Annotated in this window: 64 protein-coding genes (1 of these 64 running past the window's edge); 51 read left to right on the plus strand and 13 right to left on the minus strand. The window is 41.1% G+C overall.

Features of this window, described 5'->3' with window-relative positions:
• On the minus strand, nucleotides 1-248 hold the 5' portion of the coding sequence (gene dnaK / locus DI53_RS10635; RefSeq protein ID WP_037498883.1) for a molecular chaperone DnaK. 1,660 nt of this gene lie to the left of the window's left edge; 248 of the gene's 1,908 nt are visible here — the first part of the coding sequence; the start codon lies at nucleotides 246-248; the stop codon falls past the left edge of the window.
• A gap of 223 nt (nucleotides 249-471) precedes the next feature.
• On the opposite strand from dnaK, the gene DI53_RS10640 reads away from it, so the two are divergent.
• Together DI53_RS10640 and DI53_RS10645 are read left to right on the plus strand one after the other, a co-directional pair.
• Nucleotides 472-1,023, plus strand: a complete 552-nt coding sequence (locus tag DI53_RS10640; RefSeq protein WP_037498885.1) for a thioredoxin family protein — start codon at nucleotides 472-474, stop codon at nucleotides 1,021-1,023.
• Nucleotides 1,024-1,154: 131 nt separating this feature from the next.
• Nucleotides 1,155-1,517: an MmcQ/YjbR family DNA-binding protein gene (locus DI53_RS10645; protein WP_037498888.1), complete on the plus strand. Its 363-nt coding sequence runs from the start codon at nucleotides 1,155-1,157 to the stop codon at nucleotides 1,515-1,517.
• Nucleotides 1,518-1,586: 69 nt separating this feature from the next.
• On the opposite strand, the gene DI53_RS19610 is transcribed toward DI53_RS10645, so the two are convergent.
• The 4 genes from DI53_RS19610 to DI53_RS10665 all read right to left on the minus strand — a co-directional run bounded on the left by DI53_RS19610 (nucleotide 1,587) and on the right by DI53_RS10665 (nucleotide 7,337).
• Nucleotides 1,587-2,447 (minus strand): GLPGLI family protein, encoded by an 861-nt coding sequence (locus DI53_RS19610; protein ID WP_052072341.1) that lies wholly within the window; start codon nucleotides 2,445-2,447, stop codon nucleotides 1,587-1,589.
• Complete coding sequence (locus DI53_RS10655) at nucleotides 2,440-5,118, minus strand: TonB-dependent receptor (protein WP_037498890.1); 2,679 nt, start codon at nucleotides 5,116-5,118, stop codon at nucleotides 2,440-2,442. Before DI53_RS10655 ends, DI53_RS19610 begins: the two co-directional genes overlap by 8 nt.
• A gap of 152 nt (nucleotides 5,119-5,270) precedes the next feature.
• Entirely contained in the window at nucleotides 5,271-6,701 is a 1,431-nt protein-coding gene (pyk, locus tag DI53_RS10660; protein WP_037498893.1) for a pyruvate kinase, read from the minus strand.
• Between the two features lie 129 nt (nucleotides 6,702-6,830).
• Nucleotides 6,831-7,337: an IPExxxVDY family protein gene (locus DI53_RS10665; protein ID WP_037498896.1), complete on the minus strand. Its 507-nt coding sequence runs from the start codon at nucleotides 7,335-7,337 to the stop codon at nucleotides 6,831-6,833.
• A 261-nt stretch (nucleotides 7,338-7,598) separates the two neighbouring features.
• Between DI53_RS10665 and DI53_RS10670 the strand changes: the two genes are divergently transcribed.
• The 42 genes from DI53_RS10670 (at nucleotide 7,599) to DI53_RS10870 (ending at nucleotide 36,673) form a co-directional block, all read left to right on the plus strand.
• Entirely contained in the window at nucleotides 7,599-7,838 is a 240-nt protein-coding gene (locus DI53_RS10670) for an acyl carrier protein (protein WP_037498900.1), read from the plus strand.
• Between the two features lie 22 nt (nucleotides 7,839-7,860).
• Nucleotides 7,861-9,114 (plus strand): beta-ketoacyl-ACP synthase II, encoded by a 1,254-nt coding sequence (gene fabF, locus DI53_RS10675; RefSeq protein WP_037498903.1) that lies wholly within the window; start codon nucleotides 7,861-7,863, stop codon nucleotides 9,112-9,114.
• 80 nt (nucleotides 9,115-9,194) lie between these two features.
• On the plus strand, nucleotides 9,195-9,947 hold the full coding sequence (gene rnc / locus DI53_RS10680) for a ribonuclease III (protein ID WP_193790645.1): 753 nt from the start codon (nucleotides 9,195-9,197) through the stop codon (nucleotides 9,945-9,947).
• A gap of 42 nt (nucleotides 9,948-9,989) precedes the next feature.
• A complete protein-coding gene (gene hisS / locus DI53_RS10685) occupies nucleotides 9,990-11,378 on the plus strand; it encodes a histidine--tRNA ligase (RefSeq protein ID WP_037498906.1) in 1,389 nt (462 codons plus the stop codon).
• Nucleotides 11,379-11,524: 146 nt separating this feature from the next.
• Nucleotides 11,525-12,520, plus strand: a complete 996-nt coding sequence (pdhA, locus tag DI53_RS10690) for a pyruvate dehydrogenase (acetyl-transferring) E1 component subunit alpha (protein ID WP_037498909.1) — start codon at nucleotides 11,525-11,527, stop codon at nucleotides 12,518-12,520.
• A 45-nt stretch (nucleotides 12,521-12,565) separates the two neighbouring features.
• Complete coding sequence (locus DI53_RS10695) at nucleotides 12,566-14,224, plus strand: pyruvate dehydrogenase complex dihydrolipoamide acetyltransferase (RefSeq protein WP_037498911.1); 1,659 nt, start codon at nucleotides 12,566-12,568, stop codon at nucleotides 14,222-14,224.
• Nucleotides 14,225-14,432: 208 nt separating this feature from the next.
• Nucleotides 14,433-15,620, plus strand: a complete 1,188-nt coding sequence (locus DI53_RS10700; RefSeq protein ID WP_052072342.1) for a serine hydrolase domain-containing protein — start codon at nucleotides 14,433-14,435, stop codon at nucleotides 15,618-15,620.
• 12 nt (nucleotides 15,621-15,632) lie between these two features.
• A complete protein-coding gene (locus tag DI53_RS10705) occupies nucleotides 15,633-15,992 on the plus strand; it encodes a CoA-binding protein (RefSeq protein ID WP_037498917.1) in 360 nt (119 codons plus the stop codon).
• A gap of 368 nt (nucleotides 15,993-16,360) precedes the next feature.
• Entirely contained in the window at nucleotides 16,361-16,978 is a 618-nt protein-coding gene (rplC, locus tag DI53_RS10710; protein ID WP_037498919.1) for a 50S ribosomal protein L3, read from the plus strand.
• 5 nt (nucleotides 16,979-16,983) lie between these two features.
• Nucleotides 16,984-17,613 carry a 50S ribosomal protein L4 gene (gene rplD / locus DI53_RS10715; protein WP_037498922.1) on the plus strand — a complete coding sequence of 210 codons (630 nt, stop codon included), beginning with the start codon at nucleotides 16,984-16,986 and terminating at the stop codon, nucleotides 17,611-17,613.
• A gap of 1 nt (nucleotide 17,614) precedes the next feature.
• Complete coding sequence (gene rplW, locus DI53_RS10720; RefSeq protein WP_037498924.1) at nucleotides 17,615-17,905, plus strand: 50S ribosomal protein L23; 291 nt, start codon at nucleotides 17,615-17,617, stop codon at nucleotides 17,903-17,905.
• Between the two features lie 6 nt (nucleotides 17,906-17,911).
• Nucleotides 17,912-18,739 (plus strand): 50S ribosomal protein L2, encoded by an 828-nt coding sequence (gene rplB, locus DI53_RS10725; RefSeq protein WP_037498927.1) that lies wholly within the window; start codon nucleotides 17,912-17,914, stop codon nucleotides 18,737-18,739.
• The gene (gene rpsS, locus DI53_RS10730) at nucleotides 18,739-19,005 is read left to right on the plus strand and encodes a 30S ribosomal protein S19 (protein ID WP_037498931.1); all 267 of its coding nucleotides are present in this window, start codon (nucleotides 18,739-18,741) and stop codon (nucleotides 19,003-19,005) included. The genes rplB and rpsS overlap by 1 nt, the downstream gene beginning before the upstream one ends.
• A gap of 7 nt (nucleotides 19,006-19,012) precedes the next feature.
• Nucleotides 19,013-19,444 carry a 50S ribosomal protein L22 gene (rplV, locus tag DI53_RS10735; protein WP_037498935.1) on the plus strand — a complete coding sequence of 144 codons (432 nt, stop codon included), beginning with the start codon at nucleotides 19,013-19,015 and terminating at the stop codon, nucleotides 19,442-19,444.
• A 12-nt stretch (nucleotides 19,445-19,456) separates the two neighbouring features.
• Complete coding sequence (gene rpsC, locus DI53_RS10740) at nucleotides 19,457-20,257, plus strand: 30S ribosomal protein S3 (protein WP_037498938.1); 801 nt, start codon at nucleotides 19,457-19,459, stop codon at nucleotides 20,255-20,257.
• A 59-nt stretch (nucleotides 20,258-20,316) separates the two neighbouring features.
• Nucleotides 20,317-20,739, plus strand: a complete 423-nt coding sequence (gene rplP / locus DI53_RS10745) for a 50S ribosomal protein L16 (RefSeq protein ID WP_037498941.1) — start codon at nucleotides 20,317-20,319, stop codon at nucleotides 20,737-20,739.
• A 95-nt stretch (nucleotides 20,740-20,834) separates the two neighbouring features.
• Complete coding sequence (rpmC, locus tag DI53_RS10750) at nucleotides 20,835-21,056, plus strand: 50S ribosomal protein L29 (RefSeq protein WP_037498944.1); 222 nt, start codon at nucleotides 20,835-20,837, stop codon at nucleotides 21,054-21,056.
• Nucleotides 21,057-21,068: 12 nt separating this feature from the next.
• Nucleotides 21,069-21,323 carry a 30S ribosomal protein S17 gene (gene rpsQ / locus DI53_RS10755; RefSeq protein ID WP_037498947.1) on the plus strand — a complete coding sequence of 85 codons (255 nt, stop codon included), beginning with the start codon at nucleotides 21,069-21,071 and terminating at the stop codon, nucleotides 21,321-21,323.
• A complete protein-coding gene (gene rplN / locus DI53_RS10760; RefSeq protein ID WP_037498951.1) occupies nucleotides 21,323-21,691 on the plus strand; it encodes a 50S ribosomal protein L14 in 369 nt (122 codons plus the stop codon). Before rpsQ ends, rplN begins: the two co-directional genes overlap by 1 nt.
• Nucleotides 21,692-21,693: 2 nt before the next feature.
• Nucleotides 21,694-22,035, plus strand: coding sequence for a 50S ribosomal protein L24 (gene rplX / locus DI53_RS10765; RefSeq protein WP_037498954.1), 342 nt, complete (start codon nucleotides 21,694-21,696; stop codon nucleotides 22,033-22,035).
• Entirely contained in the window at nucleotides 22,035-22,604 is a 570-nt protein-coding gene (rplE, locus tag DI53_RS10770; protein WP_037498956.1) for a 50S ribosomal protein L5, read from the plus strand. The genes rplX and rplE overlap by 1 nt, the downstream gene beginning before the upstream one ends.
• Nucleotides 22,597-22,866: a 30S ribosomal protein S14 gene (gene rpsN / locus DI53_RS10775; RefSeq protein ID WP_037498958.1), complete on the plus strand. Its 270-nt coding sequence runs from the start codon at nucleotides 22,597-22,599 to the stop codon at nucleotides 22,864-22,866. Before rplE ends, rpsN begins: the two co-directional genes overlap by 8 nt.
• A 142-nt stretch (nucleotides 22,867-23,008) precedes the next feature.
• On the plus strand, nucleotides 23,009-23,407 hold the full coding sequence (rpsH, locus tag DI53_RS10780; RefSeq protein WP_037498961.1) for a 30S ribosomal protein S8: 399 nt from the start codon (nucleotides 23,009-23,011) through the stop codon (nucleotides 23,405-23,407).
• Between the two features lie 23 nt (nucleotides 23,408-23,430).
• The gene (rplF, locus tag DI53_RS10785) at nucleotides 23,431-23,985 is read left to right on the plus strand and encodes a 50S ribosomal protein L6 (RefSeq protein WP_037498965.1); all 555 of its coding nucleotides are present in this window, start codon (nucleotides 23,431-23,433) and stop codon (nucleotides 23,983-23,985) included.
• Nucleotides 23,986-23,990: 5 nt separating this feature from the next.
• Nucleotides 23,991-24,341, plus strand: a complete 351-nt coding sequence (rplR, locus tag DI53_RS10790) for a 50S ribosomal protein L18 (protein ID WP_037498968.1) — start codon at nucleotides 23,991-23,993, stop codon at nucleotides 24,339-24,341.
• Between the two features lie 12 nt (nucleotides 24,342-24,353).
• Nucleotides 24,354-24,872 (plus strand): 30S ribosomal protein S5, encoded by a 519-nt coding sequence (gene rpsE, locus DI53_RS10795; protein WP_037498970.1) that lies wholly within the window; start codon nucleotides 24,354-24,356, stop codon nucleotides 24,870-24,872.
• A gap of 5 nt (nucleotides 24,873-24,877) precedes the next feature.
• Nucleotides 24,878-25,057 (plus strand): 50S ribosomal protein L30, encoded by a 180-nt coding sequence (gene rpmD, locus DI53_RS10800; protein WP_037498972.1) that lies wholly within the window; start codon nucleotides 24,878-24,880, stop codon nucleotides 25,055-25,057.
• A 110-nt stretch (nucleotides 25,058-25,167) separates the two neighbouring features.
• A complete protein-coding gene (rplO, locus tag DI53_RS10805) occupies nucleotides 25,168-25,614 on the plus strand; it encodes a 50S ribosomal protein L15 (protein WP_037498974.1) in 447 nt (148 codons plus the stop codon).
• Nucleotides 25,615-25,620: 6 nt separating this feature from the next.
• A complete protein-coding gene (gene secY, locus DI53_RS10810) occupies nucleotides 25,621-26,967 on the plus strand; it encodes a preprotein translocase subunit SecY (RefSeq protein WP_037498976.1) in 1,347 nt (448 codons plus the stop codon).
• Nucleotides 26,968-26,970: 3 nt separating this feature from the next.
• On the plus strand, nucleotides 26,971-27,753 hold the full coding sequence (gene map, locus DI53_RS10815; RefSeq protein WP_037498978.1) for a type I methionyl aminopeptidase: 783 nt from the start codon (nucleotides 26,971-26,973) through the stop codon (nucleotides 27,751-27,753).
• 73 nt (nucleotides 27,754-27,826) lie between these two features.
• Entirely contained in the window at nucleotides 27,827-28,045 is a 219-nt protein-coding gene (gene infA / locus DI53_RS10820; RefSeq protein WP_002997456.1) for a translation initiation factor IF-1, read from the plus strand.
• Between the two features lie 46 nt (nucleotides 28,046-28,091).
• Nucleotides 28,092-28,208, plus strand: coding sequence for a type B 50S ribosomal protein L36 (gene ykgO, locus DI53_RS19855; RefSeq protein ID WP_013665024.1), 117 nt, complete (start codon nucleotides 28,092-28,094; stop codon nucleotides 28,206-28,208).
• A gap of 31 nt (nucleotides 28,209-28,239) precedes the next feature.
• On the plus strand, nucleotides 28,240-28,617 hold the full coding sequence (rpsM, locus tag DI53_RS10825) for a 30S ribosomal protein S13 (RefSeq protein WP_037498980.1): 378 nt from the start codon (nucleotides 28,240-28,242) through the stop codon (nucleotides 28,615-28,617).
• 10 nt (nucleotides 28,618-28,627) lie between these two features.
• The gene (rpsK, locus tag DI53_RS10830; RefSeq protein ID WP_037498983.1) at nucleotides 28,628-29,017 is read left to right on the plus strand and encodes a 30S ribosomal protein S11; all 390 of its coding nucleotides are present in this window, start codon (nucleotides 28,628-28,630) and stop codon (nucleotides 29,015-29,017) included.
• A 66-nt stretch (nucleotides 29,018-29,083) separates the two neighbouring features.
• Nucleotides 29,084-29,692 carry a 30S ribosomal protein S4 gene (gene rpsD / locus DI53_RS10835; protein ID WP_037498984.1) on the plus strand — a complete coding sequence of 203 codons (609 nt, stop codon included), beginning with the start codon at nucleotides 29,084-29,086 and terminating at the stop codon, nucleotides 29,690-29,692.
• A gap of 91 nt (nucleotides 29,693-29,783) precedes the next feature.
• A complete protein-coding gene (locus tag DI53_RS10840) occupies nucleotides 29,784-30,776 on the plus strand; it encodes a DNA-directed RNA polymerase subunit alpha (protein ID WP_037498987.1) in 993 nt (330 codons plus the stop codon).
• A 140-nt stretch (nucleotides 30,777-30,916) separates the two neighbouring features.
• Nucleotides 30,917-31,459: a 50S ribosomal protein L17 gene (rplQ, locus tag DI53_RS10845; protein ID WP_037498990.1), complete on the plus strand. Its 543-nt coding sequence runs from the start codon at nucleotides 30,917-30,919 to the stop codon at nucleotides 31,457-31,459.
• A 164-nt stretch (nucleotides 31,460-31,623) separates the two neighbouring features.
• Nucleotides 31,624-32,754, plus strand: coding sequence for an aspartate aminotransferase family protein (locus DI53_RS10850; RefSeq protein ID WP_037498992.1), 1,131 nt, complete (start codon nucleotides 31,624-31,626; stop codon nucleotides 32,752-32,754).
• Between the two features lie 275 nt (nucleotides 32,755-33,029).
• On the plus strand, nucleotides 33,030-33,992 hold the full coding sequence (locus DI53_RS10855; RefSeq protein WP_037498995.1) for a Rossmann-fold NAD(P)-binding domain-containing protein: 963 nt from the start codon (nucleotides 33,030-33,032) through the stop codon (nucleotides 33,990-33,992).
• A gap of 21 nt (nucleotides 33,993-34,013) precedes the next feature.
• Nucleotides 34,014-34,808 carry an acetylglutamate kinase gene (gene argB, locus DI53_RS10860; RefSeq protein WP_037498998.1) on the plus strand — a complete coding sequence of 265 codons (795 nt, stop codon included), beginning with the start codon at nucleotides 34,014-34,016 and terminating at the stop codon, nucleotides 34,806-34,808.
• Between the two features lie 4 nt (nucleotides 34,809-34,812).
• Complete coding sequence (proC, locus tag DI53_RS10865; protein ID WP_037499001.1) at nucleotides 34,813-35,613, plus strand: pyrroline-5-carboxylate reductase; 801 nt, start codon at nucleotides 34,813-34,815, stop codon at nucleotides 35,611-35,613.
• Complete coding sequence (locus DI53_RS10870) at nucleotides 35,606-36,673, plus strand: M20 family metallo-hydrolase (protein ID WP_206538024.1); 1,068 nt, start codon at nucleotides 35,606-35,608, stop codon at nucleotides 36,671-36,673. Before proC ends, DI53_RS10870 begins: the two co-directional genes overlap by 8 nt.
• Nucleotides 36,674-36,710: 37 nt before the next feature.
• Here the strand turns inward: DI53_RS10870 and DI53_RS10875 are convergent, their stop codons facing one another.
• Nucleotides 36,711-37,181 (minus strand): Lrp/AsnC ligand binding domain-containing protein, encoded by a 471-nt coding sequence (locus tag DI53_RS10875; protein WP_037499004.1) that lies wholly within the window; start codon nucleotides 37,179-37,181, stop codon nucleotides 36,711-36,713.
• 469 nt (nucleotides 37,182-37,650) lie between these two features.
• Between DI53_RS10875 and DI53_RS10880 the strand changes: the two genes are divergently transcribed.
• Nucleotides 37,651-38,694, plus strand: a complete 1,044-nt coding sequence (locus DI53_RS10880; RefSeq protein ID WP_037499007.1) for a hypothetical protein — start codon at nucleotides 37,651-37,653, stop codon at nucleotides 38,692-38,694.
• Here the strand turns inward: DI53_RS10880 and ruvC are convergent.
• Nucleotides 38,691-39,254: a crossover junction endodeoxyribonuclease RuvC gene (gene ruvC / locus DI53_RS10885; RefSeq protein WP_037499011.1), complete on the minus strand. Its 564-nt coding sequence runs from the start codon at nucleotides 39,252-39,254 to the stop codon at nucleotides 38,691-38,693. The genes DI53_RS10880 and ruvC overlap by 4 nt on opposite strands.
• A gap of 148 nt (nucleotides 39,255-39,402) precedes the next feature.
• Between ruvC and DI53_RS10890 the strand changes: the two genes are divergently transcribed.
• Together DI53_RS10890 and DI53_RS10895 are read left to right on the plus strand one after the other, a co-directional pair.
• Complete coding sequence (locus DI53_RS10890) at nucleotides 39,403-40,377, plus strand: lysylphosphatidylglycerol synthase domain-containing protein (RefSeq protein ID WP_037499013.1); 975 nt, start codon at nucleotides 39,403-39,405, stop codon at nucleotides 40,375-40,377.
• A complete protein-coding gene (locus DI53_RS10895; RefSeq protein ID WP_052072343.1) occupies nucleotides 40,355-41,500 on the plus strand; it encodes a glycosyltransferase in 1,146 nt (381 codons plus the stop codon). Before DI53_RS10890 ends, DI53_RS10895 begins: the two co-directional genes overlap by 23 nt.
• Here the strand turns inward: DI53_RS10895 and DI53_RS10900 are convergent, their stop codons facing one another.
• Nucleotides 41,501-42,238, minus strand: a complete 738-nt coding sequence (locus DI53_RS10900; RefSeq protein ID WP_037499016.1) for a lysophospholipid acyltransferase family protein — start codon at nucleotides 42,236-42,238, stop codon at nucleotides 41,501-41,503.
• Between the two features lie 142 nt (nucleotides 42,239-42,380).
• Here DI53_RS10900 and DI53_RS10905 point away from each other — a divergent pair, with 142 nt between their 5' ends.
• Nucleotides 42,381-43,733 (plus strand): alpha/beta hydrolase family protein, encoded by a 1,353-nt coding sequence (locus DI53_RS10905; RefSeq protein WP_037499021.1) that lies wholly within the window; start codon nucleotides 42,381-42,383, stop codon nucleotides 43,731-43,733.
• Nucleotides 43,734-43,762: 29 nt separating this feature from the next.
• Here the strand turns inward: DI53_RS10905 and DI53_RS10910 are convergent, their stop codons facing one another.
• Together DI53_RS10910 and DI53_RS10915 are read right to left on the minus strand one after the other, a co-directional pair.
• Nucleotides 43,763-44,473 carry an SDR family NAD(P)-dependent oxidoreductase gene (locus DI53_RS10910; RefSeq protein WP_037499024.1) on the minus strand — a complete coding sequence of 237 codons (711 nt, stop codon included), beginning with the start codon at nucleotides 44,471-44,473 and terminating at the stop codon, nucleotides 43,763-43,765.
• A gap of 5 nt (nucleotides 44,474-44,478) precedes the next feature.
• The gene (locus DI53_RS10915) at nucleotides 44,479-45,393 is read right to left on the minus strand and encodes a lysylphosphatidylglycerol synthase transmembrane domain-containing protein (protein ID WP_037499027.1); all 915 of its coding nucleotides are present in this window, start codon (nucleotides 45,391-45,393) and stop codon (nucleotides 44,479-44,481) included.
• Nucleotides 45,394-45,818: 425 nt separating this feature from the next.
• Between DI53_RS10915 and DI53_RS10920 the strand changes: the two genes are divergently transcribed.
• The 3 genes from DI53_RS10920 to DI53_RS10930 all read left to right on the plus strand — a co-directional run bounded on the left by DI53_RS10920 (nucleotide 45,819) and on the right by DI53_RS10930 (nucleotide 48,699).
• The gene (locus tag DI53_RS10920) at nucleotides 45,819-46,382 is read left to right on the plus strand and encodes a hypothetical protein (RefSeq protein ID WP_037499030.1); all 564 of its coding nucleotides are present in this window, start codon (nucleotides 45,819-45,821) and stop codon (nucleotides 46,380-46,382) included.
• Nucleotides 46,383-46,493: 111 nt separating this feature from the next.
• Nucleotides 46,494-47,645 carry a GDP-mannose 4,6-dehydratase gene (gene gmd / locus DI53_RS10925; RefSeq protein ID WP_037499033.1) on the plus strand — a complete coding sequence of 384 codons (1,152 nt, stop codon included), beginning with the start codon at nucleotides 46,494-46,496 and terminating at the stop codon, nucleotides 47,643-47,645.
• A 97-nt stretch (nucleotides 47,646-47,742) separates the two neighbouring features.
• Complete coding sequence (locus tag DI53_RS10930; RefSeq protein WP_037499036.1) at nucleotides 47,743-48,699, plus strand: hypothetical protein; 957 nt, start codon at nucleotides 47,743-47,745, stop codon at nucleotides 48,697-48,699.
• 424 nt (nucleotides 48,700-49,123) lie between these two features.
• Here DI53_RS10930 and DI53_RS10935 read toward each other — a convergent pair whose 3' ends face one another.
• The 3 genes from DI53_RS10935 to DI53_RS10945 all read right to left on the minus strand — a co-directional run bounded on the left by DI53_RS10935 (nucleotide 49,124) and on the right by DI53_RS10945 (nucleotide 55,719).
• A complete protein-coding gene (locus tag DI53_RS10935) occupies nucleotides 49,124-52,867 on the minus strand; it encodes a sensor histidine kinase (protein ID WP_052072345.1) in 3,744 nt (1,247 codons plus the stop codon).
• Nucleotides 52,868-52,953: 86 nt separating this feature from the next.
• Entirely contained in the window at nucleotides 52,954-53,733 is a 780-nt protein-coding gene (locus tag DI53_RS10940) for a succinate dehydrogenase/fumarate reductase iron-sulfur subunit (RefSeq protein ID WP_193790646.1), read from the minus strand.
• Nucleotides 53,734-53,784: 51 nt separating this feature from the next.
• On the minus strand, nucleotides 53,785-55,719 hold the full coding sequence (locus tag DI53_RS10945) for a fumarate reductase/succinate dehydrogenase flavoprotein subunit (RefSeq protein WP_037499039.1): 1,935 nt from the start codon (nucleotides 55,717-55,719) through the stop codon (nucleotides 53,785-53,787).
• Nucleotides 55,720-55,765 lie beyond the last annotated feature (46 nt).

Here is a 55,765-nt window from a genome sequence, read left to right on the forward strand (position 1 = left end):
TCTTTAACAGATTCATCGTAAGATAAACCCATGAAACGTTTGATAGAATAAACTGTTTTATGCGGATTTGTAATCGCCTGACGTTTCGCAGGATCACCTACTTTACGCTCACCTCCCTCAACAAAAGCCACAATAGAAGGTGTTGTACGTTTTCCTTCATTGTTCGCAATAACTACGGGCTCGTTACCTTCCATCACAGCAACACAGGAGTTCGTAGTACCTAAGTCGATTCCTATAATTTTTGACATATCTTGATTTTTATTATTTACAAAATTTAACTTGCTATCTTCTTATCAACAGCTATGCCAACCTTCAAATCGTCATTAAAACGTAATTTATGTCGTTTTTTATCCTCCCCCCTTCTGCCAAACTGTCATTTTCGTTAACAGCTCGTCATAACTAAGCCTGTTTTTTCCCGCCTTTTCCATTAGCAAGATTTAATTACTAAATTCGTGCTGTAACACACATGACATGACTTTCCTGGAATACTTAGATTATTTCGAACAGATTCTCGAATCTCCGCAAGACTTTGAGCCTTATGGTGATCAAGAATATTTCAATTATACGAAGCTTAATTGGTCTCGTATGAACCGTTGGCTGAAACGATTTGAACCAAATGACGTGATGAAGAACCTTATTGCGTCGATCACCGAGCACCAACATTGGATCGTGATTACCGAACCTTGGTGTGGTGATGCTGCGCACGCTGTAGCACAGTTGTATCAGATGGTTAAAAATAATCCGAACATAGATTTCGAAATTCAATTGCGCGATGCTGCTCCCTTTTTAATTGATGACTACCTGACGGATGGCGGAAAATCTATTCCCAAATTAATTATACGCAATGATGTGGGGCATGATAAAGTGATTTGGGGACCTCGCCCACATGCTCTACAGGCCATCTTCTCCAGCATGAAGGCAGAGGGGGCCACCTTTGAGCAAATCAAAGAGACTATGCAAAAGTGGTACAATGAAGATAAAGGTGAAGAAATTCAGCGTGAATTAATCAATTTATTAAGCTAACGGCTATCCGTTCGGCTTTACTACAAAAGAGAAAAACGTTCGGCAATTTGCTGAACGTTTTTGCTTGTTATCCGTTTGAAATAGCAAGTTTCACATATAATAGTTAGTTTAGCCTTCAAAATATCCAGCGAATGAATATCGAACAACTACGCGAATACTGCATAGGGCTGAAAGGCGTAACGGAGGAGTTACCTTTCGGCCCAGATACCCTCGTATTTAAGGTTGGCGGTAAAGTTTTTTTATTGGTGGGTTTAGATCAGGTCAATCAGCTTGCATTTAATGTGAAATGTGACCCGGACCGCGCAATTGAATTACGCGCTGATTATCCCAATACTGTGCTGCCCGGCTATCACATGAATAAAAAGCATTGGAACACGGTACATGGTAATCAAGATTTGTCCGATGTAGCACTAGTGGAATTAATCGACCATAGTTATGATCTGGTGTTTAAGTCTTTAACCAAATCTTTGAAAGATCAATTATCGGCAATGTAATGATGCCGTATAGAACGAAAGAGCATACCAAACCATTTAAAATTTAGGAACGGCTTGCGCTTTTGGTCATCAGTAAATTAGATTTTCAAGCAGGTTTCTTTTGATCTGATTGCGATTATTCCCACCGCCATAAAAGCGATTTTTTCCTAAGGATTCGAATAGCTCTTGCATATTCATTTCTTTCGCCTTCTTATCTTTCCAGTCTTGCGGGACGTTATCTGTCAGGAAGTCGACTTTTTGTGCCCAGTAATTGATGTGCATTTCGGGTATAGCAAGTCCGAGGATCATACCAGGCAATCCATGTACAAGTGCGGGGCCGCCAGATACAGGGATTTGGTCTGTATAGAACGCTACGATATAAAGGGAGTCCGGCGTGGCCCCGTTCACCCGTCTGCATTCATAGCCTGCTATCTCGCGGTATTCATCCGTAAAGCGCCATGTTATTTGCTGAAGTGAGTCCTCTAAAAGATACTTCTCATCAAGTTCCATCTGGAGTAAAGAACTGCCTTTTGCTAGATTTTGATGAAAAATCTTGTCAGGAGATCCACCTCGCATAGCAGACCGTCCCATTCGTTCTGGGCGTCCGTTGCTTGGTCTTCGTCCTCCTCGCGATTGCCCGCGTGACGGAGTTGATGTGGTTGCTGCGGTTTCTTCCTCGACTGCACTCATCAACGTTGTTGTTTCATCAAATTGCAGCATAAAAAACGATGAGTTTTTTTCTGGGATATCGTTCACGTTACTATTATAGCGCATCATCATGCCTCGATTTTCGCCGCTGGCTTTGTTAGACATTTCGCGTATACGCGCACGAAGGTATACTTCCCTTTCAAAACGTATTTTACCTTTCGTCGGGAAGTAAGCATTTTGCGCATATAGCCCGCTAAGTAGGCTGCAAACGAGTGTAATAGAGGTGAAGACGATTTTAATCATTTTTCTTGCCTAAGTTTTTGTTGAAATCCCATTTCAATCCGACCATAAAATACTGCGACAACGTTTGCTGCTGCGACTCGGAGAAGCTACTATTGCCGACGGTTCGATTGATATTATTAAAGCTATCGAAAATATCAAACGCTTTTATGCTGACGAGTAGCGCCTCGCTTGCTAGTAATTTTCGGGTAAGCTCTAGGTTCATGTAGAATTGTTGGATCGGTTGTGGGAATACTTTTGTCTTCCCCGTGTAGCTGTAAAAAATCACCTGCGTTAAGCTAAATTTAAAGGGCAGGAAGAACTTAAGATCTGCATTGGTCGATGATCGAAATGCAGTGTTATCAAACTCCCGTTGTATCGAATTTGCTTCCCTATTTAAACCAAAGCTTAGGTTGACATTGAAATCCACATTTTTAGAACTTTGTTTGTTAGCGTTGATGCCCGTATTTGCATTTGCCGTATTATTTCGGTTTAGATCACCGTTTATAAATTGGTAGTTGTTATCGTAAGAAAAGGATGCAAACGGGCCAAATTGTACGAGACCACGGAGGATTGGTTTACCGTAGTTAATATTCACCCGAGCATTCCAATTGCTATTATCCTGAATGTTTACGTAAGTAGCAGTCGTGCGCCCCAGCGAATCAATTATAGACTTATTGACGATAGCACTGTTGACGATGTTTGCATTAGCGTTAATATTTAACGAGGAAGCCTTTAACAGACTAAATTTACTAAAATTTAGATTGATTGTGTTATTCACTTCTCTTTTCAGATCTGGATTACCTAACTGCCGATAGAGATCGTTGGTTGGCGGTTGTAAAGGTTGCAGCTGTGCGAAACTTGGCACATTAGTGTTATTTTGATAGCCTAGCGTTAGATTTTGGCTGTTACTAATTCGATAAGAAACATTCGCTTGAAGATTGTTCTGCCAGAAGTTACGGTTTAACGCAATTTGCCGATAGCTGTCTGTAAGTTCTTGGTATCTATAGACTGTTTTACTGGACAGATTTATATTGATCTTTTCGAGATTGTAGTTCAAGTTGATGTCCAGTCCATTGTTCCGAGCCAGGCTTTGCTGATCTTGCGAATAAAGTGTGTCAAGAATTGGCTCTTGTCCGTCAGGCATATTATTAAAAGCATTGACTAATCCGGATTGTTTAGCGGTATTGAAAGAATAGCCAAAGGTAAGATAGAGGTCTTTGGTCAGTGGTTCATTGATGTTTAACGATGCACTGATCCTGTTATTTTTGTTTTCCGTAATCCGTGTCTGATCAATAATTACGGAACGATCATATTGCCCTAAGCTATCATAATAATTGGTTATTTCATCAATTAGGTTTGTGCCTTTTGTGTTATCGATGTTGGTATTGAGGTGCACATTCATGCTGCGCCCGGAGTTGTTAAGTCGTCTGCGGTAGTCTAAACGTAGGTCCATACCATCTTTATCAGATTGGCGGCTGTTATCTCTATCGAAATCATTTGCTTTTCTGTTTTCATTTCTGAAGGTTTCGCTGTTCGATGTGTTGGAAGAGCTAGCTATTCCTTTGCTTCCATTCAACTGGATATTAAGATTGCTCACAGAGTCTAACTTGTATTTAACCTGGGCGCGTAATATGTTGTTTTTATTATCCGATAGGGAGCGTTCTTCCTGTGTAGTTTCTTGTGTGATACCATTATTCAGCACCCTCTTGTTATAACTGCTAGACTCGTTTGCTAGACTGTTGTTATTAAAATTGTAATTCGAAGTGAGGTGAAGCTTTCGCTGTAAAAAATTGTTTTCGTAATTCACGCCGGCACTCTTATAGCTGGGTTCTCCGATGATCTGATTGTTCATTCGGATTCTGCTGGCGTCCCCCGAGCTTCCCATATTGTTCCAACTTCCCGTTATTCCGATGCGTTCTGTTTGATCAAATTTTGCAGAAAACAGATTGGCGTCGAAAAGCCCCTGCGTCCCAATACTGGCATTTGCATTCCCAAATATTCCTTTTCTAGCTTCTTCTTTTAGTACCACATTAACCGTTTGTAGGCGCACACCATCATCAATACCTGTCAGTTCCGCTTCTTCAGACTTTCGTTCATAAACCTGAACCTTGTCGATGGCATCCGCCCGGACATTACGGATAGCAATTTTTGGGTCATAGCCAAAAAACTCCTCGCCGTCTATCAGGACTCTAGAAACTGTTTTTCCTTGTGCCGTTATTTCGCCGGATGCAGATACGGTAAGTCCGGGTAGGCGCCGCAGTAGATCCTCCAACTTGGCATTTTTTTCCGTTTCGAAGCTTCCGGCATCATATTCTATCGTATCGCCTTTGATCTTGATGGGTATTTTTTGGTTGATCACAACTTCTTCCAATAGATTGGATTGTGAACTTATTTTGATACTATCCAACACGATCGGTTTTTTATCAACAACCAATTCTCGGCTGAAAATTTCAAATTTTGGATAGGTAGCGATCAGGATGTAATGTCCTTTCGCGACTTTACTAAATTGAAATGCCCCTTTGTCATCAGCACGCGTGAAATAGCGCATGATAGAATCTGTGTCTAATAAAACGATAGAGGCGTTTGTCAAAAGGGCATTATCCGATTGATCAACCACTACGCCTTCAACACGCTGTTGAGCAAATAATTGGTGTACAAGAAAAAATGAAAATAAAAGAATAACTCTTTTCATGATAAATGCTAGCTGAGCAAAGAAAAGAAGAAATAGGGTAAATGAACGTTAAAATTCTGTTTGTAATTAATTTGATACAGGGTTTTAAAAATAAAAAAGCGGCGCCTCGAATGTCGGGCGCCGCTCTTATTATTGATAGCTGTAGATCGTAATTATTTCACTTCCGAAACACGAATTGTATTCGTTCTTCCTTTTTCATGAAGAGGAGTTGATGAGGTATTTATTACGATTTGTCCGGAAGTAACCAAGTTGTTTTCCTTCAATAATCGATTCACGTCTTGGATAGTACCATCAGTGCTCTCAAATTTCTCGTAGATAAATACACGGACACCCCATACAAGGCTCAAAAGATTTAATAAATTTTTGTTGCCGGTGAAAACGTAGATATCTGCATTTGGACGGTAGCTGGAAATTTCAAAAGCCGTATAGCCAGATGATGTCATTACAGCAATAGCGGATGCTTCCGTATGTGCCGCCAAGTGAATAGAAGATCCGCAGATGGCATCTGGAATTCTTGTTTTCGTCTCGTGGACACTTTCTTTGCTGCTGTAATAAGGATAGGATGTTTGTTCTACGTGGGTAATGATTTTCGCCATCGTCTCGATAACGATTTCTGGGAACTCACCTACGGAGGTTTCACCGCTTAACATTACAGCGTCCGCACCATCCAGTACCGAGTTGGCTACGTCATTTACTTCCGCACGCGTAGGGCGAGGAGTTGTAATCATGCTTTCCAACATTTGCGTAGCGATAATCACAGGTTTTGAAAGGTCACGACATTTCTGAACAATCACTTTTTGCAAACCTGGAACTTCTTCCATCGGCATTTCCACCCCTAAGTCGCCACGCGCCACCATAACAGCATCTGTAGCTTCAATGATAGCGTCGATGTTGTCGATAGCTTCTGGCTTCTCTACCTTCGCGATTACTAATGCGTGGCTTCCTTTTGCTTTGATAATCTCTTTACATTGATAGATATCTTCTGCCGAGCGTACGAAAGACATCGCAATCCAATCTGCACCATTATCAAGTGCAAAGTTTAGATTGTCCAAGTCCTCTTCCGTAAGCGATGGGATGGACACTTTTGTATTCGGAAGGTTTACACCTTTCCGCGATGTCAATACGCCGCCATGAACTACCTCACATTTTACGGTATCTTTGTGGTTTGTGTTTAATACGCGTAACTGTAATTTTCCATCATCTAAAAGAATGATTTCTCCTTCTTTAACATCATTTGGAAAATTCTCGTAAGTTATATAGATGCGATTTTCATCGCCGATAAGTTCTTGTGTTGTAATTTCTACTTCGGAACCATTTATCAATACGGCGCCGCCTTCTTTCATCTTTCCTATACGGATTTTAGGCCCTTGTAGATCCGCTAATATCCCGACGTTGAAAGGATGCTCGTTATTAATTTCCTTGATGGTATTGATCACTTTTAAGTGGTCTTCTTGACTTCCATGTGAGAAGTTTAAGCGACACACATCCACACCTTTGGCAATCAAATTGGTCAATATAGTTTTGTCCGAGGATGCTGGACCAAGTGTGGCTACGATTTTAGTCCTTTTTTGAATCTTATTCATTTACAATATTTTATTTATGTACGTATGTTTGTGTTCTCTTTTATAAAAACGTATGCCGCAAAAATAGCAATCTGTTTTTAAGTTAGGTTTACTAAAGTGTAAAATTTACACTTTGCTTTAGCTAAAGCACTAAAATATAAGATTTTCTTTGGATTTCAATGAAGTTGGGTCTAATTCTTTCGTAAACATGACTTCGTTGATGGTTTTCACTTCGTCCATAAGAGCTTTCAAATCTTCCGGATCGATGTAGTGTTTGATGATGAGGAAGTAGTCAAAATTTGGTAGTTCAGGTACCAAGAGGCCACCTTCACTGCTGCGGTTGTTCAGTAAATAAAATTCGAATTCGAAATTTATATCACAATAGCGGTAAATGGTGAAATAATGCTTTAGCGTGCCTTTTTGCTTTGTTTTTTCGAAGATGATATGGTAATCCATCTCATCCCGGTCTTTTTCCTTAACGTAGCCTTTATGATCTAAATAATCCTCCTTGCCTCGTTTGAAAGCGAGGCCTGTATTTTTTGAAATAAAGTGGCAAAGTCTGTAGTCGCGGAGGGAAGAACTAATGCCAACCAACACAAAATCGAGCTCCAAATCGAAGTCAAGATCAAGTGTTAAGTGTCGTTTTGTTATGCTCACGCTTCTTAAAAATTAATGTCGAAAATAGGAAAAAAATACCTAATATTACGTTTTTTATACCTAAAGTCGAATGTTTGACAAAGTTCTTGGCGGATAAAAAAATATTTATTAATATTGGATATGTGGCTAATAGCGCGTGTTTTCAAAACAAAGCCTAAATAAAAACGTTCTTATTTCAAATCTTCAATCCAAAAAGGTTTGATATTTGGGGAAATTTATTTTTCTTTGCACAGATTTATTAAACAATTAAACTATAAAATCATGTCAGATATCGCATCAAGAGTAAAAGCAATTATCGTTGAAAAGTTAGGTGTAGACGAAAACGAAGTAACACCAGAAGCTTCATTCACGAATGATTTAGGTGCAGACTCACTTGATACAGTTGAGTTGATCATGGAATTCGAAAAAGAATTTAACGTAGCTATTCCTGACGACCAAGCTGAAAACATCAGTACTGTAGGTCAAGCTATCTCTTACTTAGAAAAGAACGTTAATAACTAATTTATTAGGCCAAACATATTTAATGGAGCTTAAAAGAGTAGTTGTAACAGGGTTAGGCGCTCTTACACCACTAGGTAATACCGTTCCTGCTTATTGGGACGGGTTGATTAATGGTGTAAGCGGCGCTGCTCCTATTACGCATTTCGATGCATCAAAATTTAAGACCCAATTCGCTTGTGAAGTGAAGGGATTTGATCCACATGACTTTATGGATCGCAAAGAGGCTCGCAAAGTCGATCCTTTTGTACAGTATGCTATCGCTTCTACAGATGAGGCGGTTAAAGATGCTGCACTAGAATTTGATAAATTAGATACCAATCGAATTGGTGTCATTTGGGGGTCTGGGATTGGAGGTTTGAAAACATTTCTGGACGAAGTCGTAACCTACGCCAAGGGAGATGGCACGCCGCGATTCAATCCATTCTTTATTCCAAAGATGCTCGTTGATATTGCTCCAGGCCATATTTCTATGCGTCACGGCTTGCGAGGTCCTAATTTCTCTGCCGTTTCAGCTTGTGCTTCTGCTACCAACGCCATGATCGATGCGTTCAATTATATCCGTATGGGTATGGCTGACGTTATTATCACGGGTGGTTCCGAAGCTACAGTTAATGAGGCCGGCATTGGTGGCTTCAACGCGATGCATGCCTTGTCTACCAGGAATGACGATCCGAAAACGGCTTCACGTCCTTTTGATAAAGACCGGGATGGCTTCGTTTCGGGAGAAGGCTCAGGAGCGATCATTCTGGAAAGTTTAGAACATGCTTTAGCTCGTGGAGCAAAGATTTATGCTGAAGTGGCCGGCGGAGGAATGAGCGCAGATGCTTACCATATTACCGCCTCACATCCAGAAGGATTGGGTGCGAAGTTAGCGATGAGTAAGGCTATCACCGACGCGAACTTTACATTCTCTGATGTGGATTACATCAATGTGCATGGTACCTCAACGCCAGTAGGAGACATCAGCGAAACAAAGGCAATCATTGACCTCTTCGGAGAGCAAGCCTATAAACTGAATATTAGCTCCACGAAGTCGATGACGGGACATTTGCTAGGCGCAGCAGGAGCGATCGAAGCTATTGCTTCTATCCTTTCTGTAAAAAACGATATCGTGCCGCCAACAATTAACCATTTCACCGACGATCCACAAATCGACAATAACCTTAATTTTACATTTAATACAGCTCAAAAGCGTGTAGTAAATGCAGCATTAAGCAACACGTTCGGTTTTGGTGGGCATAATGCTTCCATCATTGTCAAAAAATATCATGCTTAATTTCGTTAAGATGATCATTTAGATACTGTGAAATAGGTAGTTTCGATGAGAGACTACCTATTTCCTATTTTAACTACAGAATGCCTTTTTCAAGGATTTATTATTTATATCTCTCTCCCAACCGAGCTTACATCCGTAAACTTAAGAACGTTCTTGGCTTCGTGCCTGGAAATATAAAGTTATACAAGATGGCATTTCGGCATAAATCTGTCGCGAAAACGATTAAGGACGGGGTAAAGAATAGTAACGAACGTCTTGAGTTTCTTGGCGATGCCGTTTTAGGGTCTGTAGTTGCCGAGCTGCTTTTCAAGCTATATCCTTACAAAGATGAGGGCTTCCTTACGGAACTTCGATCTAAGATCGTAAGCCGTGTCAATTTAAACCAGCTTTCCCGCAAGCTGGGGCTTAACGAGTTTATAGAGTACGATGCCCGAATGATCAGTTATCCAAACAAGCAAAGTTCACTTTTGGGCGATGCGTTTGAGGCGGTTATAGGCGCCGTTTACATGGATAAAGGCTACGCATTTACGCGCGAGTTTTTACTCAACCGCATTATAAAGCCCCATGTCGATATCCATATGCTAGAGGTAACGGAAACGAATTTTAAGAGCAGGCTTATTGAATGGTGCCAGCATTTCGGTAAAGAAATACAATTCGTTCAAGTTGCTAACCCGCCGGGGGATTCCTCCAAGCTATTCCATGTTGAAGTGGTAATCGATGGTGAGACTTGTGGATTCGGTAAGGATTTTAACAAAAAAAGTGCTGAAAAGCTTGCTGCTGAAAAAGCGTGTGAACTGCTTAAAATATTTGAAGTCGAAGAGTTTTCGCGCTAAACTTACCTTTCTCATTTCATTCGTATATATTACCTTTGCCGTATGGCAAATATCAAACCTTCGTTAGCTAAAGGAACGCGCGATTTTTCTCCCCGGGAGATGGAAAAGCGGAACCATATTTTCAACACCTTGAAAGCTGTTTTCAAAAAATTCGGATACAGTGAAATTCAAACTCCTTCATTCGAAAATCTATCTACACTAACCGGTAAATACGGTGAAGAAGGCGATAAGTTGATTTTCAAAATTATAAATTCAGGTGATTACCTTGCCAAAGCGCCAACCGAATTGTTGGACAGCAGGAACGCTAACAGCTTGATCAAGCATATATCAGAGAAGGCCTTGCGCTATGATTTGACCGTACCTTTCGCACGCTACGTGGTGATGCACCAACACGAATTAACGCTTCCTTTTAAACGGTTTCAGATTCAACCGGTGTGGCGTGCCGACCGTCCGCAACGTGGACGTTATCGAGAGTTTTTTCAATGTGACGTCGATGTGGTTGGATCGCCCTCTTTACTTAACGAAGCGGAATTTGTATTAATTTATAATGAAGCACTTTCCGCTTTAGGTTTGCAAGACTTCACGATTAAGATCAATAATCGGAAAATTCTGTCGGGTATTGCCGAAGTAATTGGTAAACCGTCGCTGATCGTAGATATGACCGTGGCTATTGATAAGCTTGATAAAATAGGCTTAGATGGCGTGAATAAAGAGCTTTTGGAACGTGGTTTTACTAACGAGGATTTGGATGTACTTAAACCGATAATTCTACTAGAAGGTAATAATGTGCAGAAGCTCGCTGCGCTAAAATCTGTCCTGCAATCGTCGAGTCAAGGATTGGCAGGCATTGCCGAGATAGAAGAGGTTTTTGCGTACTTGGAGTCGTTTGGCGCCACAGATTTGTTGCGTAGCCGAGTGGAAGTGGATATCACGCTGGCTCGGGGGCTGAATTACTACACCGGTTGTATTTTCGAGGTAAAAACCAACGAGGTGGCGATGGGTAGCATTGGTGGCGGCGGCCGTTATGATGATTTGACAGGCATGTTTGGATGGAAAGATTTAACGGGTGTGGGCGTTTCTTTTGGTGCCGATCGAATTTACGATGTGCTAGAAGAATTGAACCTGTTCCCTTCATCCGCTGATTTATCCACGGCAATCCTCATTATAAACTTTGATAAAAATATAGAGAAATACACGCTTCGTTTGCTGGCGGATTTGCGCGCGCAAGGTATTGCCGCTGAACTCTATCCAACGGCTGTGAAATTAAAAAAGCAGATGAGCTATGCGGATGATAAGCACATTCCCTATGTATTGCTAGTGGGCGATGAAGAAGTGACCTCCGGCGATTTATCGGTAAAAAATATGAAAACCGGCGAACAGGTGAAGATGCGGCTGGAGGAATTAGTGATGTTTCTAAAAAATGAAATCTAAATCGCCCTAGTACGATGGATAAAAGCGTTATCCGAGAAACATTATTTTGACAAAAAAGCCCTATTTCGTAGCTATATTTTATCTGAAATATCGTTATAAATGATTAGATTTGTGGTCGTATTAGTAAAGAAATTCAATACTTTAAAATGAGTTCAACACCTATAACAAAAGAAACATATCTAGAGTGGTATAAATCTATGCTGCTTATGCGTAAGTTCGAAGAGAAGACAGGACAGCTCTACGGGCAACAAAAAATTCGTGGTTTTTGTCACTTATATATCGGACAAGAGGCTGTCATGGCAGGCACGATGTCTGTTATTGGAGCCGAAGATTCCGTTATTACTGCTTACAGAGATCACGCACATGCATTAGCAAAAGGTGTTTCTGCCAATGCTTGTATGGCTGAGATGTTTGGAAAAATCACAGGCTGTTCAAAAGGTAAGGGTGGCTCGATGCACTTTTTCTCGAAAGAGCATAAAATGATGGGTGGCCACGGTATCGTCGGTGGTCAAATTCCATTGGGCGCCGGAATCGCTTTCGCAGAGAAGTATTTGGGTAATACCAATGTGAACGTTTGTTATATGGGTGATGGAGCTGTGCGTCAAGGTGCATTCAACGAGACCTTGAATATGGCGATGACATGGAAATTGCCAGTTATCTTTGTTTGTGAGAACAACGGATATGCTATGGGTACTTCCGTAGCGCGTACGACAAATATGATGGATATCTATAAAATGGGTCATGGCTTTGATATGCCAAGTGCGCCAGTAGATGGTATGGACGTTGTCGCTGTGCACAATGCAATGGACGAAGCTGTTCAGCGCGCACGTGCAGGTGAGGGGCCTACTTTCCTTGAAATCCGTACTTACCGCTATAAAGGACACTCGATGTCAGATCCGGCAAAATACCGTACAAAGGAAGAATTGGAAGAATTCAAAGGAAGAGATCCTTTATTGTCAACTAAGGCAGCCATCGTAGAAAACAAATATGCAGATGATGCATGGTTTGCAGAAGTAGATGCGGAAATCAAAAAGATCGTTGACGAGTCAGTTAAATTCGCGGAAGAATCAGATTACCCAGATGCTTCTGAGATCTACAAAGACGTCTATGTTCAGGAGGATTATCCATTCATAATGGACTAATTATACGGAATTACTTTAACTTAAAGATATAATCTACTATAACAAATGGCTGAAGTAGTAAGAATGCCGAAAATGAGCGACACCATGACCGAAGGTGTAATCGCTAAATGGCACAAAAAAGTCGGTGATAAGGTAAACTCTGGCGATTTGATCGCTGAAGTTGAAACAGATAAAGCAACAATGGATTTCGAATCTTACCAAGAAGGAACCTTGTTGTATATCGGACCCAAAGAGGGTGAAGCAGTTGCTATTGATGCTGTGATCGCTGTTTTGGGCGAGGAAGGTGAAGACTACCAGGCATTGTTAGACGGAGGAGACGCTCCTGCAGCTAAAGAAGATGCGAAGGAAGAAAAAGCCCCAGAATCAAAAGAAGAGGATACAGATGAAGATGCTGGTTCCGGCGACGAGTCTGTTTCAGCAGAGGATTTAGACTGTACTGTTATCACAATGCCTTTATTAAGTGACACCATGACAGAAGGTGTTATCGCACAATGGAACTTCAAAGTAGGCGATACCATTAAGTCTGATGATGCTATAGCAGATGTGGAAACGGATAAAGCAACCATGGAAGTTACAGCCTATGCAGATGGCACGTTGTTACATATCGGTGTTGAAGCTGGACAGGCAGCAAAAGTGAATGATATTATTGCAATCGTTGGTCCTGAAGGTACAGATGTAACACCTTTGTTAAATCAAAAATCTGGATCCGCTAAGAAGGCGCAAACGGAAACGAAGAGCGAAGATAAACCTGCTGCAAAAGAAGAAAATAAGGCGGAAGCTACGACGACGAGTGAAGATGATGATGCACGTGTAAAAGCATCGCCTTTGGCTCGTAAGATCGCCAAAGATAAAGGTATCAATTTGAACGATGTAAAAGGATCTGCTGATGGCGGTCGTATCGTGAAAAAAGATGTTGAAGGCTTTAAACCTGCAGAAAAAGCAGAAGCTCCTAAGGCAGCAGCCACGTCATCTGCACCGGCTACGGAAACAAAATCGATTACTTTACCGCAATATATTGGTGAAGAAAAATATACAGAGCAAGGTATTTCGCAAATGCGTAAAACAATCGCTCGTCGTTTAGGTGAGTCGTTGTTCACAGCGCCACATTTCTACCTAACGATTTCTATCGATATGGATAATGCTATGGAGGCTCGCGGACAAATCAATACCGTGGCTCCTGTGAAAGTATCTTTCAACGATATCGTCATCAAAGCTGTTGCCGTAGCATTGAAGCAACACCCTGCTGTAAACTCATCGTGGAGAGGTGATAAAATTCGATTCAACGAGCATGTGAACGTAGGTGTGGCTATGGCTGTAGAAGATGGTTTGCTAGTGCCTGTCGTTCGCTTCGCAGATGGTAAATCATTATCCCACATTTCTGCGGAAGTGAAGGAATATGGTCAAAAAGCAAAAGCGAAGAAATTGCAACCTGCTGATTGGGAAGGGTCGACTTTCACGGTATCTAATCTAGGCATGTTTGGTATTGATGAATTCACCTCAATTATCAACTCACCAGATGGTGCGATTCTATCTGTCGGTGCTATTCAACAAATTCCGGTTGTCAAAAACGGCGCAATTGTTCCGGGTAACATCATGAAATTGACATTAGGTTGCGATCACCGTGTAGTAGATGGTGCTACAGGTGCTGCTTTCCTTCAAACATTGAAAGGTTTGCTAGAAGCTCCGATTCGCTTATTGGCGTAACCTTTAAAACATATTTTTAAAGCACTTTGGATTTCCAAAGTGCTTTTTTATTTTATGTTCAAGTGTTTTTTGCCACTCATGCATAAGACTTCATTCATTCGCCATACCCTATATCAAAATAATTTTTTATTGATTTTTCTGTTAATAAGTGCTATTTTGGAAAAATAGATAGATACATACTACGAACGATATATTCAAAAGATAAATAGTGAGATTGAGATTTTTCGGCGCATTATATTTTGCGACAATAGCGGGTTTGCTAGGCTGTTCCTCGCCAGAAGCAAAACAAAAAGAAATTATACAAAAACAGGGAGAGAAGGATAGTATTTCATTAGTTTACGACCCGACCAAGGCGGATAAGGAAATAGATGCTTTTATGCAAAATCTGCATAAAAAATCAGCCTTTAACGGAGCTGTGTTAGTAGCGAAGAAAGGAAAAATTCTGTATCAAAATACGTTCGGCTGGGCAGACTATCTGTTGAAAGACAGTCTGAATATTCATTCCAAGTTTGAGTTGGCTTCCCTTTCCAAACCGTTAACAGCTATAGGGATATTAAAACTGGTGGAGAATAAGAAGCTTACCTTGGATCAAACGGTGAACGATTTTTTTCCAGATTTTCCGTATCCGGGTGTCACTATGAAGATGTTGCTTTCCCATCGCAGTGGCTTACCCAATTACGTTTATTTTGCGGAGGATGTATGGCCAGATAAGAAGAAGCCTATGAGTAATATGGATGCGATGAGCCTCTTGACGCAGCATAAGCCGGCTCGGTATGGCGCGCCAGACGGACGTTTTCTATACAATAACTCCAACTTTATGGTGCTTGCCTCCATTATTGAAAAAATTACAAGTCAAGATTTCGGCGTGTACATGAAAGAGACGGTATTCGATCCGGCCGGAATGAAACACACCGCGGTATTATCAAAGGCGGTATACGAGAAAATCCCTACAGATGTGATCGGTCACGATAAAGTGTGGAGAAGATCGGTAGTACAAAACTTTTTGGATGGCCCTGTCGGTGATAAAGGTATTTACAGCACCGTGCAGGATTTGTTTCTGTTAGATATTGCACTTAAGGAAGGGCGTGTTTTAGATAAAGCGTTGCTAGACTCTGCATATGTGCCACGTAGCGATGCTAAGCGGAGTTTATTCAGCTACGGGTATGGGTGGCGTACTTTCTCTCCAAAAGAAGCACAAATTGTATACCATACAGGTTGGTGGCATGGATTCAGGAATCTATATGTGCGTGACTTAACGGATGATATCACGATTGTATTGCTTTCAAATATGGCGAATGGTAGCCTCGTGAAGCTAGATGACTTGTATAAGATCTTAAAAATGCCTATTTTGAGACAAAACGCCTACAATGCAAACGGCGATTTTATCGTTAATTAATTCACAGAAGTTATGAAAAGGACACTGATATTAGGAGCCAGCACAAATCCGGCAAGATATTCTTATTTGGTTGCCAATAAGTTGGTCAGGAAGGGACATGAAATTGTAAATATTGGACGTAAAGTAGGGAAGGTTGCCGGCGTAGAAATTGAGGAGATGCAAACCCCATATGATGATATTGATACGATAACGCTATATGTGGGGCCGCAAAATCAACCGCCTTATTACGACTATATTTTGCAGACGAAGCCTAAACGCGTTATTTTTAATCCAGGTACGGAAAATGAAGAGCTGCGTTCAAAGTTAAATGATGCAGGAATTGAAAGCATCGAGGCCTGTACATTAGTAATGTTAAACACAGGGCAGTATTAACGTAAGCATATTAACGCTATATAAAATCACCTTATCGCTATAACGGTTAGGTGATTTTGTATTCTTCCTGAATAGAGATTGTGAAGCGGCAAAATGAAAATCTCTCAATCCCGTAGCGATACCTCCACTGCCAATATAAACTGTATTTCATGAAATAGTTAAAGTTGGAACCCTATCGAATTAATATAACCTGGAAAGCTGTAGAGTCTTTATTATCAAAATTGCTCCACCTAAACAAATTGAAAAATAATCCACTAACTCTTTGATAGTTACAAAAAACTTTTTTACCTTTGCAATCCCTTAGGGGGAATTGTGTCTTGAGCGAAGCCCTACTGCTTCGAAGGACGTTTAATTAATTTATTTATAACATGTCAGGAATTATTGGTAAAAAAGTAGGAATGACCAGCCTGTTCGATGCGGAAGGGAAGAATATCCCTTGTACAGTAATTGAGGCTGGGCCGTGCGTGGTAACGCATATACGTACGGTAGAGAAGGATGGCTATGCGGCTCTTCAACTTGGCTATGATGATGCTAAGGAAAAGAATACGACAGCGCCTTTAAAAGGACACTTCGCGAAAGCGGGCGTGACTCCTAAGCGTAAACTAGTTGAGTTCAAAACTTTCGAGGATGAGAAACAACTAGGTGACATCGTGGATGTAACTATTTTTGCTGAAGGCGAGTACGTAGACGTAGTTGGTACTTCCAAAGGTAAAGGTTTCCAAGGTGTAATGAAGCGTCACGGATTTGGTGGTGTAGGTGGTGCGACTCACGGTCAGCACAACAGACTACGTGCTCCAGGTTCATTGGGTGCTTCTTCTTGGCCTTCACGTGTATTCAAAGGAATGCGCATGGCGGGTCGTACAGGTGGTGAAAGAGTAAAAGTTCAGAATTTACAAATTTTGAAAGTTTACGCGGATCAAAACCTAATTGTTGTTAGTGGTTCCATTCCAGGAGCTAAAGGTTCATATGTAATCGTAGACAAATAGTAGAGATGGAAGTTAACGTATTAAATTTATCAGGTAAAGAAACAGGTGCCAAGGTGCAACTGCCTGAGTCAGTATTCGGTGTAAAGCCTAACGACCATGCGATCTATTTGGATGTGAAACAATACCTAGCGAACCAACGCCAAGGAACTCACAAATCTAAACAACGTAATGAAATCGCGGGTTCTACGCGCAAATTACACAAACAAAAAGGAACAGGTGGGGCTCGTGCGGGTTCTATCAAATCTCCATTGTTTAACGGTGGTGGTCGTGTATTCGGTCCTCAACCGCGTGACTACAGCTTTAAATTGAATAAAAAATTAAAGCAAGTAGCGCGTAAATCAGCATTGAGCTACAAAGCACAAGAAAACAACATTTTAGTGTTGGACGAAGTAAACTTCGAATCCATCAAAACTAAAAACTATGTGTCTTTGATCAACGCGTTGAACGTAGCTGACGAGAAAACATTATTGGTTTTGCCAGCATACGATAACAATGTTTATTTATCAAGCAGAAACTTGAAGAAAGCAAAAGTGATCGCAGCATCAGATTTGAACACTTACGATGTGTTGAACGCTACAAAACTTTTGTTAACTGCAGATTCTGTTAAAACTTTGGAGGAAGCATTCGCTAAGTAATATGGAAATTATTAAAAAACCTATTTTGACTGAGAAAGCTTCGTTGTTAACGGAAAAATTAAACCGTTACTCTTTCAAAGTTGACCACAGAGCTAACAAGATCCAGATCAAACAAGCTGTTGAAGAAATGTTCGGTGTAACTGTATTAGCAGTAAACACGGCGGTTGTAGCTGGTAAAGCAAAAAGCCGTTACACGAAAGCCGGTTTCGTTTCTGGAAGAAGCCCTAAGTATAAAAAAGCCATCATCACGGTGAAAGATGGCGAAACTATTGACTTTTACAGTACACTATAATAAGAAATGGCAGTTAAAAGATTCAAACCGGTTACCCCTGGTACGCGTTTCAGAGTAGGTGCAGACTATTCTGATGTTACTACAAACGTCCCTGAAAAGTCGTTAGTAGTAGGAAGCAATAAAAGATCAGGCGGACGTAATAAATCCGGTAAAATGACTATGCGTTACATCGGTGGGGGACACAAAAAATCATACCGATTGATTGATTTTAAACGCGATAAAAAAGATGTCCCTGCAAAAGTTGCTACTATCGAGTATGATCCAAATCGTACTGCACGTATTGCTTTGTTGCACTACGCAGATGGTGAGAAACGTTACATTGTTGCTCCAGCTGGCTTAACAGTTGGTCAAACAGTTGTTGCAGGCGAATCAGTAGCCCCAGAAGTTGGTAATACTTTACCATTAGCAAATATTCCTCTTGGTTCGATCATTCACAATATTGAGTTGAATCCGGGTCAAGGTGGATCAATTGCGCGTTCTGCAGGAACATATGCACAGTTGTCTGCTCGTGACGGTAAGTATGCCATCATCAAAATGCCTTCAGGCGAGACTCGTATGATCTTATTAACTTGTGTTGCGACGATTGGTTCAGTATCTAATGCTGAGAAAGCAAACCAAGTGTTAGGTAAAGCAGGTCGTAAGCGCCACTTAGGTCGTCGTCCTCGCGTTCGTGGTGTTGCCATGAACCCTGTCGATCACCCTATGGGTGGTGGTGAAGGCCGTACATCCGGAGGTCACCCTCGCTCACGCACAGGTGTGTTAGCTAAAGGCTTCAAAACACGCTACAAGAAGAAAACATCGAATCGTTACATCATTGAGAGAAGGAAAAAATAATGGCTCGTTCAATTAAAAAAGGTCCTTATATCGATCACAACTTAGAGAGAAAAGTTCTTTCTATGAATGAAACAAACAAAAAATCAGTAATCAAAACTTGGTCACGTAGATCAATGATTTCACCTGATTTTGTTGGCCATACCTTCGCAGTGCACAACGGGAACAAATTTATTCCTGTTTATGTAACGGAGAATATGGTTGGTCACAAGCTTGGTGAATTTGCGCCTACGCGTACATTCAAAGGCCACGCAGAAAAGAAAAAATAATTAGGTAATGGAAGCAACAAAAAAACTTAAGAAATCTGTCCTAATCAGACAGCGCAAAGAGCAGGAAAAAGCTCAAGTAGGAGGAGCTTCTACTGCCAAGTTATTGAACTGCCCTACTTCGCCTCGTAAAATGCGTTTAGTGGTAGATCTTATCCGTGGTGAGAAAGTAGAGACCGCTCTTTACATCTTGAAGCACACAGGTAAAGAAGCAGCTGCTCGTGTTGAAAAATTGTTATTATCAGCAATTAAGAACTGGGAAGCTAGCAACGAAGGTGCATCTTTGGAAAACAGCGCTTTGTTTGTAAAAGAGATATCTGTTGGTGGTGGTCGTCAATTGAAAAGATTGCGTCCAGCTCCTCAAGGTCGTGGATATAGAATTCGTAAACGTTCAAACCACGTAACCTTGGTAGTAGATAGTTTAAACAACGTAAACAACTAATTTAGAATAAGAATGGGACAAAAAGCAAATCCAATAGGTAGCAGATTAGGTATCATCAAAGGATGGGATTCTAACTGGTTCGGAGGCAACAACTATTCTGATAAGTTAGTTGAGGACGAAAAAATCAGGAAATATCTTTCTGTACGTATTGCAAAAGGTGGTGTAGCAAAAGTTGTTATCGAAAGAACGTTAAAGCGTATCACGGTAACTATCCACACTGCACGTCCAGGTATCGTAATCGGTAAAGGTGGTCAAGAAGTTGACAAGATCAAAGAAGAGTTGAAGAAACTGACTAAAAAGGATGTTCAAATCAACATTTTTGAGATCAAACGCCCAGAGCTTGATGCGAAACTGGTAGCAGAAGGTATCGCTAAACAACTAGAGGCACGTATTTCATTCCGTCGTGCGATGAAGACAACTATCGCGTCGACAATGCGTATGGGTGCTGAAGGTATTAAAGTAATGTGTTCTGGTCGTTTGGGTGGTGCTGAAATGGCACGTACTGAGCAGTACAAAGAAGGAAGAACTCCTTTGCACACATTGCGTGCTGATATCGATTATGCACTTGCAGAAGCATTGACCACTTACGGTAAAATCGGTGTTAAAGTTTGGATCTGTAAAGGTGAGGTTTACGGTAAACGTGATCTATCTCCAAACATCGGCCAAACATCAAACACGAAAACACGTGGCGGAAACGAAGCTGGCGGCGAACGTCGTGAGCGTGATAACCGTAAAGGTGGACGTGGCGGAAATAACCGTGGCGGCAACAACAACCGTGGCGGAAATAACCGCGGTGGTGCAAACAGAGGATAATAAGTTTAATAGATTACAACAGATGTTCGCCGTTGAGGTGAATTAAATAAAATACGAACATGTTACAGCCAAAAAGAACAAAGTTCAGAAAGATGCAGAAAGGCCGCATGAAAGGTAACGCTTCTCGTGGAGCGGATTTAGCTTTCGGTTCTTTCGGTATCAAGTCAATGGAGCCAGCATGGATCACGAGTCGCCAGATTGAGGCAGCACGTATCGCCGTAACACGTTATATGAAACGTGAAGGTCAAGTGTGGATCCGTATTTTCCCTGACAAGCCTGTTACCAAGAAGCCTGCAGAGGTACGTATGGGTAAAGGTAAAGGTGCTCCAGAATACTGGGTAGCGGTAGTGCGCCCGGGCCGCATGTTATTTGAAGCAGAAGGTGTGCCTTTGGAAATTGCCAAAGAAGCATTGCGTTTAGCTGCTCAAAAATTGCCGGTTCAAACTAAGTTTGTTATACGTAGAGATTACGTAGAAGCATAAAAATCGTTGGTAATGTCAATAGTTTAGCCTTGTGGCCGTTACCCACAAGGCACTTTATAAACAGAATTGATAACCCAGCATAACACTGAAAGAAAATGAAAAATTCAGAAATCATCGAATTATCACAAGAGGAGCTAACAGCACGTCTTAAAGAAGAGAAAGCTGCCCTCAACAAGTTGAAATTTGCACATGCTGTTTCTGCTGTAGAGAACCCTAATGTCATCAAAGCTGCGCGCAGAAACATCGCGCGTATCGCGACAGAGATTTCTAAGCGTAAAAACGAAGCTAAATCACAAGAAACAGCCTCTGAGGCGTAAAAGCAAGTCGAAATGGAAAGAAAATTAAGAAAAACAAGAATCGGCTTAGTAGTTAGCAACAAGATGGACAAGTCTATCGTAGTAACGGTTGAACGTAAAGTTAAGCACCCTATCTACGGTAAGTTCGTTAAAAAAACTACTAAATTTAAAGCTCATGACGAAACTAATACCTGCGGTATCGGCGATACGGTATTAATCATGGAAACTCGTCCGCTGAGTAAGACAAAGAACTGGAGATTAGTTGAAATTTTAGAAAGAGCTAAATAATGGTACAACAGGAATCAAGATTAAATGTGGCCGACAACTCAGGAGCTAAAGAAGTTTTAGTAATCCGTGTATTGGGCGGTACGCGCAAGCGTTATGCATCTATCGGTGATAAGATTGTTGTTACCGTGAAAAGCGCTATCCCTTCAGGAAACGTAAAAAAAGGATCCGTTTCTAAAGCAGTTGTGGTTCGGACGAAAAAAGAAATCCGTCGTAAAGATGGTTCTTATATTCGTTTCGATGATAACGCAGCAGTATTGTTGAATAATAATGATGAACCACGTGGAACGCGTATTTTCGGGCCAGTAGCTCGTGAGTTACGTGAGAAGCAGTTCATGAAGATTGTATCACTAGCACCGGAGGTTTTATAATTATGGCACAGAAAACAAAAACAACTCACAAAATCAAAATCAAAAAAGGTGATTTAGTGAAAGTTATCGCTGGTAACTCCAAAGGCAAGCAAGGAAAAGTATTGCAAATTTTGGTGGACTCGAATAGAGCTGTCGTAGAAGGCGCTAACATCGTTAAAAAACACACTAAACCTAGCGCAGCTAATCCTAATGGTGGTATCATCGAGAAAGAAGCTGCAATCACGATCTCTAATTTAGCTTTGATCGACCCAAAAACAGGAGAACCTACTCGTGTTGGTCGCCGGGTTAATGCGGATGGTAAAATTGTTCGTTACGCAAAAAAATCAGGGGAGGAAATTAAATAATGACTTACGTACCAAGATTAAAAGCGAAATACGCGGAGGAAATCCGTACAGCGCTTAAAGATAAATTCCAGTATAAAAGCGTTATGCAAGTTCCTAAACTGGAGAAAATTGTAGTATCCCAAGGTGTGGGTGCAGCTACAGCAGACAAAAAGTTGATTGATGCTTCTATCACGGAGCTAACTACAATCACAGGTCAGCAAGCTGTTGCAACCAAGTCCAAAAAAGATATCTCTAACTTCAAATTGCGTAAAGGTATGCCAGTTGGTGCACGTGTTACTTTGCGTGACAACAACATGTATGAGTTCTTAGATCGTTTGATCTCTGTATCGTTGCCTCGTATCCGTGATTTCCGCGGTATCAACGATAAAGGTTTCGACGGAAGAGGTAATTATAACCTTGGTATCACAGAGCAAATCATCTTCCCAGAAATCAACATTGATAAAATCAACAAGATTCAGGGTATGGATATTACTTTTGTAACTTCAGCAGGTAATGACATCGAAGCATTGGAGTTATTGAAACAATTCGGTTTACCGTTCAAAAATCAAAACACAAACAACAATGGCTAAAGAAGGATTAAAAGCACGCGAAGTAAAGCGTCAAAAATTGGTAGCTAAGTTTGCTGAGAAACGTGCCGCTTTAAAAGAGGCAGGTGATTATGCAGCTTTAGATAAATTACCAAAGAATGCTTCACCAGTACGTTTACACAACCGTTGTAAATTGACTGGTCGTCCAAGAGGATATATGCGTCAATTTGGTATTTCACGTGTTACATTTCGTGAGATGGCCTTAGACGGAAAGATCCCGGGAGTGAAAAAAGCTTCTTGGTAATCAGAAAAAAAACTTTTACTTTTGCCCGGATAAACCCGCTGAGGGTTTATCGGGTTTTTTTCGTATTGCAAATTTTATGTACAGACAACAGGTCCGGAAGTTAGGTTAGTTCAGGAAACCATTGTCATAATTTAAATATCTAATGAATACAGATCCAATAGCGGATTACCTTACACGAGTAAGGAATGCCATTAAGGCCAACCACAGGGTTGTTGAAATTCCTGCATCGAACCTTAAAAAAGAGATCACAAAAGTTCTTTTTGACAAAGGTTACATTGCTAACTACAAATTCGAAGAAAATGGTCCACAAGGCACAATCAAAGTTGCTTTGAAATACCATCCAGTTAGCAAAATTCCGGCTATTCGCACATTGACACGTGTGAGTAAACCTGGTTTAAGAAAGTATGCAAGTGTAGGAGACATGCCTCGCGTTTTGAACGGCTTGGGTATTGCTATCTTGTCAACATCTAAGGGTGTTATGACAGATAAAGAAGCCCGCGTACAAAATGTAGGTGGCGAAGTTTTATGTTACGTTTATTAATCTAGGTAAAAAACACAGAAGAAATGTCAAGAATTGGAAAAGCGCCTATCGCTATTCCCTCGGGAGTAACGATTTCTGTATCAGATAAAAATCTGGTTACAGTGAAAGGACCAAAGGGCGAACTAACACAACAAGTAGATCGTGACATTACCATCCAACAGGAAGAAGGTAATGTAGTCGTAACACGTCCTACTGAACAAAAGAAACACAAAGCATTACATGGATTGTACCGCGCCTTGATCAATAACATGGTTGTAGGTGTTACAGAAGGTTACAAAACTACGCAAGAATTAGTGGGTGTGGGTTACCGTGCTTCAAACAACGGTAATACTTTAGAGCTAACCCTAGGTTTCTCTCACCAGATTGTTTTCGTATTGCCAAAGGAAATTACAGTATCAACTACAGCTGAAAAAGGTAAAAACCCTACGATCATTTTGGAATCTGCGGATAAGCAATTGATCGGACAGGTTGCAGCAAAAATCCGTAGCTTCCGTAAGCCAGAGCCATACAAAGGTAAAGGTGTTAAGTTTGCGGGTGAAGTATTGAGAAGAAAAGCAGGTAAATCAGCTAAAAAATAATAACCATGGCAAATAAAACATCTCGCAGAGAGCGAATCAAAAAAGGAATCAGAAAGAACCTTGCTGGATCGGTTGAACGTCCACGGTTATCTGTTTTCAGAAGCAATAAAGGCATCTACGCACAAATTATCGACGATTTAAACGGCAAAACATTAGTTTCTGCATCTTCGAACGCAAAAGATTTTGCAGCATCAGGAACGAAGATTGAGCAGTCTAAAGCCGTTGGTAAATTAGTTGCAGAGAAAGCTGTAGCAGCAGGAATTAGCAAAGTAGTTTTTGACCGTAATGGGTACTTGTACCATGGCCGTGTAAAATCATTGGCTGAAGGTGCTCGCGAGGGCGGTTTAGACTTTTAATCAAGAAAAAACATGGCATTAAGCAATATAAAAAGAGTAAAATCAAGCGAGATTGAATTGAAAGATCGCTTAGTTAGTATTCAACGCGTAGCGAAAGTAACTAAAGGTGGTCGTACCTTCAGCTTCTCCGCTATCGTAGTTGTTGGTGATGAAAATGGTATCGTAGGTTACGGTCTAGGAAAAGCGAAAGAGGTTACAGAAGCGATCACGAAAGGTATCGATGACGCTAAGAAAAACCTAATCAAAGTTCCTATCATCAACGGTACTGTTCCTCACGAGCAGTATGGTAAATATTCTGGCGGACGCGTTTTGGTTCAACCAGCTGTCCATGGTACAGGTGTACTTGCAGGTGGCGCAATGCGTGCTGTCCTAGAAAGTGCTGGTATCAAAGACGTATTAGCGAAATCTTTAGGTTCATCCAATCCACACAACGTTGTGAAAGCTACGATTGATGCATTGGGCAGCCTTCGTGATGCTTATACAGTTGCACAGAACCGCGGCGTCGATTTAAACAAAGTATTTAACGGTTAATTATCATGGCAAAAATTAAAATCACCCAGATAAAGAGCGTTATCGACAGAAGCGAGCGCCAAAAGAAAACTATCGAAGCATTGGGATTGAAAAAGATCAATCATTCGGTAGAGATTGAAGCTACTCCAGCCATCATTGGTATGGTTAGAAAAGTGAACCACTTAGTAGCTATCGAAACTATCTAATACGATATGGAAAGTGTCTGACGATGCTTTCCATATCCGTTTTATATTTCTATTTTTAATCGTTACGACCTGTTTAGTGAGAGCGAAGGCGTAACACAATCTTAAACAAAATGAATTTAAGTAATTTAAGACCAGCTAAAGGTTCCGTAAAAAGCAAAAAACGTATCGGTAGGGGTCAAGGTTCTGGCCGTGGTGGTACATCTACTCGTGGTCACAAAGGAGCTGGTTCACGTTCAGGTACATCGACGAAAATTGGTTTCGAAGGTGGTCAAATGCCTTTGCAACGTCGTGTGCCTAAATTTGGTTTCAAAAATATCAACCGTGTAGAATACGTAGGTGTAAACTTAGATGTTCTTCAAGCATTGGTAGAGAAATTCAATTTGACAGTCGTCGATTTCGAGGCATTACGTACGCATGGCCTAGCTTCTAAAAATGACTTGATCAAGATTTTAGGTCGTGGCGAGTTTACAGCCAAAGTTGAAGTAAGCGCACACGCGTTTTCTGCTTCAGCACAAAAAGCTATAGAAGCTGCAGGTGGTTCTATCGTAAAACTTTAATACTACATGAAGAAACTAATCACAACCTTAACCAATATTTGGAAAATCGAAGATTTACGTAATCGTATTATTACGACTTTACTACTTCTTCTAATCTATCGTATCGGTTGTCACGTGGTTTTACCAGGTGTCAATCCCGATGCATTAGGCGCTAAGGGTAACGATGGTAATAGCATATTAGATTTGATCAATATGTTTGCCGGAGGATCGTTCTCGCGCTCGGCAATATTTGCTTTGGGCGTGATGCCTTACATCTCTGCGTCTATCGTTGTTCAGTTATTGGGGATTGCGGTTCCTGCGTTTCAAAAGATGCAAAAAGAAGGTGAATCTGGTCGTAAAAAAATGAACCAGATTACGCGTTACCTAACATTGGCCATCACGTTGGTTCAAGCTGTTGCTTATGTCAAGACACAAGTTCCGGCGGAAGCTAAGACGCTTGCTGAGCCTTTGTTTACCGTTCTTTCTGCTATTGTTTTGACTGCAGGTACTTTGTTTGTGATGTGGCTCGGTGAAAAAATTACGGATAAAGGAATCGGGAATGGTATTTCGTTGATCATCATGGCGGGTATCATCGCGCAATTGCCAGCCGGCATTGTTGCCGAATGGGGATCGCGGATGAGTCCTAGCGGTGGCGGTCCGATTCCATTGCTTTTGGAATTCGTGGCGTTGTTCTTCGTTGTGATTTTTGCAATTCTTGTTGTACAGGGGATTCGTAAAGTACCCGTACAGTATGCAAAGAAAATTGTCGGAAACAAGCAAGTGGGTGGTGTTCGTCAGTACATTCCTTTAAAAGTGAATGCCGCTGGGGTTATGCCAATCATCTTTGCACAAGCGATCATGTTTTTACCAATGGCTTTATCGCAGTTTTTTCCAAATTTACAGTCTGACTTTTTAGCTTCATTAAGTAACTATACATCGGTTGCATATAACGTGACGTTTGCGGTACTTATTATCGCTTTCACGTTCTTTTATACAGCCATAATGGTTAATCCGCAGCAAATGTCTGAGGATATGAAGAAAAACGGCGGTTTTATCCCTGGTATTAAGCCAGGTTACGACACCAATATCTTCATCGATAATGTCATTTCCAGAATTACTTTCCCTGGCGCTATATTTATTGCTATCATCGCAATTATGCCAGCACTAGCGGGTAAGCTTGGTGTGAACAACCAGTTTGCACATTTTTATGGAGGTACCTCATTGTTGATTTTAGTGGGTGTTGTTTTAGATACACTTCAGCAAATCGAAAGTCATTTATTAATGCGTCATTACGATGGCTTGATGAAGACTGGTAGAGTAAAGGGGCGCTCAACAGCGGCTCCGGTTGAAGGAATCGATCAATCAGCAATTTAATAAATGTCTAAAGTTTATTATAAAACAGAAGATCAAATCGAGCAAATACGAGAGTCAGCAAATGTACTCTCGTTATTGCTTGCTGAGATAGCAAAGGAAATAAAGCCAGGCATAACCACCTTATCTTTAGATAAACTAGCTTACGATTACATCCATGATCATGGCGGCACACCTGCGTTTCTAAATTACCACGGCTTTCCTTATTCACTTTGTATTTCCGTAAATGACCAGATCGTCCATGGGTTTCCAAGCGATTATGTGATCAAAGACGGCGATTTAGTGTCGGTGGATGGTGGTGTGAATCTTAACGGATTTATCAGCGATTCAGCATACACGTTCGGTGTGGGTGAAATTTCCGCCGAAGCGCAACAGCTTTTGGACGTGACTAAAGCTTCTTTATTTAAAGGAGTGGAGCAAGCTGTCGCCGGCAAGCGTGTTGGCGATATATCGTCTGCCGTTCAGGAGCACGTTGCACCGTTCAACTACGGTATCGTTCGGGAATTGGTAGGACACGGTGTCGGTTTACATTTACATGAGAAGCCGGAGGTTCCGAACTACGGGAAACGTGGTGCAGGTCCAAAACTGGAGACAGGTTTGGTCATCTGTATCGAGCCTATGATCAATGCCGGAAAAGCGGGAGTGAAATTTTGGGATGATGGTTGGACGGTGAGTACGATTGATGGCAAGCTGTCAGCGCATTTTGAGCAGATGGTTGCTATTCGTAAAGGCGAGCCGGATGTGTTGCTTACGTTCGAGCATGTCGAGAAAGTTTTGGATAAAAAGTAATTGGTTTTCAATATTTTTATTTATCTTTGCACTCCTGTTTGTGCAGGCTAAAATGTAAATTAAGTTAGAGCATATGGCTAAACAAGCCTCAATAGAACAAGACGGTATAATTAGGGAAGCACTTTCTAACGCCATGTTTCGGGTAGAATTGGAGAATGGGCACGAGATTATCGCGCATATTTCCGGTAAGATGCGCATGCATTACATCAAAATTCTTCCTGGTGATAAGGTGAAGTTGGAGATGTCTCCATACGATTTAACAAAGGGGCGAATTACATACCGTTATAAATAGGCGGCTTGTCTTTTTCTCTATTCACAGCTTTTAAAATATTAATACAATGAAAGTTAGAGCATCTATAAAAAAACGTAGCGCGGATTGTAAGATCATTCGTCGCAAAGGTAAAGTTTTTGTAATCAACAAAAAGAACCCTAAGTTCAAGCAACGTCAGGGCTAATTAAGAATCAAATAAACGCATAAAGTATACTATGGCAAGGATATCAGGTATAGATTTACCTAAAAACAAAAGAGGCGTTATTGGCCTTACCTACATATTCGGTATCGGTCGTTCTACTGCTGCTTATATCTTGGAAAAAGCAGGTATCAGTGAAGACGTAAAGGTTTCGGAATGGAACGATGATCAATTAGCAGCTATTCGTACCATCATTAACGAAGAAGTTAAGGTTGAAGGCGCATTGCGTTCAGAAGTTCAATTGAACATCAAGCGTTTAATGGATATTGGATGTTACCGTGGTCTACGTCACCGTAAGCATTTACCAGTTCGTGGTCAACGCACTAAAAACAATACGCGTACTCGTAAAGGTAAACGTAAAACAGTTGCAAACAAGAAAAAAGCTACTAAATAATAAATAAGAAATGGCTAAGAGTAAAAAGGTTACTAAAAAGCGTATCGTCGTTATCGAGCCTGTTGGTCAAGCTCATATCAACGCTACCTTTAACAACATCATCATCACGTTGACAAACAATCAAGGACAAACAATTTCTTGGTCTTCAGCTGGTAAAATGGGCTTCAGAGGTTCTAAAAAGAACACACCATATGCAGCAGGTCAAGCCGCTAACGATTGTGGTAAAGTTGCTCATGATTTGGGTTTGCGTAAAGTTGAGGTTTTTGTAAAAGGTCCGGGCGCTGGACGTGAGTCAGCTATCCGTACGTTACAAACTGTTGGAATCGATGTGACTACCATTAAAGATATCACTCCACTTCCACACAACGGTTGTCGTCCTCCAAAACGCAGAAGAGTTTAATTAGTTTATTGTTTAAGATAAGATTCTCCAGCTATAGGCTGACAGATACTTCAAACAGAAAGAAAAATGGCAAGATATACAGGACCTAAGTCCAAAATAGCTCGTAAATTCAGAGAACCAATTTTTGGACCTGATAAGGCATTAGAAAAAAAGAATTATCCTCCAGGACAACATGGTCCTTCTAAAAGAAGAGGTAAGCAATCTGAATATGCAATTCAGTTGTTAGAAAAACAAAAAGCGAAATACACTTACGGTGTGTTGGAGCGTCAATTCCGTACATTGTTCGGTAAAGCTTCTGCAAAACAAGGTATCACTGGTGAGAACTTCTTAAGATTATTGGAGGCTCGTTTAGATAACGTTGTTTACCGTTTAGGTATCGCGCCAACACGTTCAGGAGCACGTCAGTTGGTATCCCACAAGCATATTACAGTTAACGGCGAAGTTGTTAACATTCCATCATATAGCTTACGTCCTGGTGACGTAATCGCGGTTCGCGAGCGCTCGAAATCTCTAGAAGCGATTTCTACTTCTGTTGAAGGAAGAAAGATCAACAAATTCAATTGGTTAGAGTGGAATGCGAATGAATTACAAGGTACATTTGTTACTTTCCCTGAAAGAGCAGACATCCCTGAAAACATTAAAGAGAATTTAATCGTAGAGTTGTACTCTAAATAATAAGTAACTGAAGTAAGCGGAATTCTTCACAGAATTGCGCTTACTTTTGTTATGTTTTACGTTATTAATAAAAACTTTTAAAAAGAAATAAATGGCAATTTTAGCATTTCAAAGACCGGATAAAGTTATCATGCAAAAATCAACGGATTTTGATGGTACTTTCGAATTTCGTCCATTAGAGCCAGGTTTTGGTGTGACTATTGGTAATGCTTTGCGCCGTATTTTATTGTCCTCATTAGAAGGATATGCAATTACGTCGGTAAGGTTTTCAGGCGTTTCCCACGAATTCTCTACTATTAAAGGTGTTGTTGAAGATGTTACCGAGATCATTTTAAATTTGAAACAAGTTCGTTTCAAAAAGACTGGTGAGCAAGGTGATGCGGAGAAGATCTTTGTAGTGATCAATGGTCAGGAACAATTTAAAGCTGGTGACATTACTAAGTTTTCCAATAACTTTACAGTTCTAAATCCAGACATGGTAATCTGCAATATGGATACTGCAGTTACTATAGAGGTAGAGCTATCAGTTTCAAAAGGACGTGGTTATGTAAATGCTGAAGAAAATAAAGTTACTGATGGTCCTGTAGGTTTGATCGCTGTAGATTCAATCTATACACCTATTAAGAATGTAAAATATACTATAGAAAACTATCGTGTAGAACAAAAGACTGACTACGAGAAATTGTTGTTAGATATCTCTACTGATGGTTCTATTCATCCGGAAGAAGCCTTGAAAGAAGCTGCGAAGATCCTGATTCAACACTTTATGTTATTCTCTGATGAAAACATGTTGTTAGAATCACAAACCAAGGAAGAAACGAAGGTTGTTGACGAGGAAATCTTGCATATGCGCAAGATCTTGAAGACAGAGTTAGTGGATTTAGATCTTTCTGTTCGTGCTTTAAACTGCTTGAAAGCTGCTGATATCCGTACGTTAGCTGAATTGGTAACTTACGACGTAGCTGACATGTTGAAGTTCCGCAACTTCGGTAAGAAATCTTTAAGCGAGATCCAAGAATTGGTGAAGTCTAAAGGTCTATCATTCGGAATGAATTTGTCTAAGTACAAACTTGACGAAGAATAATAAGTAATTTATAAATAAAGCGACCTGTTGCGTAAATCCTCTGCAGTATTGAGTAATGCGTATGGAGTATAGAGTTTTTTTACTTTTTACTTTTTACTTTTTACTTTGATAAGAACGGTACGCACAAAACAAATTAGAAAATGAGACACGGAAAAAAAGTAAACCACTTAGGCCGCACTGACAGTCACCGTAAGGCGATGTTAGCTAATATGGCGACTTCATTGATCAAACACAAACGTATTACAACTACGTTGGCAAAAGCTAAAGCGTTACGTACGTACGTTGAGCCTTTGATCACGAAATCAAAAAACGATACAACGCATTCACGTCGTACTGTATTCTCTTACTTGAAAGATAAAGAAGCAGTAACGATCTTATTCCGCGAGATATCTGAAAAAGTAGCTACACGTCCAGGCGGGTACACACGTATCATCAAAATGGAAAACCGTTTAGGTGATAACGCAGAGATGGCTTTCGTAGAACTTGTTGATTACAACGAAGTTTACGGACAAACTGCTAAGACAGAGAAAAAAGCTACTCGTCGTCGCGGATCTGCGAAGAAGAAAGCTACGGAAGCACCTGAAGCAGCAGCTCCAACTGAAGAAGTAGCAGCTGACGCTAAAGCTGAAGAAGTTGCTCCAGCTGAAGAAGCTCCAGCAACGGAAGAGAAAAAAGAAGATTAATTTCTAGAAAGATCTTCCTCCAATATAATTAATCCTCGACTGCAAAGTCGGGGATTTTTTTATGGGTAGAGCCGCTATTTTGTTGCTTTTTCTTGGCTTATTCCCCTGCGTCTTACTTATATTTGTCTACGGGAGCATTACACTTCCTTCATATCTTATCGTAAATGGACTTATTTAATGTTTATCCTATCAATCCTATAAATATTGTACGCGCAGAAGGCTCTACAATATGGGATGTAGATGGTAATGAATACCTTGATCTGTACGGCGGGCATGCCGTAATTTCGATCGGTCATACGCACCCACGCTATGTGGAAGCGTTGACATCGCAGTTGAATAAAATCGGTTTTTACTCTAATTCGATTGAAATACCGATTCAAAAACAGCTGGCGCGACGATTGGGTGAAGTTTCTGGTAAGGTGGAATATACGCTGTTTTTATGTAACTCTGGAGCGGAGGCAAATGAAAATGCGCTGAAACTTGCTTCTTTTCACAATGGTAGGAAAAAGGTTGTTGCTTTTAGCAAGTCTTTCCACGGTCGTACTTCACTAGCTGTTGCAGCCACCGACAATCCAGCGATCGTAGCACCGGTAAACGCAACGGATAATATCGTGTTTCTTCCTTTTAACGACGAGGCCGCACTGCGACATACGTTCGCCACAATCGGTGATGAAATCTCCTCGGTTATTATTGAAGGTATACAGGGAGTGGGCGGTATTCGGGAAGCCTCTGCAGGATTTTTACGGTTAATCCGTCAATTGTGCGATCAACACCATAGTGTTTTTATTGCGGACTCTGTGCAATGTGGTTACGGTCGTACAGGCGATTTTTTCTCGCACGATTATGCCGGTGTTCAAGCCGATATTTACACGATGGCAAAGGGCATGGGCAATGGCTTCCCAATCGGGGGGATCGCCATCGCACCGCAATTTAAAGCATCATTCGGTTTATTAGGAACTACCTTTGGTGGCAATCATTTGGCTTGTGCCGCTGCAGTTGCAGTACTGGATGTTATCGAAAGCGAAAACCTGTTAGAGAATGCTCGTACTGTTGGAAATTACTTGATCCATGAGCTGAATAAATTTGACAAGGTTAAGGAGGTGCGTGGTCGAGGATTAATGATTGGTATAGAGTTGCCCGAAGAGCTAGCCCAAGTAAAGAAAGATCTGTTGATCAAGAACAAGATCTTTACTGGCGAGGCTAAGCCAAATGTAATTCGCATTCTTCCAGCTTTAAATATTACGAAGGAAATTGCAGACCGATTTTTAACGGCTCTTGACGAACGGTTGAAATAGACTTAAGTAGTGTGAATGGCGTATTGTGCGAAAGGTAGCCATGGTTTTCCGAGGCTTTATAGTAACATAAGGAACGGCAACGGCGATCGAAGCCTGATACATTAATCCAAATAGGGCAAGTGAACAACTTTATTGTTGTTGATATCATTTTCGACAACCATTGGATATGCGCTTTCAACTAAATAACAACAAAAAAACGAATAGTATAGAATAAATCATAAATAGCTGGTCGAACGTTTCAATACGCTTTACCTTCTGTTTTACACTTTATTAATATGAAAAAATTCTTTTCTGTAGCAGATGTAGATGATCTATCAATATTAGTTAAAGATGCATTAGCATTAAAGGCATCTCCCTACGCATTGAGAGATCTTGGTAAAAACAAAACTTTGGGTCTGGTTTTCCTGAATCCTAGCTTGCGGACTCGTCTAAGTACGCAAAAGGCAGCGATGAATTTGGGAATGGATGTGATGGTGATCAATATGGACAAGGATGGTTGGGCCCTTGAAACGCAGGACGGAGTCGTGATGAACGGTACTACTGTCGAGCACATCCGGGAAGCTGCCGCCGTGATGGGGGAGTATTGCGATATTTTGGGACTTCGGTCTTTCCCAAGCTTAAAAGATAAGGAGGCTGATTACACGGAAGACTTATTTAACAAATTCGTTAAGTTCTGTGCCGTACCCGTTGTTTCTTTGGAAAGCGCCACTCGGCATCCGTTGCAGAGTTTAACCGACCTCATCACCATTAGTGAGCATAAAAATGTCGAGAAGCCGAAGGTTGTCTTAGCTTGGGCACCTCATGTGAAAGCTCTTCCTCAAGCTGTTCCCAATTCTTTTTCAGAATGGATGTGCAAAGCACAAGAGCAAGGTCTTGTGGATTTCACCATAGCACATCCAATGGGTTATGAGTTGAGTGAAGAGTTCACCAAAGGAGCAAAGATTTCTGATAATCTAGAAGAAAGTCTTCAAGAAGCAGATTTTGTGTATGTGAAAAATTGGTCCTCTTTCGCGGAGTATGGCGAAGTTTACCCGGTTGCACAAAATTGGATGATGGATAATGAAAAGTTGAAGTTGACAAACAATGCAAAAGTTATGCACTGTTTGCCGGTGCGCCGTGATCTGGAACTCTCATCGGAGATCTTGGATGGCCCCAACTCGCTTGTCATTAAAGAAGCAAGCAATAGAGTTTGGGCTGCACAAGTGGTGTTAAAGCGCATGTTGGAAAAATTAAAATAAGTGAATAATATAGGCTAATCGATGGGAAGTGTGTTGAATGTGATAAAAATAGGAGGAAATGTAATTGATGATGAAGAACAATTACACATCTTTTTAGAGAAATTTGCGGCATTACAAGGGAAGAAAATACTCGTACACGGCGGTGGAAAGGTGGCTACACGAACTGCTGCTGGTTTGGGAATTGAAGCAAAGATGATTGATGGCAGGCGTGTCACCGATGCGCCGATGCTGGATATTGTAACGATGGTCTACGCAGGACTGACAAATAAGAAGATCGTATCGTTATTGCAAAAATTTGATTGTGATGCATTGGGCCTGAGTGGCGCGGATGGGAATTCAATTAAAGCGGTGAAGCGACCAGTAAGGGAGGTGGATTATGGCTATGTGGGCGATATTCTGGTTGATAGTGTAAATACGCTTAGCATTAAAAAGTTTCTTGAAGCAGGCTTCACGCCGGTTTTTTCTGCGATTACGCATAATGGCCTAGGCCAGCTGCTGAATACAAATGCAGATACTATCGCCTCTGCCCTGGCCGTTTCGCTTTCTAAGATATACGATACTCGTCTTATCTATTGTTTTGAAAAAGATGGCGTGCTACGTGATGTCAATGATGAGCGATCCGTAATCAAATCCATTAACCCCGACGAGTTTGAGGCATTAAAAAGTGCTGGTGTTATCTACGAGGGTATGATTCCAAAATTGGATAATGCTTTTCATGCTATTGGCAAAGGCGTTAAAAATGTATATATTGGTAATGCCTTAAACCTCCATTTATATCAACAGGGGGAATTTGGTACCTGTATGTTAGCAAAGTAATATCATGAGCAAAATAACAATAATCGGTAGCGGAAACATTGGTTTTTCTTTAGCCAAGGGTTTGGTAAAATCCGCGCAATATCTGCCTGCCGACATTACCTTGACGAGGCGAAGCGTCACAGCATTAAAAGAGGAAGCAAGCTTAGGCTTCATTACAAGTGACCAGAATGCCGTTGCGGTGTCTTCCGCAGATATTGTGGTGCTCGCTATTCTTCCCCAGCAGCTCAAGAAAGTGATGGAGGAAATTAAGACAACCGTGCGTGCTGGGCAAATCATCGTTTCCGTCGTTTCCGGTGTAAGTTGTGCTGATGTTAAAGCGGTTCTAGGAGAAGATATTCCTGTAGTTCGTGCAATGCCTAATACAGCCATAGCTATCGGCCAGTCGATGACGTGCATCGCAACAGATAGCGCAACAGAGGAACAAGTAGCTCGGGTAGAAGCTTTATTTGAATCCGTAGGATCGGTTGTGGTCATTCAAGAAGATTTAATGACATCTGCCACGGCACTATGTGCCTGCGGGATTGCCTTCTTTTTGCGGGCCATTCGCGCAGCTTCACAAGGCGGGGTAGAAATAGGGTTTCACGCTCATGATGCACTGAAGATGGCTGTGCAAACAGCGAAAGGTGCTGCTGATTTACTTTTGCAAACGCAAAATCATCCGGAAGGGGAGATTGATAAAGTTACCTCGCCTAAGGGATGTACCATTGCCGGGTTAAATGAAATGGAGCATAACGGATTTAGTTCAGCTTTTATTAAAGGTATCAAGCTTTCCGCAAAGAAAGCCGGAGGACTTTATAATGAATAAAATGATAGACACGCTGGTTGAAGCGAGTAGGGACCTGTTAAAAAAACTGATTGCAATTCCGTCGTACAGCCGCGAAGAATATGACACAGCAGATATGTTGTGTCATTTTTTTGATAGTCAGGGCGTAACTTACGAGCGAGTTGGCAACAATGTTTGGGCCTATAATTCTTTTTACGATTCGAATAAGCCGACCATACTACTCAACTCGCATCACGACACCGTAAAACCTAATGCGGGCTATACCCGAGACCCTTTTTTTGCAAGTGAAGAGGATGGTAAACTCTATGGGCTGGGTAGTAATGATGCTGGAGGATGTTTGGTATGTTTGATTGCTGCGTTTTTATATTATCACGAAAAGGCTGATCTCCAATACAACCTGTGCATATTAGCTTCGGCAGAGGAGGAGATATCTGGACGCAATGGGGTGGAAGAAGCATTGAAACATATACACCCGATCGCGTTTGCCATTGTGGGTGAGCCTACTTTATTAAATTTAGCTATCGCCGAGAAAGGGCTAATGGTATTAGATTGTGAATCCGAGGGGGTGGCTGGTCATGCCGCACGTGAAGAAGGAGAGAATGCAATTTACAAGGCTTTAGATGCTATTGATTGGTTCAGATCATACCAATTTTCAGAAACCTCTACATATCTTGGCCCTGTAAAGATGTCTGTTACGATGATAAGTGCTGGTTCCCAACATAACGTTGTGCCCGCATCCTGCAAATTCGTGGTCGACGTGCGTACCACGGATGCGTATAGCAACGAGCAAGTTTTGGACATCATACGTAAGCACGTGGAAGTGAAGGTCGAACCTCGATCCACACGTCTTAACCCCTCAACGATTGCGCTTAGCCACCCTATTGTGCAGTCTGGAATAAAGCTGGGTGCAGAACCTTATGGTAGTCCGACCATGAGTGATCAAGCATTAATTCCTGTACCGTCTTTGAAAGTCGGTCCGGGGGACTCTGCACGGTCGCACGCGGCTGATGAATATATTTATATTCGAGAAATAGAGGAGGGTGTTACTTTTTACATCAATATGCTCAAAAACATACTTTGAAAAGGAAGCCGACGATTAGACCGCCGGCTTTTGATTTTTAAAGCGTAATTTGTCTTTTGATGCTCTCTTCCAGGGAAATTATAGTTTCGGTGCGCTGAATCCCTGTCAATGCTTGAATATCTTCGTTCAAAACTTTGCGTAAATGTGCGGTGTCGCGACAAACGATCTTAGCGAACATACTATATTGCCCCGTGCAGTAGTGCAATTCTACCACCTCGCTGATAGTTTGTAGCTGTTTGACAGCATCTGAATACTGAGACCCCTTTTCCAGGTATATTCCTAAGAAGGCTGTAATATCAAACCCAACCTTTTGGGGGTTAATAATAAGTTCGGATCCCTTAATTATTCCCAGTTCTTCCATCTTTTTCATGCGTACATGGATGGTTCCGCCGGAAACTATAAGCTTTTTCGCTATTTCTGTGTATGGAATCGAGGCGTTTTCCATTAAAATAGACAAAATTTGGATATCTAAATTGTCTAAATCGTAATTTGAATACTTTTTATCCATGAAAATGGTTGTTTGTTTAAAAATATCTAAGTCTTTTTTGTAAAATAACTAAAAATCAAATAAAATTTGCAGAAAATCGGAATCTATTTTATATTTGTATTAACAAAACGGGAAAAATAAACAAGTTTTGTTAACATTAGCATGTTACTTCCCTCAAAATAACATAGGTTTATAATTGGTTAGCGTAGAAGCTCCTCGCCCGGGGAGCTTCTTCCTTTTTAAACCAATCATGTTAGAACCTCTTTTTTCTGCAAATTTTATTTTTTTTGTAAAAATAGTAAGTATATTTAGAATTCTATTTTATTTTTTAGCAATCAGCTGTCTTTTCATTGTAAATGTTTCATTTTTCAACCAAAAATCATCTGCTCGACGTTTTCGCTTGGCGAAGCGTTGGTTTCGCTGATAATAGGGTAGGTAGAAGGCCTGATATCGCCGCCGATTTATTAACTTTACTTGAAACGGATATTTTATGGAAATAGATGATGTAAAGATCTCGCGAAAGAAGCCGATGTATCCGGTGGGTGCAGGCCTTTTAAAATACCTCAGAATGTACCAGCGTGATGCTAAACTACCTTTAGCTTACAAAGACTTGTTAAATTTCACCGAAACGGTTCCCGTGATGGATAAGAATGGAAATGATACGTTTTGGGAAACACCGCTTTATCCTCCATACCTCCAAGACCAATTGTACGAAGGTCTTAAAGTGATTTATGCTATATTGAAAGCCTCTGGAAATACACGCATTGTCGAACACAAAATTATAGATCGAATAGAGTATTGCGCTTTTGGAAATACGCGCCCTTTCCGTGTGCGTATTATTAACCGGCTCAACGATGTGTATGACTATTTTTATATCAAGCAGGCTGATGCTTCGCGAATATATGGCCTAGAACTGGAGGAGATTTTATCTCCAAATCAAGTAAATTATTTGGCGGATAGAGATACGTTAGTAGAAGAGCATATCGTAGGCATTCCGGGAGATGTTTTTACCAAAGGGAATATCTCAAACCCCGATTATAATCAAACGCGCATCGCGAAGGAGTTCGTCAAGTTTAACGAACGCTGCATCATATCACTGCTAGGAGATATGCGCGCCTATAATTTTGTGATGCAAATCACGCCAGATTTCGACGATTTCCAATTCCGAATCCGCGCAATTGATTTCGATCAGCAATTTTATGAAGGCAATCCAAGGGTTTACATGCCACAATACTTTAAAGAAAACCTCCCTTACGTCAAGCTTGCTATGGAGCATCTTAATGATAAGACTGTGCTGCAGTATCAGCAAGAAGAGCGCTCATCCATCGTGCATCGCGTGCGGAGCGAACGCCACCGTATTAAGGATCTCCGTGATGCCTCTCAACAGCAACAGTTATCAACGGATGCAAACATTGCCATTTTACGGGAGGGTTATGCCTCTTTTTATGCTAACGATGCTTATTACAAGTGCCGAAGTATGACGGATATTGTAGAGCTGAATGTGAAGAATGTGATCCGGCAGGTGAAGCTTTAGCGGATGCGCTTTTCGTTATCTTTGACGAAGGCCTCCCAGCCAGTATAGCTTTTACTTTCGGTGCTCAGGCGCTGTTGGAATGCATGGCAAACGGCAACTGCCAGACCATCCGTAGCATCGAGAAACTGGGGTGTCTCATTGAATTTAAGAATCGTTTTTAGCATCGCCGCAACTTGTTCCTTACTAGCATTTCCACTCCCCGTGACAGATTGTTTTATCTTCCTTGGTGAATATTCAAATATAGGAATATCGAAATTTAAAGCGGCCGCCATCGCCACGCCTTGCGCTCTCCCAAGCTTCAGCATCACCTGTACATTCTTTCCATAGAATGGAGATTCCAACGCAACGCAATCGGGTTTGTACTCTTCGACTAATGCGGATGTTTTCTTGAAAATACGCTGCAGCTTTAATCCGTGGTCATCAAGATGACCCATTTTTACAACCCCTAAAGAAATAAGATCTACTTTTTGCCCAACTTGTTTTACGATTCCATACCCAAGTACTACTGTTCCCGGGTCGATGCCTAAAATAATCCGTTCCTTGGCCTTTTCTCTCTGCATACCGCAATATTACAATTATTAGCGGATATTTAAGCCTCTGAAAAGATAATAAGAGATCTGGAAAGCGCCGTTTCTGTTTGTCATAATGCCCATTGTTAACTTAAGATGTCGTTAAAAATTAGTAACATTGTGCTTTTATTTTGAGTACTTGACAAAACAACAGAAGAAATACCTGAATCTTTTCATAAAGCTCCTTATCGTAGGACTCGCCTGTTGGTTTATATTTACGAAGGTTTCTAATCAGAAAAACCTTGTAGAATTTCAAACGCTGCTACAAAGTACTCCCGCGTGGACAGTGCGTCTAACGTTAGGTGTCGTCGTGGTGATGATGCTTTTTAATTGGGCGATCGAAATCGTCAAGTGGAAATTCCTGAGTCGAAAGATCGAGCATATAAGTTGGTGGACAGCGGTCAAATCTGTCTTTTGCGGCTTAACCTGGGCCATTTTTACGCCAAATAGAATTGGTGAGTACGGCGGGCGTGTGCTACTTCTGCAACCGCAGAATAGGGCTACGGGCGCTGTGGCGATGGGCGTAGGGTTATTTGCACAACTGGTTCTGACAAGTTTTTTTGGCGCCTTAAGTATCGCTTGGTTTGTTTCAACCTATCTGCCAACTCCCACAGCTGTCAAATTTGGCATTTGGCTAATTGGGATCATTTATGCCGGCACGTTTTTAATTTTGTATTTCAACGTGCACTGGATAGATGCCATAGTCGGTCGATTCAAGTTTCTCCAAAAAATAAAGCCTTTTTTCTCTATTCTTGAAGACTTCAGTGTGCGCGAGCTCTGCCAGGTGCTCTTGCTTTCGTTAGCTCGGTTCTTCATTTTTACATCGCAATATATCGTGCTGATGTTCGTGTTTTTACCAGGTATGCCTTTCGCTGCTATGGTTTTCATGATTTTTATTCTGTTTTTTATCCAGTCTGCGGTACCTTCGTTAGATATCTTTGATTTCAGTGTGCGAAGTTTTGTGGCAAGTAATTTATATAGCTATATCACTACGCAAGAAATAGCCGTCATGGCCATCGTGTCGTGTATATGGTTTGTCAATTTGATCTTGCCGGCCATCGTAGGCTCAGTTTTCGTGTTTAATGTTAATTATGTCAATAGCCACAAGTCTTGATATCTTTCTGATCGTAACCACGGTTATATACACCATGCTCGTTCTGTATATGAGGCGGGGCTGGTTCCGTAATGCTTGGGTGCCGAGTAAACCAATGACGGTGCAAATTAGATCAAAGGTTTCTGTGTTAATTGCTGCAAGAAACGAAGAGGCAAATATCGTCCGCACCCTGGATTGCATAGTGAATCAAGCGTTCCCGAAAGACAAGTTGGAAATTATTGTTGTCGACGATCATTCTACAGATAGTACCGCATCGATTGTAGCCTCGTATGCCAGTCGCGGGGTAAAGCTTATTCAATTGAACGAAGGTGATAAACTAAATTCCTACAAGAAATTGGCGATTAGTAGGGCTATCGCTGAGGCGTCGGGAGATATAATCGTTACAACAGATGCAGACTGTCGGATGGGCATAGACTGGTTATCTACTGTTATCGGATATTTTGAGAAAACAGATGCCATGATGTTGTCTTCTCCGGTAGTATATTCTGAAGAAAAAAGCTATTTCGAGCGCCTACAAACCTTAGAATTTCTTTATTTGATAGGGTTGGGGGCCGCAGGAATCGGGAATGGACATCCTACCACATGCAATGGTGCAAATTTGGCCTATCGGCGTGATGCGTTTTATGCTATGGGGGGCTTTAATGGGATAGACAATGTGGCTTCTGGCGATGACGAGTTATTGCTACATAAAGTTGCTGAGCAACATGCAGATCGTGTTTGGTTTTGTAAGTCGCACTCGGCGATTGTGTACACTGATGCCAAACCTAACTTAGCATCTTTTATTAGCCAACGCCGACGTTGGGCTTCCAAAAGTACGAAATACAAAGATAAACGCGTTGTGGCATTAGGTGTAGCAATCTGGTTGTTTAACCTTGCACTTTTGGGGGGCGCAATACATTTTTTGGCGGATTTACCTAATGTGCATACCCTGTTTTTAGGAGCTATTGCATTGAAGCTATTCGGGGAATTCATTTTTATAGCACCACTGTGCCGTTTTGCAAAGCGCAGTAAGCTACTGTGGAACTTGCCACTGCTATCTTTTATCCATGCAGTATACCTCGTTTACATCGGCATAGCCGGCAATATCGGTAAATATCAGTGGAAAGGCAGGAAGGTGAATTAATTAGCCTTCTACTTTTGCACGCAAGATCTCTTCTGCTTTTTTGACAACTTCTTCTGCTGACAGGCCTGCTATGTCTATAGGATCTAACACTTCCCAACTCATGCGCGTAAACGGTCGTAAAGGAAACATCCCATAGGCTACCATTCGGTAAGACCCCTTGATCGCGATCGGAACCACTAACGCCTCCGGTACCTTTTTTAGTAATGTCGCTATGCCACCAATAGAAAAAGATTTCATCTTTCCTGTTCTTGTGCGCGTTCCCTCTGGAAAGATAAATGCAGACCAATTCTTATCCTTCATGTTTTCTGCAAGTTTTAGAATCTCTGATATGGACTGTTTCGGATCTTTTCTGTCGATATTTGCAGCACCGCCATGTATCAGGTTAAACGATATGCTGGGAATGCCCGCCTGAGCGAGTTCTATCTTTGAAATAAACTTCCCGTGAAATCGTCGTAAAAAATAAATCATCGGCGGGATATCGTAAGTGCTTTGGTGGTTTGCAATGAATATAATTGGTTTTCCAGAAGGTATGCTTTTATTATCAATAAATTTTGTGGGGTTAAAAAGCGTGTAATTGCATGCAACAAGAAGGCCATTGAGTATATCAACGCTTTTTTTGTGCATAGCATATCCGCCTACTTTAAGACATAGCCATTGTATAGGATGAAACAGCAAAAGTGCTACAGAAAAACTTAAGTAGAAGAGGGGGCTAAGGACAAATCCAATGAATTTTCTCATGTCAAAAATTTTGCAAATATACTATTATTCGAACGAATGTATAAAATGCGAGCGATTGATCTGCGCATTCCTTAAAGTTTGGTAGACAATTTGCTATTATTAGAAATACGTATAGTTAAGTGTTACCTGAAGAAATTAATGAATGAAATATAGTATACTCTTATTTGTATTGCTTTTAAGTTCCTGTTGGGGTTTTGGTCAAAAAATGGAAGGTAGTTGGAAAGGTGAGGTTGCTATTCAAGGAACTACGCTACCTATTATATTTCACCTTAAGGAAGGGAAAGATGGGAAATGGATAGGTGATATGGTGAGCCCTGCTCAGTCTTCCACGCGCGTGCCGTTTAGTAAGGTAAATGTCATTGGCGATTCGATCAATGTAGAGGTGCTGAAGATCGGTTTTGTTTTTTCTGGAAAGCTGCTTAAGGGAAAATTGGATGGCGTTTTTGAGCAGCGACAGTTCAAAGCGCCCCTGCTGATGCTTCCTTTTAAAGAGAAAGTTAAGAAGAGACCCCAAGAGCCGCATCCGCCTTACAGCTATGATACCCTTGATGTCTCGTTTACCAACCAGTTTGATAACGTCCGCTTGTCGGGCACATTGTCGTTTCCGCGAAATGCGGGGAAACATCCGGCTGTGATCTTAGTGACCGGTAGTGGCCCTCAAGATCGTGATGAAACTATCGAAGGGCACAAGCCATTTAAAGTAATTGCTGATTATCTGACAAAACGAGGTGTTGTTGTATTGCGCTATGACGAGCGCGGAGTTGGGAAGTCAAGTGGAAATTATACAACCAGCACCATCGGTGATTTCAGTAAGGATGCTATAGCGTCGCTCGAATTTCTTAAGAAACAAAAACAGGTAGATCCCAAACGGATTGGTATAATAGGGCATAGCGAAGGGGGGCTTATTGCACAACTTATCGCCGGGCAACGATCTGCAAATGTTAATTTCATTGCGTTACTTGCGGCCCCAACAATAGCCATCGATTCGTTGATGGTTTTACAGGCCTACGAAATAGGCCGTGTACAAGGACTGTCCGAAGCAGAATTGACGCGCGCCAAAAAAATTAATAGACGTAATTTCGCCATAGTGAAAAGCGATGCTAAAGATGAACAAGCTTACAAACAGATCTTGGAAAATATGGCGCCAGTGTTTCCTAAACCTAGCCAACAGCAAGAGAATGAGCTCAAAATGCTACTGCTTCCTTCGTATCGCTATTTCATGCGCATAGAACCTGTGCCCTTTATTAAAAAGATAGCAGTGCCCGTTTTTGCCGTGTTTGGAACGAAAGATCTTCAAGTGCCATTTGCCCCAAATTTAGAAAGCCTCTCGGATAACCTTCCAAAACGGGCAGGACATTTTTTGAAAGCCTATGAGGGACTTAATCATCTTTTTCAACAAAGCAAAACGGGTGCGCCTATGGAATATGGTGATTTGGAAGAAACATTCAGCGACGTGGTTCTTAAGGATTTGGCCGCTTGGATTCTAGATAGATAGCCTTTTAAACACACTATCGTATCCGAGTTTTATGGCGTGGTGCTTGCTACAGGCAATACTTTTCCGTTATAATATTTATGTCCGTTCTCGGCAAATTCTGCTACATATCTCCCCATCTCAAAAGCAAGCGTGCTCGCCTCAACGCCCGGAAAAGCGGCCTCGAACATTTCTGTTTGTGCAGATCCTAAAGCCAGGCAATTTACGCTTATCCCCTGCGGCTTAAGCTCCTCTGCCAAGCATTCTGTCAATACAGAGATGGCGCCCTTACTCGCGGAGTATGCGGATAGGCCAGCAAATTTAGACGATCCCTGAAAACCACCCATGCTTCCGATATTAACAATATGACTACCATATTTCATCAAAGGTGCGACGTGTTTTATCATATTTACAGTGCCCAGCAAGTTCGTTTGCACTACTTGAGCAAATTCTTCCACACTTGTGTCTAGGAAAGCTTTATTTAAAAGTACACCGGCATTATTGATCAAAATATCTACGGAATCGAACTTAGATTTGATGTAAGGAACCAATGATCCTAGGTAATCATCATAGACAATATCAAATTTCGCAGGATAGAGTTTCCCCCCATCCGGATTTAGGGAAGAGGATATTTCGTGTAATTTTCGTAGCTTATCTTCCGACCTTGCTAAGGCGATGACATTGTTACTTTTATTTGCTGTTAGATCTAATACCGCTTCGAACCCGATGCCACTGCTTGCTCCTGTAATGATTATATTCGCCATATTGATTATTCTTCTTTATTTAATTCTTGTTCGATTTCATCTGCTGATGGCAGTTTTTCTGCTCCCAAACGCTGGGGTCTTACAATATAATAAATTCCTGATGAGGCTACCAAAAGAGAAATCACATAGAACGTTAAACTGATCAGCACCGCGAGATGCTCATTCAATTGAAAATATTCTGCGCCGAAAGTCATCAACGACTCGCGAAGACCTACCCCTCCCAGAATGGATGGTACTATAGCAACCAGGGACGACAATAGGAATATCAATAGATAGGGTGAAAACTTCCCATCGAAATTCAGGGCGTATAAGATGGATATAGCACTTAGTGTTTGTAGTCCCTGTACAGCGAGTGCCTTAACATGTGTGATGAGAAATTTTGAAAAAAATGGTCTAAAGAATAGGTGTAGAAAGTACAAATAGCTGGCTGTACCGATGAGCAATACACTAATAGTTACTGAATTGGGGATGGCCAGCCTTGGCATAAAGATCACTAAGCATCCTGTAATTATAGTCAGCGCCCATAAACCACTTAGCCGGTCGAAAAAGACCGCGCTTAAGATCTTTCTCCCTTGTATATCGTAATTCTTTTTCAGGAAGTATATTTTATAGCCATCGCCACCAATACCCCCTGGAAGGAAAAAGTTGTAGAGCAATCCCAGCTGGTACAATCTGAAGTTATAGCGTTCGCTTAGGTTTAGGCCGATTACACTTAGAAAACTATTCAAACGCGATGAAGCAATTATTTGCGAACAAACGTAGCTGAGCAATGCCAATAGAAGATATAATACATTACAGTCTTGCAAGGCATTTCCAAGGTCTTTAAAGGAGATTTTTTGAGATACCCAGAATAAGGCTCCCACGGTAATGATGACTTTAAATATATTTTTTAGTATTGACCAGTATTTTTGTTTGCCCATGATTAGCTGTTTGTCTTATTAAGTGGAATACACATAATAAAGCATGTTTTTAATTAAACATAGTTAACACTCGTGAATAAAATAGAACAAGATATAAACATACAAAAACACCTGAGAGTGTTAGCAACCAATTATATTCTATTTTCGCATACTTGTTGCGCAGGACCACAATCAAAATAGCGATGAATGAAAGTACGAGTAAAACCGGAGCAGCAATCGACCATAGATTTGGAAAGGAAATTTGCGATGCCATCGCTTCAGGTCTTGTGAAATACAAAATAATTGGCAGCGCAATAAGTATAACGGTTATCCGCAAAATCGCCTTTGCTAGTATTTTGCTTATGGTATGATTTTTGGATGATGTCATCGACGCAAATTTTTATATTTGCGAATATAGTCAAAAATAAAAAACTAAATTTTACATTATGCGAAAACATATCCTATCTGTATTGGCCACGTTAGCGATCGTTTTATTGTTGGGCTCTTGTGGAGCACAACGAAAATCAACTTCTACAGGTGCAGGAACATCAACTGCTGCAGGTGCTAGTGGTCCTTCGGCCGGACAATGGCGTAGCGGTTTGAAAGGTAAGTGGGTTTTAAATTCCGTGGATAGAGAAGATATTCCTGCTGCATATACCATCAAAAATATCTTCGATGAAGCACCTGTGGATTGTTTTATCGGCAGTGTTTGGAATTTGCCCGGCGGAAATTACCGTGGTACTATCACCTTCAATGCAGCAGGCACTTTGTGTGCCGATGGAGCAGTCCGCACAATTGTTTGGTCCGTTTTCGACGGTAAAAGCAATGCCGAATACCCACAGTTTCAATTTAAAAAGATTTATTCCGGAGAAAAAGCATCTAATGTAACTTCAGGCTATAGATTGAACCTTTCTTATTCTGATGGCCAATCTTTAGTAATGCGTATGCCGATTCCCTTAGATAACGGTACCGGATTTCTTGTGCTTAACTTTAGCAGAATACAAGACTAAGTTTTAAAGCAGCCACGGCACTTCGCCGTGGCTTTCTTATTTCCCTTTCCAAAAAAGACATATTAGGGAAACACGTAAATATTTTTATTTTTGCGTATTGTTTTTGAGAATATGAATGCAATCACACCAAAAGTGGCGTTTGTTACCGGTATCACCGGGCAAGACGGCGCTTACCTTGCTGAGTTCCTTTTAAAAAAAGGCTATATTGTTCACGGCCTTAAAAGGCGGTCATCTTCGTTTAATACTGATCGAATTGACCATCTTTACCAAGATCCGCATACAAGTCAGCGGAATTTTATACTCCATTATGGAGACCTGACAGACTCTACCAATCTCATCCGTATTATCCAAGAAGTTCAGCCAGACGAAATTTATAATCTGGCCGCGCAATCTCATGTAAAAGTAAGTTTCGATACACCTGAATATACGGCTAATGCAGACGGCATAGGTACATTGCGTATTCTTGATGCAGTTAGGTTGTTAGGTTTGACGCAAAAGACAAAAGTATACCAGGCATCTACCTCCGAGTTGTATGGGTTGGTGCAAGCGGTTCCTCAAAGTGAGAGCACACCATTTTATCCGAGAAGCCCTTATGCTGTAGCGAAAATGTATGGCTATTGGATTACCGTAAACTACCGCGAAGCCTACCAAATGTATGCATGTAATGGTATTCTTTTCAATCATGAAAGCCCTGTACGTGGCGAAACATTTGTAACACGAAAAATTACGCGCGCTGTTGCAAAGATCGCATTAGGACTACAAGATCGTCTATTTCTAGGCAATTTATCAGCCCAAAGAGATTGGGGGCACGCGAAAGATTATGTAGAAGCTATGTGGTTGATATTGCAACAACCTGCTCCAGAAGATTACGTCATCGCTACGGGTGTCACCACCACTGTACGTGACTTTGTCAGAATGGCTTTCGCCGAATTAGGCATAGAGGTTGAGTTTAGCGGAAAGGATGCCGCAGAACGAGGCGTCATCATTGATCGTGATGAAGAAGTACTGAAACGCCTCGAGATTCCTGTCGAGCATATCAAAATAGGGCAGACCGTTGTTAAGGTCGACCCGCAATATTTCCGACCAACTGAAGTAGATTTGTTGATAGGTGACCCTAGCAAAGCAAAGACTAAATTAGGATGGGAGCCGAAATTCACATTGCCTATGCTTGTCAAAGATATGATCACGAATGATCTGCACCTGATGCGTAAAGAAGAATATTTACGTAAAGGTGGTTTTAAAAGTTTAAATTACTTTGAGTAACATCTTAATGTCCTAAAATCGAATTGGAATAATTTTTGTTATTTCCAATCACTAGGCGATAATAACGTTACTTTGCCCCACATAGGTCTAAATAATAATGCAAAAGCAAGAGGATATTGAGAAGGTAGAAACGTATAGCTCCGATAAGACAAATCTAGAACAAGCACCGAAAAGAAATAATTCCAAGATCTATTTCTTTTTGATAGCCATATCGGCGTTGTTAGCGACGAATATCTATTTCTATGTAAAGTTTAAATCATCCGGCGAGAAGCTGTATACGATGGCTATTCAGAAGCAAGATCTTCAGATAGAGATTGATCGTATTGAAGCGGAATTGGATAATCTCGTTACGCTAAAGGGGCAAGAAGCCTTGGATGAATCGCTCGAAGCATCAGAAGACCGCGCGAGGGAAGCAATTAGTGGATTACGTCAAAAATTAGAAGAACAAACGATAACAGAAGAAGATATCTCTCTAGCTAAACAAGAAGTTTCACGTTTGAAAGGGAGTGTGTCTGATCTACGGATCAATCTCAACGAGTTGAAAGTAAAAAATGAACTCTTGCAACGCGAGAACCACGACCTAAATATCCAAATTACGTCGAGCGACAAAAGGCTTAATGCGCTATCCAAAGAAAATACGCAGTTAAAAGATAAGGTTACTGTTGCTGCTGGCTTAAAAGTATCAAATATCCATGTCAACGGTGTTTCAATTTCCAAAAGAGGCAGCATAGAAATCGAAAGCAAGGCACGCCGCGTAGATCAACTGCAAGTTTTATTCTCCCTCGCCGATAATTCGTTAGCGAAAGGGGGCAATAAAGAAGTCTTTGTTCGTGTGGTTGACCCGTCTGGAAATCTCTTCGGAGACGCCAACAGCTTATTCTATGTACATGGAGAAAAACTCCAGTACACCTTTAAGGAAACTATAAACTTCACGAATAATGGCGAAGAATATCAGTTTTTATGGCCGCTTGATAAGTTTAAAAAAGGAGCGTATACCGTGCTACTTTATCATGATAATGCAATCATGGGTCGAGCCGGAGTAGTACTGAAATAGTTGATCCTCGCTGTTTATTGAACAGACATATCCCATTAAATTGTAGTTTTTTACGCCCTTCTAGGTTACTCTCTACCTATCAGCCTGTTTGAGGGCGATAGGATGCTAAAATCTTTTCATTGTTATAAGGCGCAGATTGTTATCCATCTAGGTGTTGCAAATACATCCCTTGCTGCTTGCAGATGAATTAAGCCGGCGTAGTTTCTCGAACGAAAGAAAATGTTAACATGCAATGTGGCTGTTGCGGTGCTTACTGCCAGCGCCGCGGAAAAAAGTCTTTGCGGAAAGGACGACTTACTTTATATTTAGGTGCCTGGCATAGGGCTAAGAGTAACTAGCTAGAAGCCATTTTTAAATGTACTTTGGAAAGGCTATTTCAATATCGTGATTGTATCTCCGCAGCACCTGTTAAACCTGATAGCAATTAGCCTTTATAGATAGGTAAGGTGATGATAAAGGTAGTTCCGCTATTCGTTTTGGTTACAAATTCGATCTTTCCGCCGATACCAGTTACCGTTTGTTTCACAAATGCCAATCCCAAACCTGTTCCAGAACTTTTTGTCGTAAAATTTGGTTTGAAGATGTTAGGGATGATTTCATCCGATATACCGTAACCATTATCCTGAATAAAAATTTTCACATTATTGTCGTCGGGGTAACTCACTTCAACATTGATCCTCGTTTTTTTTCTGCCTACACTTGCTTCGATCGCATTTTTAAATAAATTGTTGAAAGATCTCAGCATCTGATCCCGGTCGCCCAGGATGTAGATAGCACGATCCATTGTTTCGTTATTAAGTACGATTAAGGTATTGGATGAGCTGTTAAACAGATTCATTACCTTGAGTATTTTCTCAATCAAATTAATTTTCACCAGATTTGTTTCCGGCAGTTTAGCAAATGCAGAGAATTCTGTCGCAATTTTTGATAGGCTATCTATCTGTTCTATGACTGAATTGGAAATGCGTAGAAAACGTTCGGCAAACCGCTGGTCATTCTCATTGTAGGATCGCATAAGCTGCTGTATACCCAGCTTCATCGGCGTTAAAGGGTTTTTGATTTCGTGTGCTACCTGCTTGGCCATCTCACGCCAAGCCTTTTCGCGTTCAGCGTCGCGCAGCTGCTTTGCGCTCTCCTCCAGCTTGATCAACATGTAGTTGTACTCTTTAATCAGCATGCCTATTTCATCATTGCGCTCCCAATAGAGCGGCTCATTTATTTTATTCGATAGTTGCGTTTCGGCGAGCTTTTGACGCACAATATCTAAAGGCTTGGTGATTTTGCTTGATACCGCAACAGCTATAAAACCAAAAAGAATAATGATAAAGGTGTAGATATTTAGAATGGTGTTCAGTAATAAATTTCTATTTGAAATAGCATCCTTCTCCGTCGTATAATATGGAATGTTCAGATAAGCCACCGTTTTATAATCTTCGCTTTTTATTGCGGCGTAGGAGGCTGCAAATTTGAACATAGAGATCTGCTCTTGTTCGTAAGCTTCTGATTTCCGTAATACCGCAAGTTTGCTTAATGCCGCAGGATTGATATAGTCAGAAATCAACTTTAAATCAAATATTCGGGGTTGAGAAGTGTATAGCAACCTTCCGCCCTTGTCATACAAATTGAAATTTGTCATGCTGGAGGGAGCCATGTCCTTCAATATTTTCACAATCGCCTGACCGACCTCTTCGTCAGTGCCGGCTATCGTGTTTTCGATCTTTTTGGTGACTTCGGCAATCTCTTTTAATCTGTTTGCGGAGGTCGTTTGTTCCAATTGTCTGTTGATGCTTATAAATGCAATTGCTCCGGAAATAAGGATCCCCAACAGAACCGACATGATGACCAGTGTTTGTATGCGGGTACTATATTGAATGTTGTTATACAACAGCCGGAAATGATAGCGAATGCGATTCCAATGGAAGGACTTATCACTAATTGTTTTGACTACGTAATTCGTAGAATTAAACAGTACAAAGAATAATAGGAGTACAATAAAAATAATAGAAGCATGCGCTAAATATTGCCACGCCGTTGATTTTTGTTTGCTAAGAACAATTGTTGTATACTGGTCTGGCTTGTACGCCAGATGGAAAAAGTGGTCTTGTTTGTCAATCTCTAGGTATTCACGCAGTTTATTGGGGACATAAAAATCATTTTCCGCATAGTTATACGCGCCGTATTGTGTTACGAGATTATGGTCTTTGTACAGGGCATAAGAATTGTTTTCAATCGCATCAAACTGCCAGGCGGAGGACTTGCTGTCTGATAAAATTTCGGGATAGGGAAGAAGTGTGCTGTACGACAGGTTTTTCAGATTGAGATAGATATGGTAAGACTTTTCCGAATCGTTCTCATACGGTATCGTGAGGTGTGTGAAATATTCATGCGTACCTAGCTCGCTTTTTAGCCGATAGAAATTAGTCGTAAACGGAATTTTAATTGCGCTTTTTATTACTTTCTCCCGATACTCCGCTGCGATATTTGTCTGGTATTGTTCCAGCGGTATGCCCTCATTATTGTAATAAAATGCCTGAAACTCAAATTTAGACAAATAGCCACTTAGGTATCTGGTTTTTATGTATTCGGTTATCGCAGGAATATCGGCGGCGGAAGATTGAAGACTAAGTGATTTCTCCAGCTTATAATCGTTATTGATGTGTTTTTCGATATCGACAAAGAGGGATACTGCGTTGACATCATCTTCGGCGAGAAGATGGGAGATGGATTGTTTCATCCCCTCCTGTTTCGTGATGCGGTTGTAGTGATTATAGGATAATATAGATACGCCAGATAGCAGTAGTATTGTAGAGATGAATATGGATAGATGGTATGGCGCAGAGAAGCTATAGGTTCTGTATGTACGGAGAAATATGAGTGTCCCGATTAAAACGCAAGAAAAGAGATTGAAATTGATAATCGCGGTAGCAATAAGCGATACCACTAAACAAATGAGCTCAATGTTGAGCATTATCGTGATGTTCTTTAGAAAAAAACGAATCATTTGTAAGATGCCATCTGTGTAGAGCGTGAATGAGGTGACATTTAAGCAAAACAGCAGTAAGCATATCCAACCATATAATCCTAAATTCAGGATCTTTGTAAAATCATTTTCGTAAAGCGGGGAGTGAGTGATCAAAGTCCCTAGAAAATAGAACATGATCTGTGCAGACACATAGATGGAAAAAATGCCAATGAGGGAAAAGATAATGGCGAAGTTTCGCTTCTGAAGCTTTTTAGGTACAGGTAAAAAACGCTGTATATACTTTACAAAGCATATAAACCAAAAAATGCTCACTGTAATCATTAAGTACGACCACACATTTGGCAGAATCTCATTGTATGCGTAGTACTTCGGGTCGAATAGCTCTAGGCTAGAATGTACCGATAACCAATTCGAATGGAGATCGATATAACGGATAGCCACCAAGATCGAGAAGAATAAAATGAGCGCTAGCCACGCTCTTCCTTTTTTTGCAAGATGAAGACAAATACTATTTGTCAGGATGATAAAACAAATGATAGCAGCGACCCAACAGATAAATTGTAAATCAAGGTATATATTGTCTTTCTTTCCTTCAATAAGTTTGACAGAGAACAAGTAGTTGTTATCCTTGCTATAAATGTTGCGTATATTCTTATTGTCGTTGTATTGCGCTATCTCTATATTCTTTACACCAATTGTATTTAGGAAATTGTTGTTTAGGAAATTGTTAGGATTTTCGAAGTTTCGTTTTATCGGAACCAATGCCAATACCGAGATGCCGTGGTTCAGCTCTTTTTTCTTTACCAGAAATGATCTGTTTTCAGACTGCAGATAGGATGTTTTAGGGCGAATGCCGACATCCGTGACGGGCACATAGATGTTTGTGGACCAGTGTACAATCTGGTTATCTCGATAGATATAAAAGAAAATTAGTTCTTGACTTATTTGGTTGGTGATTTGTTGAAGTTGGACGGGGTATTTATCGACATTTTGAAATGTTTTAACAATTAAGCTATCTCCAAAAATTTCATCAATCCTGTCTTCAAACTTATGGATGCGCGTCGTTAACTTGCCTTCATCCAGTTTAAGCATTTCTTCATCCGTAATGGTGAAATGTATAGTGATCGCAGTACCTAGTAAGGATAACGTGAAAATTAAGAGAAGAAATCGAATCTTTGTCAACATTTATGTCGCTTTGCACAAAATGTAAATATAAAAAAAGTCCTCGTTATTATATCTAACGAGGACTTTTTATAAATTCACACCCGAAATTAATTGTGGGTATGGACGTCTTCTTCGCGGAATAATTTAGCGGTGAAGTATTCTCTGTTCATGCGTGCAATGTTGGAAAGTTTGATGCCTTTCGGACATTCCGCTTCACAGGCACCCGTGTTGGTACAGTTACCGAAACCTTCTGCATCCATTTGATCTACCATCGCTTGCGCACGCTCATAACGTTCTGTTTGACCTTGCGGAAGCAACGCAAACTGAGATATCTTAGCTGAAACGAATAACATAGCGGATGCATTTTTACATGCTGCAACACAAGCCCCACAACCAATACATGTTGCAGCTTCGAAAGCTTCATCTGCGATACGTTTCGGAATAGGAATCGTGTTTGCGTCTGGCACGCCGCCTGTATTGACGTTCACGTATCCTCCAGCTTGCTGTATGCGGTCAAAAGATGTACGATCTACAGCAAGGTCTTTCAATACTGGGAATGCAGCTGCACGCCAAGGTTCGATCACAATCGTCTGACCGTCGTGGAAAGACCGCATGTGTAATTGACACGTTGTAATGCCGTATTTAGGTCCGTGGGGGCGGCCATTGATCACCAATGAACACATCCCACAAATACCTTCGCGGCAGTCGTGATCGAAATAAATCGGGTCTTCACCCAAACGGGTAAGGTCTTCATTGACAACGTCAAGCATCTCTAGGAAAGACATATCATCAGCAATGTCTTTCGCTTGAACCGTGACGAATTGACCTTTGGTTTTATCATTTTTTTGACGCCAAACTTTTAGCGTTAAATTCATATGTTGTGCCATGATAATATTGTTAAGTACAACGCTGGTCAAGATGTCTCAACCAGCAGGATACTATTTATAACTTCTTTGTGTTAATTTAACGTTTTCAAAGATTAATTCCTCTTTGTGTAGAACCTCTTCCTGATTTTCGCCAGCAAATTCCCAAGCAGCTACATAGGTGAAGTTTTCGTCATCACGTTTTGCTTCGCCCTCTTCGGTTTGTGATTCCAGGCGGAAGTGTCCACCGCAGGATTCACTACGGTTCAACGCATCATCTACCATCAACTCGCCAAGCTCGATAAAGTCCGCTACGCGTCCCGCTTTTTCTAGAGACATGTTTAACTCTTCGTTCTCACCTAATACTCTCACATCGCTCCAAAACTCTTTTTTCAAGTTTTGAATCAAGCCTTTAGCTTTAGTTAAGCCTTCAGCAGTACGGGCCATACCACAGTATTCCCACATGATCTTACCTAACTCTTTGTGGATATCGTCAATAGTTTTCGATCCCTTCAAGCTCAATAACACGTTGATTTTCTCTTCTACTTCTTTTCTCGTCTGCTCAAAAGCTGGATGGTTTTTGTCGATCGGAGCAAAGCTTCCAAGATTGGCAAGATAGTCGCCTACTGTAAACGGAATAACGAAATAACCATCAGATAAGCCTTGCATCAACGCTGATGCACCCAAGCGGTTTGCACCGTGATCAGAGAAGTTACATTCGCCCAACGCATAAAGACCAGGTACAGTAGTCATCAAGTTATAGTCAACCCATACACCGCCCATTGTGTAGTGCACAGCAGGATAAATACGCATGGGTTGTTCATATGGATTCTCGTCCGTGATTTGATAGTACATATCAAACAAGTTTCCGTATTTAGCCTCTACCGTATCTTTCCCTAAACGTTTGATAGCATCCGCGAAATCAAGAAATACAGCAACGCCAGATTTACCCACACCACGGCCATCGTCTACCATTTCTTTCGCGTTACGCGAAGCAACGTCACGTGGCACGAGGTTACCAAATGAAGGGTACTTCCGTTCTAAGAAGTAGTCGCGGTCGTCCTCTTTAATGTCTGCAGGATTAATAGAACCTGAGCGTAACTTCTCCGAAATTTCTTTGGTTTTCGGTACCCAAACACGACCATCATTACGTAATGATTCAGACATCAACGTCAGTTTCGACTGGTGGTCGCCTGTAACAGGGATACAAGTAGGGTGAATTTGCGTATAACAAGGATTTGCAAAGTAAGCACCTCTTTTATGCGCTCTCCATGCCGCCGTTACGTTACAGCCCATTGCATTCGTTGAAAGGAAGAAAACGTTTCCGTATCCGCCTGTACAAAGTAGCACCGCATGACCTTCGTGAGATTCGATTTTTCCGGTAACCATATCACGCGTGATAATTCCGCGCGCATGGCCATCTATTTTCACTAAATCCAACATCTCGTGACGCGTGTAGGATTTTACTTTTCCTTTTTTGATTTGGCGGTTTAACGCAGAATACGCTCCTAAAAGCAATTGCTGCCCCGTTTGACCGCGAGCATAGAATGTACGGGAAACCTGTGCCCCACCAAAAGAACGGTTATCCAACAATCCGCCGTATTCGCGAGCGAAAGGAACACCTTGTGCCACACATTGGTCAATAATGTTCACCGATACTTCAGCAAGACGATATACGTTGGCTTCACGTGCGCGGTAGTCACCACCTTTTATTGTATCATAGAATAGACGGAAAACAGAGTCACCATCGTTCTGATAATTCTTCGCAGCATTGATACCACCTTGTGCAGCGATGGAGTGTGCACGGCGTGGCGAATCTTGGTAACAAAATGTTTTTACGTTGTAACCAAGTTCTGCTAATGAAGCGGCAGCAGATGCTCCAGCCAAACCCGTACCCACAACTAAGACTGTGAACTTACGTTTGTTAGCTGGGTTTACCAACTTCATTTCAAATTTATGTTTTGACCATTTCTCGGCTAATGGGCCTGCAGGTACCTTTGAATCTAACATATTTAAATACTTTATATTTAACAGATATGAATAGTATATCTTAAAT

The organism is Sphingobacterium deserti (assembly GCF_000757725.1).
Lineage (GTDB): Bacteria > Bacteroidota > Bacteroidia > Sphingobacteriales > Sphingobacteriaceae > Sphingobacterium > Sphingobacterium deserti.

Excerpts from the sequence above, each read along its gene's own strand:
- DI53_RS10640 (WP_037498885.1), top strand. The coding sequence starts at position 472 with ATGACTTTCCTGGAATACTTAGATTATTTCGAACAGATTCTCGAATCT.
- DI53_RS10645 (WP_037498888.1), top strand. The coding sequence starts at position 1,155 with ATGAATATCGAACAACTACGCGAATACTGCATAGGGCTGAAAGGCGTA.
- DI53_RS19610 (WP_052072341.1), bottom strand. The coding sequence starts at position 2,447 with ATGATTAAAATCGTCTTCACCTCTATTACACTCGTTTGCAGCCTACTT.
- DI53_RS10655 (WP_037498890.1), bottom strand. The coding sequence starts at position 5,118 with ATGAAAAGAGTTATTCTTTTATTTTCATTTTTTCTTGTACACCAATTA.
- pyk (WP_037498893.1), bottom strand. The coding sequence starts at position 6,701 with ATGAATAAGATTCAAAAAAGGACTAAAATCGTAGCCACACTTGGTCCA.
- DI53_RS10670 (WP_037498900.1), top strand. The coding sequence starts at position 7,599 with ATGTCAGATATCGCATCAAGAGTAAAAGCAATTATCGTTGAAAAGTTA.
- fabF (WP_037498903.1), top strand. The coding sequence starts at position 7,861 with ATGGAGCTTAAAAGAGTAGTTGTAACAGGGTTAGGCGCTCTTACACCA.
- rnc (WP_193790645.1), top strand. The coding sequence starts at position 9,195 with ATGCCTTTTTCAAGGATTTATTATTTATATCTCTCTCCCAACCGAGCT.
- hisS (WP_037498906.1), top strand. The coding sequence starts at position 9,990 with ATGGCAAATATCAAACCTTCGTTAGCTAAAGGAACGCGCGATTTTTCT.
- pdhA (WP_037498909.1), top strand. The coding sequence starts at position 11,525 with ATGAGTTCAACACCTATAACAAAAGAAACATATCTAGAGTGGTATAAA.
- DI53_RS10695 (WP_037498911.1), top strand. The coding sequence starts at position 12,566 with ATGGCTGAAGTAGTAAGAATGCCGAAAATGAGCGACACCATGACCGAA.
- DI53_RS10705 (WP_037498917.1), top strand. The coding sequence starts at position 15,633 with ATGAAAAGGACACTGATATTAGGAGCCAGCACAAATCCGGCAAGATAT.
- rplC (WP_037498919.1), top strand. The coding sequence starts at position 16,361 with ATGTCAGGAATTATTGGTAAAAAAGTAGGAATGACCAGCCTGTTCGAT.
- rplD (WP_037498922.1), top strand. The coding sequence starts at position 16,984 with ATGGAAGTTAACGTATTAAATTTATCAGGTAAAGAAACAGGTGCCAAG.
- rplW (WP_037498924.1), top strand. The coding sequence starts at position 17,615 with ATGGAAATTATTAAAAAACCTATTTTGACTGAGAAAGCTTCGTTGTTA.
- rplB (WP_037498927.1), top strand. The coding sequence starts at position 17,912 with ATGGCAGTTAAAAGATTCAAACCGGTTACCCCTGGTACGCGTTTCAGA.
- rpsS (WP_037498931.1), top strand. The coding sequence starts at position 18,739 with ATGGCTCGTTCAATTAAAAAAGGTCCTTATATCGATCACAACTTAGAG.
- rplV (WP_037498935.1), top strand. The coding sequence starts at position 19,013 with ATGGAAGCAACAAAAAAACTTAAGAAATCTGTCCTAATCAGACAGCGC.
- rpsC (WP_037498938.1), top strand. The coding sequence starts at position 19,457 with ATGGGACAAAAAGCAAATCCAATAGGTAGCAGATTAGGTATCATCAAA.
- rplP (WP_037498941.1), top strand. The coding sequence starts at position 20,317 with ATGTTACAGCCAAAAAGAACAAAGTTCAGAAAGATGCAGAAAGGCCGC.
- rpmC (WP_037498944.1), top strand. The coding sequence starts at position 20,835 with ATGAAAAATTCAGAAATCATCGAATTATCACAAGAGGAGCTAACAGCA.
- rpsQ (WP_037498947.1), top strand. The coding sequence starts at position 21,069 with ATGGAAAGAAAATTAAGAAAAACAAGAATCGGCTTAGTAGTTAGCAAC.
- rplN (WP_037498951.1), top strand. The coding sequence starts at position 21,323 with ATGGTACAACAGGAATCAAGATTAAATGTGGCCGACAACTCAGGAGCT.
- rplX (WP_037498954.1), top strand. The coding sequence starts at position 21,694 with ATGGCACAGAAAACAAAAACAACTCACAAAATCAAAATCAAAAAAGGT.
- rplE (WP_037498956.1), top strand. The coding sequence starts at position 22,035 with ATGACTTACGTACCAAGATTAAAAGCGAAATACGCGGAGGAAATCCGT.
- rpsN (WP_037498958.1), top strand. The coding sequence starts at position 22,597 with ATGGCTAAAGAAGGATTAAAAGCACGCGAAGTAAAGCGTCAAAAATTG.
- rpsH (WP_037498961.1), top strand. The coding sequence starts at position 23,009 with ATGAATACAGATCCAATAGCGGATTACCTTACACGAGTAAGGAATGCC.
- rplF (WP_037498965.1), top strand. The coding sequence starts at position 23,431 with ATGTCAAGAATTGGAAAAGCGCCTATCGCTATTCCCTCGGGAGTAACG.
- rplR (WP_037498968.1), top strand. The coding sequence starts at position 23,991 with ATGGCAAATAAAACATCTCGCAGAGAGCGAATCAAAAAAGGAATCAGA.
- rpsE (WP_037498970.1), top strand. The coding sequence starts at position 24,354 with ATGGCATTAAGCAATATAAAAAGAGTAAAATCAAGCGAGATTGAATTG.
- rpmD (WP_037498972.1), top strand. The coding sequence starts at position 24,878 with ATGGCAAAAATTAAAATCACCCAGATAAAGAGCGTTATCGACAGAAGC.
- rplO (WP_037498974.1), top strand. The coding sequence starts at position 25,168 with ATGAATTTAAGTAATTTAAGACCAGCTAAAGGTTCCGTAAAAAGCAAA.
- secY (WP_037498976.1), top strand. The coding sequence starts at position 25,621 with ATGAAGAAACTAATCACAACCTTAACCAATATTTGGAAAATCGAAGAT.
- map (WP_037498978.1), top strand. The coding sequence starts at position 26,971 with ATGTCTAAAGTTTATTATAAAACAGAAGATCAAATCGAGCAAATACGA.
- infA (WP_002997456.1), top strand. The coding sequence starts at position 27,827 with ATGGCTAAACAAGCCTCAATAGAACAAGACGGTATAATTAGGGAAGCA.
- ykgO (WP_013665024.1), top strand. The coding sequence starts at position 28,092 with ATGAAAGTTAGAGCATCTATAAAAAAACGTAGCGCGGATTGTAAGATC.
- rpsM (WP_037498980.1), top strand. The coding sequence starts at position 28,240 with ATGGCAAGGATATCAGGTATAGATTTACCTAAAAACAAAAGAGGCGTT.
- rpsK (WP_037498983.1), top strand. The coding sequence starts at position 28,628 with ATGGCTAAGAGTAAAAAGGTTACTAAAAAGCGTATCGTCGTTATCGAG.
- rpsD (WP_037498984.1), top strand. The coding sequence starts at position 29,084 with ATGGCAAGATATACAGGACCTAAGTCCAAAATAGCTCGTAAATTCAGA.
- DI53_RS10840 (WP_037498987.1), top strand. The coding sequence starts at position 29,784 with ATGGCAATTTTAGCATTTCAAAGACCGGATAAAGTTATCATGCAAAAA.
- rplQ (WP_037498990.1), top strand. The coding sequence starts at position 30,917 with ATGAGACACGGAAAAAAAGTAAACCACTTAGGCCGCACTGACAGTCAC.
- DI53_RS10850 (WP_037498992.1), top strand. The coding sequence starts at position 31,624 with ATGGACTTATTTAATGTTTATCCTATCAATCCTATAAATATTGTACGC.
- DI53_RS10855 (WP_037498995.1), top strand. The coding sequence starts at position 33,030 with ATGAAAAAATTCTTTTCTGTAGCAGATGTAGATGATCTATCAATATTA.
- argB (WP_037498998.1), top strand. The coding sequence starts at position 34,014 with ATGGGAAGTGTGTTGAATGTGATAAAAATAGGAGGAAATGTAATTGAT.
- proC (WP_037499001.1), top strand. The coding sequence starts at position 34,813 with ATGAGCAAAATAACAATAATCGGTAGCGGAAACATTGGTTTTTCTTTA.
- DI53_RS10870 (WP_206538024.1), top strand. The coding sequence starts at position 35,606 with ATGAATAAAATGATAGACACGCTGGTTGAAGCGAGTAGGGACCTGTTA.
- DI53_RS10875 (WP_037499004.1), bottom strand. The coding sequence starts at position 37,181 with ATGGATAAAAAGTATTCAAATTACGATTTAGACAATTTAGATATCCAA.
- DI53_RS10880 (WP_037499007.1), top strand. The coding sequence starts at position 37,651 with ATGGAAATAGATGATGTAAAGATCTCGCGAAAGAAGCCGATGTATCCG.
- ruvC (WP_037499011.1), bottom strand. The coding sequence starts at position 39,254 with ATGCAGAGAGAAAAGGCCAAGGAACGGATTATTTTAGGCATCGACCCG.
- DI53_RS10895 (WP_052072343.1), top strand. The coding sequence starts at position 40,355 with ATGTCAATAGCCACAAGTCTTGATATCTTTCTGATCGTAACCACGGTT.
- DI53_RS10900 (WP_037499016.1), bottom strand. The coding sequence starts at position 42,238 with ATGAGAAAATTCATTGGATTTGTCCTTAGCCCCCTCTTCTACTTAAGT.
- DI53_RS10905 (WP_037499021.1), top strand. The coding sequence starts at position 42,381 with ATGAAATATAGTATACTCTTATTTGTATTGCTTTTAAGTTCCTGTTGG.
- DI53_RS10910 (WP_037499024.1), bottom strand. The coding sequence starts at position 44,473 with ATGGCGAATATAATCATTACAGGAGCAAGCAGTGGCATCGGGTTCGAA.
- DI53_RS10915 (WP_037499027.1), bottom strand. The coding sequence starts at position 45,393 with ATGGGCAAACAAAAATACTGGTCAATACTAAAAAATATATTTAAAGTC.
- DI53_RS10920 (WP_037499030.1), top strand. The coding sequence starts at position 45,819 with ATGCGAAAACATATCCTATCTGTATTGGCCACGTTAGCGATCGTTTTA.
- gmd (WP_037499033.1), top strand. The coding sequence starts at position 46,494 with ATGAATGCAATCACACCAAAAGTGGCGTTTGTTACCGGTATCACCGGG.
- DI53_RS10930 (WP_037499036.1), top strand. The coding sequence starts at position 47,743 with ATGCAAAAGCAAGAGGATATTGAGAAGGTAGAAACGTATAGCTCCGAT.
- DI53_RS10935 (WP_052072345.1), bottom strand. The coding sequence starts at position 52,867 with ATGTTGACAAAGATTCGATTTCTTCTCTTAATTTTCACGTTATCCTTA.
- DI53_RS10940 (WP_193790646.1), bottom strand. The coding sequence starts at position 53,733 with ATGGCACAACATATGAATTTAACGCTAAAAGTTTGGCGTCAAAAAAAT.
- DI53_RS10945 (WP_037499039.1), bottom strand. The coding sequence starts at position 55,719 with ATGTTAGATTCAAAGGTACCTGCAGGCCCATTAGCCGAGAAATGGTCA.